Source organism: Lysinibacillus fusiformis (assembly GCF_002845985.1).
GTDB lineage: Bacteria > Bacillota > Bacilli > Bacillales_A > Planococcaceae > Lysinibacillus > Lysinibacillus fusiformis_D.
Genome location: NZ_PDFK01000003.1, coordinates 57,183 through 113,796, shown reverse-complemented (window position 1 = coordinate 113,796; position 56,614 = coordinate 57,183). Strand labels below are relative to the sequence as shown.

General features: G+C 35.6%; 68 protein-coding genes and 3 pseudogenes. 27 read left to right on the top strand and 44 right to left on the bottom strand.

The window, feature by feature from the left end; all coding sequences use genetic code 11:
- Positions 1–478: 478 nt before the first annotated feature.
- The 10 genes from CRI88_RS11255 to CRI88_RS22485 all read right to left on the bottom strand — a co-directional run bounded on the left by CRI88_RS11255 (position 479) and on the right by CRI88_RS22485 (position 12,072).
- Positions 479–1,525, bottom strand: a complete 1,047-nt coding sequence (locus CRI88_RS11255; RefSeq protein ID WP_058843103.1) for a Fic family protein — start codon at positions 1,523–1,525, stop codon at positions 479–481.
- Positions 1,526–2,030: 505 nt separating this feature from the next.
- The gene (locus CRI88_RS11250; RefSeq protein WP_082673669.1) at positions 2,031–2,990 is read right to left on the bottom strand and encodes an ETX/MTX2 family pore-forming toxin; all 960 of its coding nucleotides are present in this window, start codon (positions 2,988–2,990) and stop codon (positions 2,031–2,033) included.
- Positions 2,991–3,483: 493 nt separating this feature from the next.
- Positions 3,484–5,439 (bottom strand): AraC family transcriptional regulator, encoded by a 1,956-nt coding sequence (locus CRI88_RS11245; protein ID WP_089932233.1) that lies wholly within the window; start codon positions 5,437–5,439, stop codon positions 3,484–3,486.
- A gap of 470 nt (positions 5,440–5,909) precedes the next feature.
- Positions 5,910–6,713 carry a nucleotidyl transferase AbiEii/AbiGii toxin family protein gene (locus tag CRI88_RS11240; protein WP_089932235.1) on the bottom strand — a complete coding sequence of 268 codons (804 nt, stop codon included), beginning with the start codon at positions 6,711–6,713 and terminating at the stop codon, positions 5,910–5,912.
- An 808-nt stretch (positions 6,714–7,521) separates the two neighbouring features.
- Positions 7,522–7,812 (bottom strand): PF20097 family protein, encoded by a 291-nt coding sequence (locus tag CRI88_RS11235; protein WP_254777855.1) that lies wholly within the window; start codon positions 7,810–7,812, stop codon positions 7,522–7,524.
- A gap of 238 nt (positions 7,813–8,050) precedes the next feature.
- The gene (locus tag CRI88_RS11230; RefSeq protein WP_089932237.1) at positions 8,051–8,839 is read right to left on the bottom strand and encodes a class I SAM-dependent methyltransferase; all 789 of its coding nucleotides are present in this window, start codon (positions 8,837–8,839) and stop codon (positions 8,051–8,053) included.
- On the bottom strand, positions 8,827–9,258 hold the full coding sequence (locus CRI88_RS11225; RefSeq protein ID WP_036122610.1) for a BrxA/BrxB family bacilliredoxin: 432 nt from the start codon (positions 9,256–9,258) through the stop codon (positions 8,827–8,829). The genes CRI88_RS11230 and CRI88_RS11225 overlap by 13 nt, the downstream gene beginning before the upstream one ends.
- A gap of 698 nt (positions 9,259–9,956) precedes the next feature.
- Positions 9,957–10,874 carry a hypothetical protein gene (locus CRI88_RS11220; RefSeq protein WP_089932239.1) on the bottom strand — a complete coding sequence of 306 codons (918 nt, stop codon included), beginning with the start codon at positions 10,872–10,874 and terminating at the stop codon, positions 9,957–9,959.
- A 21-nt stretch (positions 10,875–10,895) separates the two neighbouring features.
- Entirely contained in the window at positions 10,896–11,456 is a 561-nt protein-coding gene (locus CRI88_RS11215) for a polymorphic toxin type 35 domain-containing protein (RefSeq protein WP_089932241.1), read from the bottom strand.
- A 403-nt stretch (positions 11,457–11,859) separates the two neighbouring features.
- Positions 11,860–12,072 carry a hypothetical protein gene (locus CRI88_RS22485; RefSeq protein WP_089932243.1) on the bottom strand — a complete coding sequence of 71 codons (213 nt, stop codon included), beginning with the start codon at positions 12,070–12,072 and terminating at the stop codon, positions 11,860–11,862.
- Between the two features lie 529 nt (positions 12,073–12,601).
- On the opposite strand from CRI88_RS22485, the gene CRI88_RS22480 reads away from it, so the two are divergent.
- From CRI88_RS22480 to CRI88_RS11200, 3 genes are all read left to right on the top strand, one after another.
- Positions 12,602–12,751 (top strand): hypothetical protein, encoded by a 150-nt coding sequence (locus CRI88_RS22480; RefSeq protein ID WP_170829800.1) that lies wholly within the window; start codon positions 12,602–12,604, stop codon positions 12,749–12,751.
- A 457-nt stretch (positions 12,752–13,208) separates the two neighbouring features.
- Positions 13,209–14,177, top strand: a complete 969-nt coding sequence (locus CRI88_RS11205; protein WP_089932245.1) for an exonuclease domain-containing protein — start codon at positions 13,209–13,211, stop codon at positions 14,175–14,177.
- 120 nt (positions 14,178–14,297) lie between these two features.
- Positions 14,298–14,990, top strand: a complete 693-nt coding sequence (locus CRI88_RS11200; RefSeq protein ID WP_089932247.1) for a hypothetical protein — start codon at positions 14,298–14,300, stop codon at positions 14,988–14,990.
- A 15-nt stretch (positions 14,991–15,005) separates the two neighbouring features.
- On the opposite strand, the pseudogene CRI88_RS11195 reads toward CRI88_RS11200, so the two are convergent.
- A pseudogene (locus CRI88_RS11195) lies at positions 15,006–16,346 on the bottom strand (IS3 family transposase).
- Between the two features lie 57 nt (positions 16,347–16,403).
- Positions 16,404–17,114: a hypothetical protein gene (locus CRI88_RS11190; RefSeq protein ID WP_089932249.1), complete on the bottom strand. Its 711-nt coding sequence runs from the start codon at positions 17,112–17,114 to the stop codon at positions 16,404–16,406.
- Between the two features lie 382 nt (positions 17,115–17,496).
- On the opposite strand from CRI88_RS11190, the gene CRI88_RS11185 reads away from it, so the two are divergent.
- From CRI88_RS11185 to CRI88_RS11175, 3 genes are all read left to right on the top strand, one after another.
- Entirely contained in the window at positions 17,497–17,745 is a 249-nt protein-coding gene (locus tag CRI88_RS11185; RefSeq protein WP_089932250.1) for an ImmA/IrrE family metallo-endopeptidase, read from the top strand.
- 89 nt (positions 17,746–17,834) lie between these two features.
- Positions 17,835–18,032, top strand: a complete 198-nt coding sequence (locus tag CRI88_RS11180; protein ID WP_089932252.1) for a hypothetical protein — start codon at positions 17,835–17,837, stop codon at positions 18,030–18,032.
- A 393-nt stretch (positions 18,033–18,425) separates the two neighbouring features.
- Complete coding sequence (locus CRI88_RS11175; RefSeq protein WP_089932253.1) at positions 18,426–19,352, top strand: tyrosine-type recombinase/integrase; 927 nt, start codon at positions 18,426–18,428, stop codon at positions 19,350–19,352.
- Positions 19,353–19,486: 134 nt separating this feature from the next.
- Here CRI88_RS11175 and CRI88_RS11170 read toward each other — a convergent pair whose 3' ends face one another.
- Both CRI88_RS11170 and CRI88_RS11165 read right to left on the bottom strand, forming a co-directional pair.
- Positions 19,487–20,323, bottom strand: coding sequence for a TIR domain-containing protein (locus CRI88_RS11170; protein WP_089936255.1), 837 nt, complete (start codon positions 20,321–20,323; stop codon positions 19,487–19,489).
- Between the two features lie 18 nt (positions 20,324–20,341).
- Positions 20,342–23,419, bottom strand: coding sequence for an ATP-binding protein (locus tag CRI88_RS11165; RefSeq protein ID WP_089932256.1), 3,078 nt, complete (start codon positions 23,417–23,419; stop codon positions 20,342–20,344).
- A 608-nt stretch (positions 23,420–24,027) separates the two neighbouring features.
- Here CRI88_RS11165 and CRI88_RS11160 point away from each other — a divergent pair.
- Positions 24,028–24,360: a hypothetical protein gene (locus CRI88_RS11160; protein ID WP_089932258.1), complete on the top strand. Its 333-nt coding sequence runs from the start codon at positions 24,028–24,030 to the stop codon at positions 24,358–24,360.
- A 196-nt stretch (positions 24,361–24,556) separates the two neighbouring features.
- On the opposite strand, the gene CRI88_RS11155 is transcribed toward CRI88_RS11160, so the two are convergent.
- From CRI88_RS11155 to CRI88_RS22475, 6 genes are all read right to left on the bottom strand, one after another.
- A complete protein-coding gene (locus CRI88_RS11155) occupies positions 24,557–24,988 on the bottom strand; it encodes a hypothetical protein (protein ID WP_089932259.1) in 432 nt (143 codons plus the stop codon).
- A gap of 125 nt (positions 24,989–25,113) precedes the next feature.
- On the bottom strand, positions 25,114–25,311 hold the full coding sequence (locus CRI88_RS11150) for a hypothetical protein (protein ID WP_036122627.1): 198 nt from the start codon (positions 25,309–25,311) through the stop codon (positions 25,114–25,116).
- A 472-nt stretch (positions 25,312–25,783) separates the two neighbouring features.
- Positions 25,784–26,017: a DUF3953 domain-containing protein gene (locus tag CRI88_RS11145; protein WP_089932261.1), complete on the bottom strand. Its 234-nt coding sequence runs from the start codon at positions 26,015–26,017 to the stop codon at positions 25,784–25,786.
- 174 nt (positions 26,018–26,191) lie between these two features.
- The gene (locus tag CRI88_RS11140; RefSeq protein ID WP_089932263.1) at positions 26,192–26,752 is read right to left on the bottom strand and encodes a DUF4256 domain-containing protein; all 561 of its coding nucleotides are present in this window, start codon (positions 26,750–26,752) and stop codon (positions 26,192–26,194) included.
- An 18-nt stretch (positions 26,753–26,770) separates the two neighbouring features.
- Complete coding sequence (locus tag CRI88_RS11135) at positions 26,771–27,058, bottom strand: RNA polymerase alpha subunit C-terminal domain-containing protein (protein ID WP_058843090.1); 288 nt, start codon at positions 27,056–27,058, stop codon at positions 26,771–26,773.
- A 225-nt stretch (positions 27,059–27,283) separates the two neighbouring features.
- On the bottom strand, positions 27,284–27,442 hold the full coding sequence (locus tag CRI88_RS22475; protein WP_170829801.1) for a hypothetical protein: 159 nt from the start codon (positions 27,440–27,442) through the stop codon (positions 27,284–27,286).
- A 240-nt stretch (positions 27,443–27,682) separates the two neighbouring features.
- Between CRI88_RS22475 and CRI88_RS11130 the strand changes: the two genes are divergently transcribed.
- Complete coding sequence (locus CRI88_RS11130; RefSeq protein WP_082673667.1) at positions 27,683–27,832, top strand: YjcZ family sporulation protein; 150 nt, start codon at positions 27,683–27,685, stop codon at positions 27,830–27,832.
- A gap of 381 nt (positions 27,833–28,213) precedes the next feature.
- Here the strand turns inward: CRI88_RS11130 and CRI88_RS22830 are convergent, their stop codons facing one another.
- Entirely contained in the window at positions 28,214–28,594 is a 381-nt protein-coding gene (locus CRI88_RS22830; RefSeq protein WP_257982894.1) for a gluzincin family metallopeptidase, read from the bottom strand.
- Positions 28,595–28,602: 8 nt separating this feature from the next.
- Positions 28,603–28,845 carry a hypothetical protein gene (locus CRI88_RS22825; RefSeq protein WP_257982893.1) on the bottom strand — a complete coding sequence of 81 codons (243 nt, stop codon included), beginning with the start codon at positions 28,843–28,845 and terminating at the stop codon, positions 28,603–28,605.
- A 367-nt stretch (positions 28,846–29,212) separates the two neighbouring features.
- On the opposite strand from CRI88_RS22825, the gene CRI88_RS11115 reads away from it, so the two are divergent.
- Together CRI88_RS11115 and CRI88_RS11110 are read left to right on the top strand one after the other, a co-directional pair.
- Positions 29,213–29,851 carry a hypothetical protein gene (locus CRI88_RS11115; RefSeq protein ID WP_058843088.1) on the top strand — a complete coding sequence of 213 codons (639 nt, stop codon included), beginning with the start codon at positions 29,213–29,215 and terminating at the stop codon, positions 29,849–29,851.
- 207 nt (positions 29,852–30,058) lie between these two features.
- Positions 30,059–30,352 (top strand): hypothetical protein, encoded by a 294-nt coding sequence (locus tag CRI88_RS11110; RefSeq protein WP_101966617.1) that lies wholly within the window; start codon positions 30,059–30,061, stop codon positions 30,350–30,352.
- 66 nt (positions 30,353–30,418) lie between these two features.
- Here the strand turns inward: CRI88_RS11110 and CRI88_RS11105 are convergent, their stop codons facing one another.
- From CRI88_RS11105 to CRI88_RS11070, 8 genes are all read right to left on the bottom strand, one after another.
- Entirely contained in the window at positions 30,419–31,042 is a 624-nt protein-coding gene (locus tag CRI88_RS11105) for an HAD family hydrolase (protein ID WP_101966616.1), read from the bottom strand.
- 15 nt (positions 31,043–31,057) lie between these two features.
- Positions 31,058–31,453 carry a pyrimidine dimer DNA glycosylase/endonuclease V gene (locus CRI88_RS11100; protein ID WP_101966615.1) on the bottom strand — a complete coding sequence of 132 codons (396 nt, stop codon included), beginning with the start codon at positions 31,451–31,453 and terminating at the stop codon, positions 31,058–31,060.
- A 221-nt stretch (positions 31,454–31,674) separates the two neighbouring features.
- Positions 31,675–31,929: a hypothetical protein gene (locus tag CRI88_RS11095; RefSeq protein WP_101966614.1), complete on the bottom strand. Its 255-nt coding sequence runs from the start codon at positions 31,927–31,929 to the stop codon at positions 31,675–31,677.
- Between the two features lie 479 nt (positions 31,930–32,408).
- A complete protein-coding gene (locus CRI88_RS11090; protein WP_101966613.1) occupies positions 32,409–33,695 on the bottom strand; it encodes an ATP-binding protein in 1,287 nt (428 codons plus the stop codon).
- Positions 33,688–34,608 carry a tetratricopeptide repeat protein gene (locus tag CRI88_RS11085; protein ID WP_101966612.1) on the bottom strand — a complete coding sequence of 307 codons (921 nt, stop codon included), beginning with the start codon at positions 34,606–34,608 and terminating at the stop codon, positions 33,688–33,690. Before CRI88_RS11085 ends, CRI88_RS11090 begins: the two co-directional genes overlap by 8 nt.
- Positions 34,609–34,627: 19 nt before the next feature.
- Positions 34,628–35,077, bottom strand: coding sequence for a hypothetical protein (locus CRI88_RS11080; RefSeq protein WP_101966611.1), 450 nt, complete (start codon positions 35,075–35,077; stop codon positions 34,628–34,630).
- 37 nt (positions 35,078–35,114) lie between these two features.
- A complete protein-coding gene (locus CRI88_RS11075; RefSeq protein WP_101966610.1) occupies positions 35,115–35,996 on the bottom strand; it encodes a tetratricopeptide repeat protein in 882 nt (293 codons plus the stop codon).
- Positions 35,993–36,448, bottom strand: a complete 456-nt coding sequence (locus CRI88_RS11070) for a hypothetical protein (RefSeq protein WP_101966609.1) — start codon at positions 36,446–36,448, stop codon at positions 35,993–35,995. Before CRI88_RS11070 ends, CRI88_RS11075 begins: the two co-directional genes overlap by 4 nt.
- 699 nt (positions 36,449–37,147) lie before the next feature.
- On the opposite strand from CRI88_RS11070, the gene CRI88_RS11065 reads away from it, so the two are divergent.
- The 4 genes from CRI88_RS11065 to CRI88_RS22470 all read left to right on the top strand — a co-directional run bounded on the left by CRI88_RS11065 (position 37,148) and on the right by CRI88_RS22470 (position 40,110).
- Positions 37,148–38,083, top strand: a complete 936-nt coding sequence (locus tag CRI88_RS11065; RefSeq protein WP_036122672.1) for a bile acid:sodium symporter family protein — start codon at positions 37,148–37,150, stop codon at positions 38,081–38,083.
- A 77-nt stretch (positions 38,084–38,160) separates the two neighbouring features.
- Entirely contained in the window at positions 38,161–38,808 is a 648-nt protein-coding gene (locus tag CRI88_RS11060; RefSeq protein WP_036122676.1) for a pentapeptide repeat-containing protein, read from the top strand.
- 764 nt (positions 38,809–39,572) lie between these two features.
- Entirely contained in the window at positions 39,573–39,698 is a 126-nt protein-coding gene (locus CRI88_RS23275; protein WP_445352026.1) for a hypothetical protein, read from the top strand.
- Between the two features lie 238 nt (positions 39,699–39,936).
- Positions 39,937–40,110: a hypothetical protein gene (locus CRI88_RS22470; protein WP_180957796.1), complete on the top strand. Its 174-nt coding sequence runs from the start codon at positions 39,937–39,939 to the stop codon at positions 40,108–40,110.
- A gap of 502 nt (positions 40,111–40,612) precedes the next feature.
- Here CRI88_RS22470 and CRI88_RS11050 read toward each other — a convergent pair.
- Positions 40,613–41,584 carry an arsenic resistance protein gene (locus CRI88_RS11050; RefSeq protein ID WP_080717071.1) on the bottom strand — a complete coding sequence of 324 codons (972 nt, stop codon included), beginning with the start codon at positions 41,582–41,584 and terminating at the stop codon, positions 40,613–40,615.
- Between the two features lie 154 nt (positions 41,585–41,738).
- Between CRI88_RS11050 and CRI88_RS11045 the strand changes: the two genes are divergently transcribed.
- The 6 genes and pseudogenes from CRI88_RS11045 to CRI88_RS22815 all read left to right on the top strand — a co-directional run.
- A complete protein-coding gene (locus CRI88_RS11045; protein ID WP_080717072.1) occupies positions 41,739–42,017 on the top strand; it encodes a DinB family protein in 279 nt (92 codons plus the stop codon).
- The gene (locus tag CRI88_RS22820) at positions 42,011–42,163 is read left to right on the top strand and encodes a hypothetical protein (RefSeq protein WP_257982892.1); all 153 of its coding nucleotides are present in this window, start codon (positions 42,011–42,013) and stop codon (positions 42,161–42,163) included. Before CRI88_RS11045 ends, CRI88_RS22820 begins: the two co-directional genes overlap by 7 nt.
- On the top strand, positions 42,160–42,342 hold the full coding sequence (locus CRI88_RS11040; RefSeq protein ID WP_036122686.1) for a hypothetical protein: 183 nt from the start codon (positions 42,160–42,162) through the stop codon (positions 42,340–42,342). Before CRI88_RS22820 ends, CRI88_RS11040 begins: the two co-directional genes overlap by 4 nt.
- A gap of 213 nt (positions 42,343–42,555) precedes the next feature.
- Complete coding sequence (locus CRI88_RS11035) at positions 42,556–43,428, top strand: DMT family transporter (protein WP_036122689.1); 873 nt, start codon at positions 42,556–42,558, stop codon at positions 43,426–43,428.
- A gap of 97 nt (positions 43,429–43,525) precedes the next feature.
- Positions 43,526–43,750 carry a hypothetical protein gene (locus tag CRI88_RS11030; RefSeq protein WP_101966608.1) on the top strand — a complete coding sequence of 75 codons (225 nt, stop codon included), beginning with the start codon at positions 43,526–43,528 and terminating at the stop codon, positions 43,748–43,750.
- 37 nt (positions 43,751–43,787) lie between these two features.
- Positions 43,788–43,859: pseudogene (locus CRI88_RS22815) on the top strand (DinB family protein); the annotation flags it as partial.
- A 312-nt stretch (positions 43,860–44,171) separates the two neighbouring features.
- Here the strand turns inward: CRI88_RS22815 and CRI88_RS11025 are convergent.
- The 6 genes from CRI88_RS11025 to CRI88_RS22460 form a co-directional block, all read right to left on the bottom strand.
- Positions 44,172–44,381 (bottom strand): hypothetical protein, encoded by a 210-nt coding sequence (locus tag CRI88_RS11025; protein WP_101966607.1) that lies wholly within the window; start codon positions 44,379–44,381, stop codon positions 44,172–44,174.
- A 25-nt stretch (positions 44,382–44,406) separates the two neighbouring features.
- Positions 44,407–44,958: a DUF1697 domain-containing protein gene (locus CRI88_RS11020; RefSeq protein ID WP_036122698.1), complete on the bottom strand. Its 552-nt coding sequence runs from the start codon at positions 44,956–44,958 to the stop codon at positions 44,407–44,409.
- A 94-nt stretch (positions 44,959–45,052) separates the two neighbouring features.
- Entirely contained in the window at positions 45,053–46,090 is a 1,038-nt protein-coding gene (locus CRI88_RS11015; RefSeq protein WP_101966606.1) for a threonine aldolase family protein, read from the bottom strand.
- 564 nt (positions 46,091–46,654) lie between these two features.
- Complete coding sequence (locus CRI88_RS11010) at positions 46,655–46,873, bottom strand: hypothetical protein (RefSeq protein WP_080717073.1); 219 nt, start codon at positions 46,871–46,873, stop codon at positions 46,655–46,657.
- 185 nt (positions 46,874–47,058) lie between these two features.
- A complete protein-coding gene (locus CRI88_RS22465; protein ID WP_230593830.1) occupies positions 47,059–47,241 on the bottom strand; it encodes a hypothetical protein in 183 nt (60 codons plus the stop codon).
- A gap of 71 nt (positions 47,242–47,312) precedes the next feature.
- Positions 47,313–47,555, bottom strand: a complete 243-nt coding sequence (locus CRI88_RS22460; protein ID WP_180957795.1) for a hypothetical protein — start codon at positions 47,553–47,555, stop codon at positions 47,313–47,315.
- A 147-nt stretch (positions 47,556–47,702) separates the two neighbouring features.
- Here CRI88_RS22460 and CRI88_RS11005 point away from each other — a divergent pair, with 147 nt between their 5' ends.
- The 5 genes and pseudogenes from CRI88_RS11005 (at position 47,703) to CRI88_RS10995 (ending at position 50,591) form a co-directional block, all read left to right on the top strand.
- Positions 47,703–48,323, top strand: coding sequence for a hypothetical protein (locus CRI88_RS11005; RefSeq protein ID WP_101966777.1), 621 nt, complete (start codon positions 47,703–47,705; stop codon positions 48,321–48,323).
- Positions 48,324–48,474: 151 nt separating this feature from the next.
- Complete coding sequence (locus tag CRI88_RS11000) at positions 48,475–49,182, top strand: DNA alkylation repair protein (protein ID WP_101966605.1); 708 nt, start codon at positions 48,475–48,477, stop codon at positions 49,180–49,182.
- Positions 49,183–49,282: 100 nt separating this feature from the next.
- Positions 49,283–49,438: a hypothetical protein gene (locus tag CRI88_RS22810; protein WP_257982891.1), complete on the top strand. Its 156-nt coding sequence runs from the start codon at positions 49,283–49,285 to the stop codon at positions 49,436–49,438.
- 3 nt (positions 49,439–49,441) lie between these two features.
- Positions 49,442–49,543 (top strand): annotated as a pseudogene (locus CRI88_RS22805) (DUF2975 domain-containing protein); the annotation flags it as partial.
- Between the two features lie 457 nt (positions 49,544–50,000).
- Complete coding sequence (locus tag CRI88_RS10995) at positions 50,001–50,591, top strand: copper amine oxidase N-terminal domain-containing protein (RefSeq protein ID WP_058843076.1); 591 nt, start codon at positions 50,001–50,003, stop codon at positions 50,589–50,591.
- Positions 50,592–50,631: 40 nt separating this feature from the next.
- On the opposite strand, the gene CRI88_RS10990 is transcribed toward CRI88_RS10995, so the two are convergent.
- Both CRI88_RS10990 and CRI88_RS10985 read right to left on the bottom strand, forming a co-directional pair.
- A complete protein-coding gene (locus CRI88_RS10990; protein WP_036122715.1) occupies positions 50,632–50,916 on the bottom strand; it encodes a hypothetical protein in 285 nt (94 codons plus the stop codon).
- A gap of 106 nt (positions 50,917–51,022) precedes the next feature.
- Positions 51,023–51,799, bottom strand: coding sequence for an N-acetylmuramoyl-L-alanine amidase (locus CRI88_RS10985; protein ID WP_036122718.1), 777 nt, complete (start codon positions 51,797–51,799; stop codon positions 51,023–51,025).
- Between the two features lie 362 nt (positions 51,800–52,161).
- On the opposite strand from CRI88_RS10985, the gene CRI88_RS22800 reads away from it, so the two are divergent.
- Positions 52,162–52,650 (top strand): aminoglycoside phosphotransferase family protein, encoded by a 489-nt coding sequence (locus tag CRI88_RS22800; RefSeq protein ID WP_257982890.1) that lies wholly within the window; start codon positions 52,162–52,164, stop codon positions 52,648–52,650.
- Between the two features lie 322 nt (positions 52,651–52,972).
- On the opposite strand, the gene CRI88_RS10975 is transcribed toward CRI88_RS22800, so the two are convergent.
- The 5 genes from CRI88_RS10975 to CRI88_RS10955 form a co-directional block, all read right to left on the bottom strand.
- Complete coding sequence (locus CRI88_RS10975; RefSeq protein WP_036122725.1) at positions 52,973–53,794, bottom strand: DnaD domain protein; 822 nt, start codon at positions 53,792–53,794, stop codon at positions 52,973–52,975.
- A 103-nt stretch (positions 53,795–53,897) separates the two neighbouring features.
- A complete protein-coding gene (locus CRI88_RS10970; protein WP_051891658.1) occupies positions 53,898–54,317 on the bottom strand; it encodes a hypothetical protein in 420 nt (139 codons plus the stop codon).
- 103 nt (positions 54,318–54,420) lie between these two features.
- Complete coding sequence (locus CRI88_RS10965; protein WP_036122729.1) at positions 54,421–54,729, bottom strand: hypothetical protein; 309 nt, start codon at positions 54,727–54,729, stop codon at positions 54,421–54,423.
- A 105-nt stretch (positions 54,730–54,834) separates the two neighbouring features.
- Positions 54,835–55,044, bottom strand: coding sequence for a hypothetical protein (locus CRI88_RS10960; RefSeq protein WP_230593831.1), 210 nt, complete (start codon positions 55,042–55,044; stop codon positions 54,835–54,837).
- Positions 55,045–55,861: 817 nt separating this feature from the next.
- On the bottom strand, positions 55,862–56,146 hold the full coding sequence (locus tag CRI88_RS10955; RefSeq protein WP_101966604.1) for a DUF5316 domain-containing protein: 285 nt from the start codon (positions 56,144–56,146) through the stop codon (positions 55,862–55,864).
- A gap of 242 nt (positions 56,147–56,388) precedes the next feature.
- Here CRI88_RS10955 and CRI88_RS10950 point away from each other — a divergent pair, with 242 nt between their 5' ends.
- The gene (locus CRI88_RS10950) at positions 56,389–56,565 is read left to right on the top strand and encodes a hypothetical protein (RefSeq protein ID WP_036128914.1); all 177 of its coding nucleotides are present in this window, start codon (positions 56,389–56,391) and stop codon (positions 56,563–56,565) included.
- Positions 56,566–56,614 lie beyond the last annotated feature (49 nt).

Here is a 56,614-nt window from a genome sequence, read left to right as displayed (position 1 = left end):
AATAGAACTCTTTCATCTTTGTATAATCATTAAAGAAAAGGAGATGTTGCCCCCTGCTAGAAATGAGTGGATTCTGCTAATACTGAATGTATGTTTGAAAAAATTTATTTTCATATCACCTTGATCGTCCAACTAAATTCGACCTATTTGGCGTCAATATGGAGAACGTGGAATTCTTATCTAGAGATATAATAAGGGAGTTTATGTGAGTCAATAGAAACTAAAACGTGTCCACTTAGATTAGATGGCATCAAACAAGAGGAGTATCATTAGGAGGTGGTATAACATAAAATGACCAACGTTTTACAACCAATACGATTTGTTATTTTTCTCAGTTAGTTTTTAGCACATTTCGTTTTCATTCCTACCATTTGCACAGTGGTTGAACGTGAAGCATGGATAAGTGACTTGGCCAGTGTAATTCCAATATTCCTTTTCGCATTACTACTATTTTTTCTGACTTAGTAGCCCTCCGACTTCAAGATTTGACTTTCATCCAGCACGCATTTCTCCCTTTTGAAATCAGTTTAATTTCACCACCTACTTGTAAATCAGTTAAAGCTTTACTAATTGTACTTTCGGCTATATCAGGATAAATACTTCGAATGTATTCTTTTGTAAAGGGTTGTTCTTGATTAAGAATAAAATTCTGAATTCGCTCTATCTTAGTATGTCTGCATATAGAATCCCGTATTCTGTTATGTAGATTTTTATAAGCCTCTAAAATAATAGATAAGAATGTTTTTAACCAGAAGCTCATATTATGCCCATTACAATACCAATTTACCGATGATTGATAGACGGCTTCATAGTATTCTGCCTCTCTTTTCTTGATATATTCATCTAAACAAACATATTTAACAAATGTATGTCCGCTTTTTACTAGTAATAATTGCATTAACATAAGCATTAATCTACCATTACCTTGACTAAATGGGATTATACAATAAAGATTGAATATAAAACGAGCTATCAATATAAGTGTAGGTAACTCTTTTTTATGGTTTAATACATTGTACTGGTTGCATAATTGTTCTACAGCCATTGGGATATTTTCAGGAGGAAGAGGACGATAAACAATCGTGTGCATCCCTTTCTCCGGAATTCCCGGGATAGAGAATGGCTTTTGACGCCATTTTGCACCGTCAGAGGTAATAAAATGAACTAATTGAAAATGCAATTCTTGTATAGTATCTGGACTAATAGAGAAAGCACTAGATTTTTCATGTACAAGTGTCAGCGTTTCATAATAACAAAATATCGCATCTTCTGAGATCGATTGGGGTATCATATCTTCTAAAATAAGTTCTTTTAAGCGCTTATTAGAAACTTTTATATCTTCATATACCGAAACATAGTTTTTTATATATTGTAGTGGCATCGCTTTTGCAAGCCTAGTGAACATATCAGGTCTTTGCTCTTGATAAGCGGTCAACTTTCCTTTATATTCACTAATTTCACTAACTAAGTTTATTATTTGTTGCTCACCACTATTTATATATTGATCTTCGAAAAAATTTCTCATGTGGTTCCTCCTTTCTTGGAAATCATGTTGCTTTTCCTTTGTTACAATCATACAGATTATTATTTTCAATTGCGAATCTTCATTAAATTAAACAAAAATACTAAAAATAACATCGTTTATTATTCTATATTGGTTCATTCACTGTATAAATGTAGCGCAATTAGAAGATAAATACGCATAATTCTTATCGGTCCATTCGTTTAAATATAAAAATGTCACAAAAAATAATTCATATGCTTTAGGCAAGAATATCGAAGTATTTCTCCCAGGGTAAATTTCACAAAAAATGAAGTCAACCTGAACGATAAGGATTGATTTAGTGTTTTCCAAGAGCGTTTTGTTCACAAAGTTGATTGATAATCTATCGTTTCGATTGCCATTCATTGTAACATACCTATAGCTATAAAAATTTTGATAATGTAAAATGTTATCCAATTTTTAGAGGCAATATAAAAATGCAATACCCTTACTTTTAATACGCTAAGGGTATTGCATGCTTCTATTCTTATTCAATTATTTTAGTAGCCACAGAAAGGGTTTCAAAATTAACAGGAATTTTTTTTGTTTCTATTGTTACGGGCTTTTTCGAATCTGTAATATCTGTTATTTTAGCATATAAACGTGTACCGAATTCTGTGCTAAATCGTCCTTCGCCCGTCGCTCTAATTCCAAATCGATCATTTCCTTCTGCATTATCTCTAATTACGCGTTCAAATCCTTGAGTATCTGAAGCAAAGTTCATGGCAGAATATAAAAGTTGAGGGCTCATCGGTAAATTATTGTAATAATAAGTAGCGTCCCCATATAAATCTGCATTCAGTCTGTTTCTGCCCGATATTGTTATTTTTTCAAATACATACTCAACTTTATATTTTTTCCCTGCTGGAACAGGAAATCCTTGTGGAGGCACAGTGAACTTTCTAACTTGTGATTTCTCTGTAGTGTTTGAAGTGGACATATTATAATCAACACTAAAACTTTGCGAAGCTGAGACCATCATTACAGATAGGGTTGCATTGTAGTTATATCCAAATGTCCAACCTGAAGTATTGGTTGTACTAGTCATTTCCTTAAATTCATGCTCATATCCACTAGTAAATAACGTTACCTCATGCCCTAGATTATTTTCTAAAATATTTTCTCCAATTGTCAAAATTTGAGCGTTTTCAATCATAGACCCTTCTATAATATTACCGTTTAATTCGGTATCTTTTATATGGTGGTATCTATATTCTGTACCATCAAAAGCAGCACTGATCAGCATCTTTTTCACTCTTTCATCAATATCTTGATAGGCACTATTTTTATTTTGACTTTGTTCAGCCGCTTTTATGTTGCTTGAAACAACTCCAATATTATTCCCCGTCAGTCCTTGATTTTCAGAAGCACTTGCATTATTAGAAAAGGGACCGCCTGCCAATAAAGTACTTGTTACTACACCATACAGTATTATTTTATTTTTCATTGTGAAACCCTCCTACTAAATATTTTTATTAAATATCTAATATTAATAGATTATCTAATGTAAATATAATATTAAATGTCACTAATTTTTACAAAATAGGATTAAAACTATCCTTTATAAAGAAATATGAATTGAATTTAATATTTTTTTAATCGTTTCTATCTCTAAATATATTGTTTATTTTGTATTTAGGGCAGAAGGAGGCAATAAAATAATAGAAGATATTATCAATTGTCATAATTTATTGATTTTTTCACCCTCATAACACTTTAGCAAGAAATTGGCAAACAGCAGACGAGGTAATCTATACATAGGAAATTGCGACAAGGGAAGGCTCTAGAAAGCAACTTTTAATGGGTTACTTTCTAGAGCCTTGTTAGGAATCTGTAAAGGGATTAAATTCATTTTAAATAATAGAGGAAAACGAGATTATGAAGAAGACAATATTTTTCAGCTACTTGGTCTAAATAAGTCAGTTCTTACACTACAATATCTATTTTGTTTTGGCAGCTTCCAGAATCCAATTAGCTAAATTGTCTATTTGTCCTTCTACAGCAATTGGGTCTCGAAACCATGACTGGCTTTCAGTCCACAAGAATACTTTTCCATCGCGAATCGCAGGCAGGTTACCCCAAATCGGATCAGCCTGTAGTTCCTCCAATGTCGATTCTGTTGTTAAAACCAAATAATCTCCAGTATATTCAGGAAGCAATTCCAGTGAAAATTCATAAAATGATTCAGCTAGCATATGTTCGGGAATCGTAGCAGGCGGATTCGCGCCCAATATTTCATACATGATTCGACCACCTCGTCCAGACTTCGGTCCGAATAAGAATACCTTTCCATCATACTCCTGCATGATGGAGACGGTCTCTCCCTCATCAAGTACAGCTTGAACTTCATCATGTAGCTTACTTGTGCGACTCTCAAAATCGGTAATCCATTGTTCAGCGACATCCTTTTTGTCTAATAAATCACCGAAATATCGCATTTCCTCCTGAATACTTTCAAAGCTATTATACGGCATAGCCACTGTTGGCGCGATGAGCGAATATTTGTCCACTGTTTCTTCTTTATTAATATTTGTAATGATTAAATCTGGTTTCAAATCAACCAGTGCTTCAAGCGAATCTCCCACATTAGTGACACCGTCAAGCATCCCTTCTAAATACGGACTTTCCATCAATAAAAAATCAGATGCCACTGGTTGGACGTCTAGTGCCAACACGGTACCTAAAAATGCCGATGCTGCTACACGTTGTGGATGCGCAGGCACTTCCACATCTCCGAGAGCGGTCTTAATTGTTCGCATTTCGATATTGGCAGGTGCTTCTGCATTCACTTGATCAGACTTTGCTGCGCCACTATTTCCCTTTGTCCCTTCTGATGATGTCCCACATGCTGATGTAACCATTGTTAGACACAATAGTGTCATCGCTAACATATTTTTTTTACTCATTGCCATATCATTTCCTCCATCTAACATTAATTGATAATGAATATCATTACCATTTAAATGATACATGGCTGGATGTGGAGCAACAATGGACAAATCTGTCCAATTCATAGTATCTTTCGAACCTACAAACTGGTATTGCCTGCGATATTCCCCTGGAGTTATACCTGTTTGTTTCTTAAACATACGGTTAAAATAGACTGTGTCTGGATAACCCACATAAGCAGCTATTTCTTGTAGTGTCGCTTCGGTATCACACAGCAAATTTCGTGCCAAGTCTATGCGTAATCGAATCGTATAATCAAGTGGGCTGCATCCCATCTGCTCTTTAAATTTCCTTGAAACATACTGTGGGGTGTAATTCATTTGATGGGCCAACTGCTCCATGGAAATCATTTCACGATAATTCCTTGCGATATAGCGGACAACTTGTTCAGCCAAGGTTGGGGCGTGTGCAAGCTCCATCCGCTCCTGTAACGCTGCATGGACGAAACGGATGAACTCCCCCTTAGCCTTCAATCTTCTTAATTCATGGACATCCTTCATGTCTTTCTCTTTGTCTATTTGCCCATTATCTATTTGTTGCCAATCGCTCAACATTGTTTCTAGCCTCTCCAACATAACGAGCGGTTCGGATGGCGACACTGCCCAACTTTTCATAAATGGATTGTCTGTTTGCATCATCATATGAAACTCCCGCAATGCTGAAGCTGGCAAAGAAGCATTGTATAAAACCATGTAGATGTCAAGAAAGTCAGTAGATTGAACCGTTATCCGCTGCCCCTTGCCGATATGTATTAAATGAAACCGTTCGGATAGCCATACTTCATCGTTTACCCACAGCTCAGCCCGTCCATTTGCCACAAACATAAACGTGCTTGCTGGTGTTACATAATTACGAATTTCGTCACCACGCCCAAGTCGTTTTACCCGAATGTCCAGTACACGAATGACGACTTGATTCCACAGTTGAATTTCTTCGCTTATATTCATAATATTGCCACGAAATGAACATTATTGATCCTGTCCATTAGATTGCTCCTTCCCTTAGATCATACAGCTTCAATGATTATCATTCTCATTCAGATTTACAACATAACAAATACTATTTGAGGATGTCAAGGCAAGCAAAAATACTTTATCCAACTATACCTCTTGCAAAATTTTCCCCGCCTCAGACATATTTTTTGTCGGCTGCACAGCAATTCGCCTGTTTGAACAATCTCTTGAACACATAAGCTAGCCAGCTTTATCCTATTCTTCACCTAATCCCATTGTGATTCTAGAAGAGAAAATTCATCAGTCATAATAGATAAATCCGCTCTCCTTTTTTAGTTTATAATGTCTACTTCTTAATGCATTGATGTGTTAGATAATAACTAAAAATGTTTATTCTATTCCCATATAACTACTCATACTATGCAGAAACCCGCGAACAACATAATGTCCGCGGGTTTCTATCGTTATTGCCAAGCCTGATTGTCAAAGTACCACTGCTGGAAAAATTCATGCTCAGCCAATAGCACTTCATGAATTGGGCTGAAAAATTGTTTTAGTACGCCTGTTAATTCGAGTGTAGTGTTTAGCTCAATTGTAAAATGATGGCGCTCAAATAATGCTTCTATATACGCCTGTAAGATACGTCCTTCTATGTTTTGGGTTTGCAACAGTTGATTAACTTCCAACATTGCTTTTGATGTTTTCTCTAAGGCTGGATATTGATACATTTCGATAAATTTTTGTGCTATCACGAATTCCGTTGGATATGTATAAAGCACAGCCACCTCGCTGGCTAGTAAGGTTGGAAACATAATGGTTTTCGGTGTCACTGGCACACTTTCTTTATAGGTTATTCTTACTTCTATGTATGTTGTTGTTTGGCCTAGTGTAGCTGGTATTGTGAAATGAATACCGTCTTCTGTTAAAGCACTCTCTATTTTTTCTGCGTTCCACTCAATGCCATCCTCTGGTACTGCAATCGAACAAATTTCTTTCAATGCTTGTTTCACTATTTCCTGTTGACGAGCACTCGGCTTCGCTAGTAGTGTGATTTCTTTTGTGGGCTTCACCAATCCCTCTGTTAATGCAAATAATAATAAATCCCCTGCTAAGTAAAATTGATCGTTATATGATGAGACAGATAAACGATAAAGGAGCCTTTCTTGACAATAAAGTGATACTAGCTGTTCCCTATTTTCTTGCCGTGCTGCAGCCATTTCTGTTATTTGTGTAAACACATTCGTGGATTGTGTGCTCATTGTTTCCATAAATATCCCTCACCTTTTTGATTTTTCAGTTTTTTTATGTCAGAATTTAGATTCTTACTAAAATTCATGCTTTTATTATCACTTATTTAAGGTATAGAGTAAACGGTAATGTATACCAAAAAAGCCTGTCGTAGCTAGGGACGACAGGCTGGGGAAATTAGACAAGGGGCAGCCTCGCTATTGCGAAACTACCCCTTTAGTATTTATAGGTAACATTCTCGTAAATTGTAAAAGTCTCAACCCAATCGTCTGGGGAATATTATCTTGAAACCAGATTCGTTTCATCACCGCGGTAAAATTCCACTGTGTGCCTTCTAACTTAAGCAACGCAAACCCTACCATCTTTTGCGTCCTTGCAGCCCCAAAGCATGCGCCAGTGTGAATAAGTATCTACAAAAACAAAAAGCAGAATGCCAGATTACAGAAATATGCTACCTAAAATAGCATGTCTCTTATTATAGCACAATGAATTAAATAAGTAAAATATTTTATACAAAATACAATTTCACACTCTTTTTTCACTCTTTACTCTTTCTATTTTATATACCTAAAGGCTCATAAAAATTCCTCTTTAGAAAGGATCTTATTTTAAATAACCAATGTTTTAGCTTTCCCCAAATGAACTGCCCATATTATCAAGCCTAATGTCAGTTAGTGAACTAGTATTACGAAATGCTAATTTCTCCCGTTCTTCATTTCGTATATTTTAGTATAATGAGATTTTTTGTGAAATGAACAAAAAGCCCCGAATAGTGGCGTTTTCTTTATAGCTAAGATTTTCATAAAAAGTTTCATTCTTAACCTTAACTTATTTAATAAGTTTGTTCGGTTCATCTACAAATGCACCTAAAATATAACCGCAATCTTGACAATAGTATGAGGTTATTTTAGAGGAATTTCCTAGATGAGAATTAAGTGGTGCGTTTTTGTTAAATGATTCTTCTGGAAACATGTGGAGCGGAGCATGAACAGCTCGAATAATACCCTTATGAATGTTCTGACTATTACAATTTGGACATGTCTTCAATTCCATCACAATCCCTCCATAAGCTTTTATAAATTCTATTATAAACTTTTTTAAGTCTTCATAAATAGCCATCTCAACAAAAAAACTTAATGGAAAATTTGCACAAGCTAAAATTGTTGAAAGGCTTGCTCTATCCGAGGATCATGGAGAGTAATATTCAGTAGCACTCGCACTTTCAAATATCTGATGCATTATAATGTCCGCTACTACTTCGCTTCCACAAAAATTAAAATGACAAAAGATGCCCAAGTCAGTCATTTCGAACTGTTGGACATCTTTTGTCATATATTCTACATCTATTGGAGCTTGGTCAGACTTCTAGCACACCATAATGAAACTTCGCAGTTACTCTCGTCAATTGCTGGAAACCGTACTGTGCAAACCACTCCGAACGAAAATGTGCCTTTAATACCACCCGCTTTTTCGCTACACGCTTGGCCTCATAGACCCATTCATCCGTTAATGTAACATGCTCACCCGCGAGCCGTAACGCCTGAAAATTATTCGCCTCTTCAATGACCTCTTCAAACATCGGGTCCATATAGACCACATCAAAGTCCTTGTCTGGCAAGGTTTTTAAATAAGCAATCGCTTCAGCCTGAACTACCTCGATTCGTCGCATACAGGCGGTTAATGGTAACTCGGACGTATCATAGGTTTGCGTCCCCCGACTGACAATAAACGCTACATTTGGATTTGCTTCCAGCCCTACTACACGGCCTGTCTCCCCCACGATATAAGCCGCTAACATAGCATCTGCCGCAAGACCTAATGTACAATCCAACACCGAATCACCCTGTTGAAGCTGTGCCGCTTCCAAAAAGGGCTCTGCCTCACCACGAGCAACACGCTTTAGTCGAAACGCTGCAGAATTCGGATGAAAGAAAAAGGGCTCCTGTGCCTCATAGGCATAATATTCATAGCGATTCTTCCCCGCCACCACCACATGTGCCTGCAACTCCTGTGAAATCTTACGAACAGAGCGCTTTTTCCGTGGCTCAAATGTAGCACCTAATATTTGACACGCAAAAGCAGCGAGCGCCATCGATACTTCGTCTGGTCTGCCCGCTGTCGTCACAATCGTTTTTAGTTCTCGCATGTTTGCTCTAACACGCCAGTTAAATGAGAGACAATTTGCTCCACAGGGAATCCCTCGATTTGTTCACGTGGAATAAAGTAAGCCAATTCCCCGTCCTTTAAAATTGCCATAGATGGTGAGCTCGGTGGCACCTCTTCAAAATAACCGCGCATTGCTGCAGTCGCCTCTGGATCCTGTCCTGCAAACACCGTCACAAGATGGTCAGGCTTCACCGCAGCAATTGCCTCGCGCGCTGCTGGACGAGCAAGTCCTGCCGCACATCCACATACCGAGTTAATAACCACTAACGAAGTCCCCTTCGTTTCTGCCATAAACTCATTCACCGCATCTGCCGTTGTCAGCTCCGTAAATCCAGCCTCCACTAGCTCCTCACGCATCGGCTTCACAACCTGCTTCATATATTCATCATAAGCGTTCATGCTTTTACCCTCTTTCATATGTATTCGCAAACCTTATTATAGCAAGGTTTTGTGTGAATGTACAAAGACATGCTTTTTGTTTGAACTTAGAGGGTTTTCGGGGGAAGTGTGACTTTTTTGTAACAGAGAATGAATTTATTTAAAGTCGTTACTTACCTAAAAAATGAATTTCCACAATCTTCATGGAAATAAAAAAGCCCAAGCTTGTACTCTGAACAGCTACCCGTCAAGTAGACAGTTTTAAAAAGATTAAGTGGCCATCTGATGTCGATATTCTATCGGTGTCAGGTGGTTGAGTCGTTATTGGGAGCTTTATAGTTATAAACGTAGATATACTGCTCAACAGCTCGGATCATTTCGTCTTTAGATTGATCTTGTGAAAGTTACAAACACTCGCTTTTAAAATGTGAGAAGAAGGATTCCATGCAGGATTATAGTGGCAATTACCTTTATGAATGGCTACCAATCATCACCCATACCTTTACTTGCGAAACCTTACAAATATTGTATTTTTATGCTATCTTTTGCATACCTTTCTTCTCCCGCCAAATAAGCCTGTACTACTTCTCCAACTCATTTGAATGCGTATCTTTTTCTCAAGATAGAAAAACCCCCTTTAAGGAAAATGTTATCTACAGCGGACTGTAAGTATTGTAACATTGTCTACAAAAAGGGGATCAGCTCAAATTAATGAGTTTTTAATCAAAAAAATCATTCTTTTCATTCTCATTCAATAGATATATTCCTGTATCTGTTTGAATAACAAATTGATTTTTATATTTTAAAAATTCAAATGGTTTAGAATTCAGAGCAATATATGGATCAATTTTCCCACTGTTAGGATTTAAAGTTGCAATGCGTTTATTTTCCATATCACAAATATAAAATCCTTCATTAATATAAGAAATATATTCTGGGTATTGTAAACCTATAAGCTCATTTTCACAATAAATTACATGGAGATCATCATTTATAGCTTCTGGATTTCGTGCAAGTTCTACATCAGTAGTATAACGGTAGATTTTTTCTATTTCAAAACTCGGAAATCTAAATTTTACAACAGAATTCATAGTCGGGGATACACTCCAGACTGCTTGTCCATCTGAACAAATATTATGTAATGTATCATAATAGTCAGAGGTTTCCAACAAAATATATTGCACAAGCTGATCATGCTCATTAAAGTGCAATATGATATTATGGGGCCAGAGAAGACAAATCGTTTCATTTCGTATAGCACATGTCATAAAATTAGTAACATCAGAAAAAATATTATTTGGTATTATATCAAAATCGTAGTTATCTCCCCAATCCTCACCATACGTGTTATTATAGTATTCACTAAGACTAATTAACTTTCTTTTTCCTCCTTCACTTATCCAACATTTTGCTATACTTTCTAGATATGAATAGTTTGATACTTCCAATTGACTAGATATAATACCCCATCTATTATCAAATTTAATTTTCGCATACGATTCTCTTGATATTTCTTTTATATCTTCACCATTATATTGATAATAGTAAGTTTTATTCTCATCTTCAGAAAAACTTGCGAAAGATAATATATTTTCATTTTGTGAAAGTGAATGTCCGTTCAAATGCAATTTTTTCATGAAATTTTCATCCTCATTTTTTTAGTCGATAATCAAATTTGCCCCTGGTTTAGGCTGACTTACCGCACGAAAGAACATATCAAAACTCTCTATTTGACCATCTTTATTAACAAAGCATCTTACTTCGGCAGGTTGATTATTAATATTTGTCCAAATTTGATTATGCCCTTGTTTCAATTTTCCGTTGTCGTCATTTTTTGAAATTATATCAATCCCTCTGTCTACAATTTGCTGTCTATCCTTTCCTAATCTCAGTATACCCCCATCAAGATGCTTTTTTGAAAAAATATGAGCTTCTGTAGCTACAACATTTCTAGCAGTTTTTATTACCTTACCTGTTCTATTCATTGTTGAAATATATTTTCCAGCTTGTAAAACGACTCTAAATATAGGACCTACCCAAAATTGTTGTACTGTCTCATCATTCCCAATATTATCAATCAGAGTGTTAGAATTTAGTTCTTCAGGAAATTCATCACATCCATTACCAGGTATTTCAGTTTCTTGTGCAAAAGCTATGCTTGGTAGAATCATTGCACACAACATAAATGTAGATATTAGACTAATAATAAACTTTTTCAATATATTTACCCTCCAAATTAACGAATTTAATATTCTCTTAACAAATTGATTACTATAGTAAACATACCCTCGAGTTACTAACATCCTATCATTCAAAACCCTTCAATTTCCATTGTTGAATCACGCCACTTTTTGGCGTTAAATTTACATTAAATTTACAATGACCGCCACATAACGCCATCAAGAACGCCATTTTTTGGCGCTTCCTATTTAATTTGGTAATACTAATGTTTCATTTCCAGCGTTTTTAAAAGATACCCCTTGACTTTAAACACATTGTAGTATCTATTCATTTTGTAATCATAAATTAATAATTTGTACTTAAATATCTGTTGACAGTAAAATGCGTTTCAGATACTCAAAATAAAAAGCCCCTCACCAATTAAGTGAACGGTCTTTGATATTAAACGCTACGTTGTGCCATGATAATTTTAAGACCTTCAAAATCGACACCTGTCAACACTCTAGCGTCAAATTTATCTAACCATGACTTATCAATTAATTTTTCGTCTGTGGCTTGTTTAATTAAATCACGCACTGCAGCTTTAATTGTTTCATTCGTAAATTGCATTTTATCATCATCCTTTACAATATTATTTGGAATTGAAGGCTGCATAATTGCTTAGCCATTTGCAGGAAATACATGATGATGAGGGATTAGATAATGTAGAAGCAACTATAAATATGGATTGTACATAATAAAAGTCATTTTAATATCTCGTTTAAATTAGTATTAAAAATTAATACCAGTTTTCAAAAGTTACGTCAAAATAGATTTTTCACTTTTAGTTAAATTAGAATTTCTTTTTATTTAAACTATTCCGTTTAATGATTAGTTAAACTATAATGTTATCGAGGGGTAAGATATGATAAGTACCCTTTTAAAAGTAATGTGTATGGAAAAAAACAATTCAAAAACAATCGTTACATTAAAACTGATTTTTCGAAGATACTACTGATATTGCGCATGCTAACAGACAGCTACTCATTTACATGAAGATGAAGGAGCTGTTATTCGAGCTTCGTCAATATGAAATAAGGACATGCTTTATCTAGTATGTCCTTTATTACTATTCATTTATGTAAATATAAAACATTAATGGTTAACTTATTCACAATAGTGTTTATTGAAGGTGAGAGTTTGTATGAACTATTCATTATTTAAAATTAAAAATTACCAAACAAAATCTATTTCCACACATCAAATTGAGGCTATTACAAAAGTAGTCGCCGTTGTTAAAGCAAAGAATAATGGATTAGAATCTATTATGAACAACCAACATAATGATAAATAGAATTATAGTTTAGGTATTTATGTACCTGAAGATGCTTCTAAATTAGATGTATCTGCTTTAATAAGTCGTGCTGTTGACAAGGATAGAATACCCTACGAAGATTTAGTTGAATTCGCGACTAGTAGAAGTTCTCCTTCCTAAATATACTTTGAAAAATTGGATTATATACTAATCTTTTCCCGAATAATCAGTGTAAATCACACGTTAATTTTTGATTAATAAAAAACTAATTGATGCAGCAGCACCATATAAAAGTAAAACTATACTTATGCATATTTATCTAACTAGCAACCAATGGAGAATGAGATGAAATCACTATACTAAAGAACTTAATTAATTTGATGCAATAGGTGGAAGTACAGTGATTTTAATCACTATCATTTCTCGACTATTTTTTTGACATATTAATAGATATATTTACGCATGACAAAATATACACATAAAAGGAGCAATTGAAATGAAAGGGTTCGTAGCAATTGATTTTGAAACGGCTTCACCAAAAAGTCATAGTGCCTGTTCATTGGGACTAGTAGTTGTAGAAGATAATAAAATTATAAATGAACATTATTTTTTAATGTGTCCAGCCGTTTTCGAAATGCATCCAACTAATAAAGCTATTCATGGACTTGCATTAATTGATGTCATGTTTAAACCAAAATTTCATAAAATTTGGCCTCAAATTTCTCACTATTTCAATGGGGACTATTATATTGTTGCTCATAATGCTCAATTCGATTTAGGTGTGTTAAAGAGCTGCCTCGACTTCTTTAATATTGAAGCTAATGAATTCGATTATTTTTGCACAATACCCTTCACAAATCGGGTATATGGAGGGGATTTTGACCGTTCTTTAAAGACTCGTGCAGAATATTTCAGTATTCCCTTGGAAAATCATCATCATGCATTAGATGATGCTCGTGTTTGTGCTGAGTTGGTTTTACACAGTTTAAAAGCGACAAGTACTCCAACTGTCGAAGAATACCTTCGTGTCTATCGTGATATTCCTATCAAAGCCTTTTCTGTCATTAATGCACCAAATGAATTTGGGAAAAGTAAGTTCCGTTCAACGAAAATTACAGACATACAACCAACAACCAACGCTTTCGATACCACTCACCCACTCTTTGACAAAAAGCTGGTCTTTTCAGGCGAGTTAAAAGCATTTGATAGAACAAAAGCAGCGCAATTAGCAGTCAACTGTGGTGCAATATTAAAAAGTGGCGTTAGTAGCAAAATTGATTTTCTTATTTTAGGACAACAAGACAAAAAATTAGTTGGTAGTAAGGGAAAAAGTACAAAAGAAATTAAAGCTCAAGAGCTAATCGATAAAGGTTTTGACCTTCAAATTATCTATGAAGATGATTTCCTAACACTTCTATCTCGAAAAAATGATCCAGTACATGTGAGGACGGTAGTAAGAAGCTAATTCATAAAAATGTCTTTATATACAATGGTCATCAGCTACTTTTACAACTGAGAAAATATAAAAACTAGATTGAAAAGGACATACTGCAATTATAATTATACATTTGATGGAGGTATTTTTTTGGCTGCAAAATCATTTTTAATATGCAATTCAATAAGATTTAAAGAAGATGACTATTTTGTTCCTTCTCAAATAAAATTATTAGAAGATGAAGGGACACCTGAAGTAAATTTAAAACTTATTGAGGAAAACTTTCACGAAGGTTTTTCTTTATTTCAATGTCATTATGATTATGTGCATAATAAAGTTGGAAAAGTCTTCGATAAACCTTTTACTAGATATTTTGAACCTATGGATTTTTCAACATACTTTCATAGAGAAAATAATCTTGCGCTTGTTCAAGTTAAAACTGATGCCGCACTTGAATTTATTACAGAAATTAATTCAACAAAAGAGTATAAACTTGAACCTCATGACATTAGTTTTGAGAGAATAATTAAATTGGTTCCTGAAATTTCTGGAGCATGGATTGCAGAATTAAAAGGAAAACACCTAAAAACAGCAGGCTTCTTTGGTCCTAATGTACACATGAGTGATGAATATAAAGATGCCATTAAAACAGGAAAAGTTTCATCGATGACAATTAAATGGGTTAGTAAAGAGCATATTGAATATTCAATAACTATTTCAAAAAAAGGTTCTATTACATTATTTAATAATTTTAAAACAATAGAAGAGGAACTTGACTTAGTTAATGATCTATTTCAAAAACTAATTAAACCCCACGCAATTGAAGTGACCCCAAAAAGTTAGACACGGTTATTTCGTTTAGGCAGCTTGGGTAAAATGAGTTCGGTACTGCACCGGACTCATTTTTAATTTTGCCTTCATACGTTTCGTGTTGTAATAGTTTATATAGTTTTCGAGTTCCTTTTTAAAATGCTCGACACTTTTAAATTCCTTTAAATAGAGAAATTCCGACTTCATGATGCCAAAGAAATTCTCCATGACAGAATTGTCGTAACAGTTGCCTTTACGCGACATACTTTGCACAATCCCTCTTGATTGAAGGGCGTGGCGATATTGTTTCATTTGAAAATGCCAGCCTTGATCGGAATGCATGAGGAGCTGGTGTTCTTCTGGCAACCGCTCTAAAGCCTTTTCTACCATCTCTGAAACTAACGAATATGTAGGTCTAGAGCCAATTGTATACGTAATAATTTCGCCATTAAATAAGTCTAAAACAGGAGATAAATAAAGCTTTTCACCAATTAACTTAAACTCCGTAATATCTGTTACCCATTTCTCATTAGGCGCTTTTGCTGTAAAATTGCGATCTAAAATGTTAGGCGCAATTTTACCAACTGTCCCTTTATATGACTTATATTTTTTCATACGAACGATGCGCTTTCATCAGGCGTTGCACTTTCTTATGATTCACTTTTTGCCCACGATTCGCTAGCTCATCACGAATACGACGATAGCCATAACGGCCTTCATGTTCCTTATAGATTTCTTGAATTTCGGCCTTTAACTCGGCATCTGGATCGGGACGATTCATCTTCTTTACTAAATCATAGTACGTGCTACGTGGAATTTCTGCGAACGCTACAAGCGCCTTCACCGAGTATTTATGCCTTAATTCATAGATAACTTTTACTTTGTCTTCTTTGGTGATTTTTCCTTGGCTTGAACTAAGGCGTTTAACTTTTTTAAATACTCGTTTTCCATACGTAGACGATTGATTTCTGCTTGAAGTGCTTCTGGTGAGCCTTCTACTGGTGCTTGTTTTGGTTGTTTATTTATTTCTTTTTTCATGGATGGACGCCCCTTTTTCTTTGATTGAAGGGCATCGAATCCTTTTGTTTCAAATTGTTTTTTCCAAAAACGAAGTGTAGAAGGAGTAGCTATATGAAAGATAGCTGTCGTTTCAAGTAAGGACGTACCGTTTTCAATCATATAGTTTAGTACGTCTAGTTTAAACTGTGCCGAATAATTTGTATATCGTTTTATAAACGCTTCTACGCCGCTATACTCATATTGTTTCACCCAATTAAGAATCGCTTTGTGATCTGTTCCAATTAATCTAGCAATTTCATGTGAACTTTCTTTACCTTCTATGTAGCGTAGGGCTGCTTGTAATTTTTCTTCTGATGTATATTTAGCCATATAAAAACTGCTCCTCCAATTGTTAGATGTGTCTAACAATTGGGGAGCAGTTCAAATTTAGCGTGGGGATATTGTTAAATATTCCTCTGAGAAATTTCTTAAACTTTGTAAGCTATTTGTATTTATACTTATTCGTTCTTTATTAACTACTATTTTTTCGTTTTGTATATTAAATTGAATTTTAAAAGTTTCAATATCCCTAATATCAAGCCTTCTTAAATATAATCCATAATAAGGATTTTCCCCTTTAAAATATATATCTAAATAGTATTCACAACGATCGTTTTTTAATTTACTGGGTATATCCTCCAAAATATTTCCTAGTTCGGTTTTAATAATATGTGTTGATCTTCTATACGATACCTCTAGATCACTAAGCTCTATCCTAATACTTTCTCGGTCAATTACTACTTCGAAAGATAAAGTCCCTACTTTATAAATCCTGCGAACATTACTTACTTGAAGAACCTTACTACTTTCTTTATTTAGAAAAATCTGATCTAATTTTTCAAATACTTGTTCATTAAAAGTACCATAATATTCAATAGACATATTCCAAATACATTCAGGATTAGTGAACTTATACCAAAGATTCTTACAAGTTAAATAAAACCATTCGGATTTATTCCATGATAATTGTAATGCAAATAATAACCAACCTAAAATTATAGTTCCATTAGCAAAATAAGAAGACGGATTAATTTTTATGTTTATTATCATTAATACGACCGTTGTAATCCATGCCAATATTAAAATAATTTTCTTCATTCTCCTCCCTCCTCCTTATCTAATATTAAACAACTACTTTGTTTGATTCAATAATATAAATTACAATTATTTTTTCTATTTTATCACAAAAAGAACATTTGTTCTATAATTACGATTAACAAAAAGCAAATAATATTTTATTACAGTAAAGAACAAACGTTCTTATTTTGATTGGAGTTGATTTAATGGATTACTCTACACACAGAGGATTTTATCCTGAAATTTTATAGTTGTATGGGCATATTAACATCCCAACAACTAGATTATCAAAAGATGCTTTTAAACTTGGAATCCATTTATTTTATTGGACTGATAAAAGCCAAACGCTCTTTTTAAAAGAAAATGCATATATCTTTATTAATGAACGACTATCTAAACAACAATGGTAAGAATTTTCGCACATGTACTTTTACATACTGGTCATCAAGGACGTATGTCTCCCCTTTTTCGAGAATACCAGGAGAACAAAGCAAACCATTTTATGTATCATGCCTGTGTCCCCTCTTTCATGCTGGACGAAATAGAGCCAAATAATCTCACTGTCGAATATATACAGGAGCAATTTAATGTGGAATGTGATTTTGCCCGCAAGCGGTTAGAACAGTATCTAAGTAAATGGTACTTATTCTGAATTGGAATGGGCAGTCAATCTGACTTTATTTTATAGTTGGAAATAAAAAGATATAGGCATTCAAAATTATTGAAATGTAGGTGAATAAATTGAGCTTAGGTAAGTTATTAAAGGAACTCCTTGGTGATGAGGGTTTACGTGATGCAGCAAAACGTATGGACATTACGTATTCCTACTTAGCTATGCTTGAAAGAGGAAAAGATCGTCGCACTGGTAATCTTCCCAAACTACACCAGAAACTTTGCAACAAATCGCTAACGCCTATAAATATGATTATTATAAGTTAATAGAAGTGGTAGGTTTCTCGGATAACCCTTTTTATAATCCAGCATTAAAAGAACCTTTTGCTCACAATCCCACATTACAGCAATGGTATAAGTCTCTTCTCTATTGCAATGAGCAAGATGTTGAAAAACTAAAAATAATCTGGGATGTAATTCATGAAGGTGGTGACAACTAGTACATTTCGTTCAAATTAATAAGACTACATGGCGTTGTACTGGTGAGGGCCCCAGCAACTCTTCAACTGGTAAACTTTCACAAATTACACGTCGTGGTAAAAGTAAAGGCGAAGCTCGGGAAAGAGTAGAAAAGCTATTGTTGAGTTAAAGAAAGCATATACCTTTGATGCAAAGATTACATTTGATGAATTCAGCCAAGATTGGTTGAAGCTCTATCGGATGAAAGGTAATAAGGAAACGACTAATGAACATCGTGCCTACTGCATTTCCCTATTCAATCGTTACATAGCGAAAAAGAAAATGACTGCCATCTCAACAATTGAATTACAAGGAGTATTCAATCATCTATTTGAAAACGGCACAGCTTTTAATACGCTACGTGGCACTCATAATGCAGCAAAAATGATTTTTGCCTATGCTAAAGAAACGGGTTTGATTGAGATGAATCCTGCAGAAGCTGCTTTTGTACCGAAAAAGAAAATGACTTTAGAGGAAATTACTACTGAGGAAACAGCAAAGTTATATTTAGAGACGGATGAACTGAAGGAATTTTTAAATTATGTGGACAAGCACCGTAATAACATGTATCGCACTTTGATTTACAGTATCGCTTTTACAGGAATGCGCCCAGGAGAAGCTGTTGCTCTAAAATATGAAGATGTCGATTTAGAGAAGAAGGTTATTCATATCAACAAAACCGTCTATGCGAAAAAAAGCGTACGAGGTGACTTCGAGCTTACTCCCCCAAAAACATTTGGTAGTATCCGCTCTGTGGATATTGATTATATTGTGGTAGAAAAATTAAAACAGCTCTACCAATGGCATAAAGATCGTGAATGGATAAAATCAGATTTTATATTCGGTGACAAGGAAGGCATCCCTCCTACTGTCAAGATGCTAAACCAAACCGTCCGACGGCTTGGTGCCAACACCGACATCAAAAAACAATTCCGTACCTACATCCTCCGTCATACTCATATAAGTTTATTGGCAGAGGCTGGTGTCGACTTAAATTTCATTATGAATCGTGTTGGCCATAAAAACTCTGATACTACCACTAAGATTTATTTGCATGTTACTTCTGGGATGCGAGCAGTTGCTACTGAGAAAATGTATGATAAGTTTACAGAATTATTGAAGAACTAATCTTCAAAACTAAACTATAATTTATTGAGTCTTAAATATAGTATTTAATGCAAGATTTAATTGTGTAATTTTAAAAATTGTAAAAGCCAGAATAGTTTTCTGGCTTTTTACATTTGTTATATTTCTAGTTCTATTTATGAAAACAGTCTATTGGCATCAATTACATATCCAGAACTTATCATTTCTTTTATCAGTGAATTCTTCCATGCCCCGTTTGTATCCATTTCAACATAAACTACACCAGAAATATCATTTGGTTTTTCAACTTGTGATTTTACCAATGCACAAACATTGTTACGACCTATTTTCCCCATAAGATAGCCATGCTCAAATATAACATTTTGACGAGCTCTTGGATTCAATTCATGATCATTTTTTGCTTTACCTAAGTCACATGGTGTATATAAAACTATTGCAAATCCTACATTAGAATGCTTTTCAATTTTCTCTATAATAGTGTTGCCACTGCTTGCTTGCTCATGTAATATTATCGCTTTTAATCCTAGACTTTCTACAAATCTAGCTGTTTCTTCTTTAGCCAAAATATCATGACCGTGAACGATAAATACTTTTGATTTATCCAAAACAACATCCCCTTTGCACTTGACTAATTCGCTTTGCTCATAAATGTACTTATTATCATTAAACAATATTGGTTCATTTAATCTCTTAACTTTAATAGCATAGATATTCTTATTTTCCATAAACATTTTTTGGATTTGTATATCTGGTTTTGGACTTAATAAATTTAGTGTATTACTAATAATTGATTCTGTATTAAAATCATCACTTAAACCAACAATTTCAAATCTATTACTTTCCCGAATTGCACCTAAAACTATATATCCACCTTCTGTATTTGAGAGCCCACTAATTATTGCAGCCATTCTTTTAGAAGGTATTAGTACAGGATTACATATTATTGAATCAAAATTTCTTTTTTGAATAAGGTCTAAAAGCTCATCATGCATGTTTAAATATATATCCCCTTATATTATTTTTTTTAGTGGAATTCTATTCAGCCCCGTGATTTTCAACATTTTCCCAAATGTGATTTTTTGAGGTGGAGATTTCTCATCAGCAATCCATAACTCACAATCTTTTTCATAATCAAGTATATCCTTTTCAGAATCATAATAAATTATTACTTGATCATAATCAGCAGGTCTTATTATAAGATAAATATCTTCTCCATTTTTAGTAACCGAAAAAATTGTTTTAGAAATTTCTTCAGGATCACTTACATCGTATTCTGATTTAGTTTCTAAATGTTCAAATACTTTTTTAATTGAGCGATTAATAATTTTCTGAACAAACTCAAATTTGATTCGATCTTTTTCTGATAAATGAATAAAATTATCTGAAAACAACTTATTACTAAAAGCTGCATCTAATTCTGTTTGTGAAAAAATACCTAATTGTATTAAGATTTCTTCAGTTAAATTTTGTTTATATTCTTGATTTTCTTCTATTTGAGATAATTTTACTTCAAGTATCCTTTCTAAACTATTAAAGTCCTGAATATCATACTTATCCATTATCTCATCATATTTTATCGCTTTTTCCATACTTTCAGCTATTTCGGTATCATCATATAATTTATGTTTATTTTTATATAGTTCTGGGAAAAGTTCTTTAGCTAAATCTTGATTATCCTTAAACCATATTAATATTTTTTTGTGAACCTGTTTTATGTCCTCATCTTCTGATGCATCACGATTCAGCTCAATTATTAATTTTGTTATATCTTCAGCAATATTTGTTTGATTTTTCGTTCTATTTTCAGGTAATTTTAAAAATATTTCTTTACTTAATAAATTTTCTCTAATATCCAATCCCAATTCTCTTAATATATCTTTTAAAAAATCTTCAGTTGTACCATCATCTAGAAACAAATTGTCTTTAATATGGAAAACACCATTTTGATTTGGTAGTATTGGTTTATCACCATTATTAACATGATAATCGTATTGATTTTCATTTAGAAATGAAACAAAATTATTAAGCCATTTTAATGTACTAATTTGGTCTGTATTCAAAACCTCAGATAATGTTTCGATGTTCTTATAATTAGATATTTCATTTACTAAATACTCAATTACAATTTTATCAATATTTTCCCAAATATCTAATGACCAGTTTAATATTTCACTTTTATCATGTATTTTATCTTTAAAGATATCCTTGGAGAAATCATAAATATCATTTCTTATCTTTGGAAACTCGTCTTCAAAGTTGAAAAGTGAAACTGTATAAAAACATGCTTCTAAGTTAATGTCATAGGAAATTATTTCATTTATTTTATTAATAGCATCTTTTTGATTTTTTGAAGATAATAAAATTTGGTCTCCTACATGAATTTTTCTGTTTAATAATCTTTCTCTATAATCTTCTCCTAAAATATCCAGTACATTTTTTAATTCCTCATCAATTTCTTCATCATAATTAAGTTCCGTTCTTTTTTTAAAATGACCTTTTTGATTAGGTATTACAGCAAATTTATCTCCAATAATTTCATTAATAAATTTACCTTCCTCATTTAATATTTCAAAGTAAAGATTAATCCAGTCAAAAGCTGCTATATCAATTAATTCGGAAGCCAGATAATCTATATTTTTTCTTTCTTGCAAACTAGAAGTTAAAACTTTTAATGTTAAATTATATTTATCACTCCACATTACCTGATACCAATTATCTATTTCCTCTTGTACAGGGAGTTTTTCTGGTATCCAACAACTACTTATTTCCCATATCTTACTTCTTATTTTTAAGTTATTATGTGAAGGGAACCATACCTTAGTTTTTCCTATTTCATCAAGTATAGAGATTCTATCTCCTTTAAGGGTATCAACAATCGGGGTATTCAATAGTTTATTTTTTATTGGATCCGTGATATTTTTTTTTAACCACTCATTTGAAAGCCAGTCCTCATGTATTGAAGAGTTTATACTTGATGCAAATAAATACATTTTCCCCCAATTATGCTTTGAAGCATAGTTTAATAAATCACAATATAACTCTAAAGCAATAGACATAATAGTAACATTCTCAATAATTTTTTCCTCATTACTATCTTTTAAATAAACCCCATTCCTAGGATCAGTTGGATTAAAATAAGGACTATTAATTATAAAAGGGAACGGGAAACTTTCAGTACCAATTAATGGGAAATGACAAAATAATTTAGGAATAGTATTTTTAATTTCTTTAATAAAAATTTTGTTTTGTATTTCTTCAATTTGGAGAGCCAGGGTTACATTATGTTTAGCTATTGTTAGAATCTTGTATTCATTTCTTTTATCACCAGTTTGTTCTATTACAGTATTAATAGCTATATTTTCACTTAATTTAATAACTTCCCTTTCTAACTCAAATTTAGTATTTAAATTTTCAATATATATGCTTTTGATTTCTGGTAATAAAGTTAAAGTAAATATAATATTATTAAGTAAATCCTCTAAACCTTGTTCAGCAATTTCAATACCTCTTTCATCAAGGTCATATGTAAATACAGTATTTAATTTATTTGGGTTAAAATCCTCTACGCTGGGGGAGGTGTCAATTTTTTTTAGCTGACTAAATGAAGCTTCAACTGATTTAATTATAGTATCAATATCCCTCCCACTTCGGTCGAGTTTAATTTCTACTTGTTTATATGGTTCATCTGGTTCTTTTAAAATCCCATTGATAACTACAATTTCAGATAATAAATGAGTAGTAAGAAAACCGGTTCCAAATTTACCAGTTTCTTTGTTTTCTCCATTTTTCGTTCTTTCTTTTGTAGAAACTTGCTTAAGTAAAAATGTAATATTTTCTGACGTAAACGGTTTACCATTATGACTAAATTCTAATATTTTTTTAGTTTTATCTAAATTTATCCTAACAGATACTTTATTGTTTTCGTACGATACGTCTTTTGCATTTTGAAGGAGTTCCCATATCCAACGCCTCGAATTTTTTTCGTTAGCATTAAGTCTCAAATCATCCATTAAATACAATATTTTGGTTGCGAATTGATGATTTATTGCTTTTTTATCGGCTTCATAAATTTTATCAACATATACCATTTGTCATACCTCCCATAATTACTCATTACTCATTACCCATTAATATTATACTTAATTTACCAATATCATTCTACTAAAATTACATTGGATCCAAATAATAATATATTTCCCTAAGCGTTTACTCTGAGTTATTTTAGAAGGACAATATATATATTTCCGTTTACTTTTCGTGACTTTTTTCAAAAACCATACTAATTTAACCTCTACAAACGTTGATATACCAAGGAACAAAAAAGCATGAACGCTTATATTCATCATAAGTATTCATGCTTTTACCCTCTTTCATATGTATTCGCAAAGCATATTTTAGCAAGATTTTACGAATGCACAAAGACATACTTATTATTCAATTTCATGAGTTTTAGAGAGAAATGCGAATTTTTTTGTGTAACGGATAGTTATTTTATCTAGGGTCGTTATACATCCAAAAATGGAATTTATACAATCGATATTGCTTTTTCATCAAAACAAAAACGCCCAGGCTCAAATCAATTCAATAAATGTACATATTTGTCTATAAAATATGTACAGACACTAAATTATTCCAGATTTTGTTCGATAACAAAATGGATTCATAAATTATTTAATAGAAAGGAGTAAATTCAATTATGATCTCTTCTCAATTTTCAAACATGCAATATTTAATGGCACGTCGGTCTTCATCTAAGTATTATGGGTTAACAAAACAGACTGGCAATGAAGCTAATAACTCTTCTACAAAGGGTCAAGAGAGAATTAACAGTGTGAGTAAAATTATTGAAGAAAGCAAAACCTCCAGACTCTCTGCTAAACAGATTGAAACACTTAAAAGTGCTGCTAAGGATGGTTTGTTAGGCTCTAGTGCTAAAACATTAGGACCATGGGGGAAACACAATCTCCAAAAAATTTTATCAAACACTAAGCACAATTCAACATTAAACGCTTATCGAAATTCAATCTAATTAGCATTCAAACACCCTCCAAATAATTAGAGGGTGTTTTTAAATTTACAAAGTGGAATTTCTAATTTTCAAACCCTCTTTGAATAGCCTACATATGACTCGATTAATTAATTACTCCATCTCATGTGTGCGGGTTTCAGGAAAAAATGAACAGTGGAATCCTTGAATCGGTGTCGTTTCACACCTGTCTTATAGATTAGATCCCCAAAACAGAAATGAACTGGGTTGTTGATCTTTTTTGCATGATCCAAGATTGAAATTCCGTTATCATAGTAATTAGCTGTTGGACATTAGTATCATAGTTTTCTATGAACTCCTGCTCTGAATAGCCGTATAAAAATCCTATACCCTCTTTTAATGAATTAGGATTGGGCTTACTATTTAAAAATTGTTTCATTCTTTCCAATTCCTGATTGATTAGATCCCATATACCCACCTCTATTTCATTGAAAGCAAAATAATCGAATTTCTTGTAGTGCTTGTCGATCGCAGGCAAAATGTATCCGAAGTTGTCTTCGGTAAAGTAAATAGAAGAACTATTCCAGCATTCGCCCCTGTATTGATCTGGCAAAATCTCGATATAACATGAACCTTCGAGTGAATTCGTATCATAAATTATTTCAATCATTAAGCCTGCTCCCTCCTATTAGTGAGAGTAAAATTTATTGAGACTCTCTGATTATATCTGGTAATCTGAAACTTTCACTATATAAAAAGAGTCACTTTCTATTCAGTGGCTCTTTCACCAATTATTTAAAATTTTTCTGGTTTTACCACTTTAAAGGAAGCTACTTCCCCACAGTTTTTACAGAAAGTCATCAAAAGTGGTGACCCTACTGCCATTATTGCTCCTATAGGTCTTATATTACCTTGACTCGTCGTACCCCCAACCTGCCCAGTTGTAAAGGTATCTCGACCGCAAACCTTGCAAACTAACTTTTCATTTCCCATTATCTCACCTCTTTATGTAATTAATGTAAATTATAACATAAATCACTCCATCTCGTTACACGCTCTAGCTAACGCTGAGGATCGTGTCAGTCCATTCAAAATTTCAACATTATGTATATAATCAAATGGAAAAGGACCAAAACGTTCTTATTATTCAGTTTGTTATTACTTGTAGGGTGTAATGTGAAAACAGAGTAACAATGTTTGCATTTCCTGATGAATGGTGACGGGACAAGGGGCAAATAGTGAAGGGAATAGACAAGAAATAGGACATGCTGTGAACATCGAATTAAAAATGCCATGCAAAACGTCAACATTTTAATAGAACTTCATACAGATGAAGGACCTTTATATAAACTGGAAGGATTTGATTAAGGAAGGTTTTATTTATACGATATGTATTATTTGAATGAAGAAGTAGTTCCTGCTTTAATCAAACTGATTGATTCTTGAAACAACCCTACTTCTTCCGTTAAATCAAGACAAAGCTTTGAATGGACACATAGATTGAAAATAAAAATAGCCCGATTAGCAACCACCCATAAACGGTTCTCTGTTTTTGACATTCTTGAACGCCTAAAGTGAACAAGAATAAGCCTAAGAACAATATCATGAGGTAATTCAGTTGGAAATCACGTGTGATTAGTCCATAAGCAGCGAGAGAAATACCAATGATTGAGAAAATAATTTTCAAACAATTTAACATTACTTTCCACCTCCTTTTTTAGTTTATCATACAATGTAAGATAACTAGACATTCGAAAGGCTTCTTATGTAATATTGTTTCCTTATGTTTTCAGCATTAGATGCTAGCGTGAACCCCCTTTCCCATAGAAAAAGGCATGTGCTCGACTGTATATCGAACACATGCCTTTATTTCTTAAACTCGTAATGAGCCACGGAAGCCCCTTGCTGCGTAGTAGGATTCTGCTCCATTGTGATACATAAAGATCGTGTCATAGCGACGGTCGCAGAAGATGGCGCCGCCGAGTTTTCGAATGTTGTCGGGTGTTTGTACCCAGCTCGATGTTTTTAAATCGAATTTGCCAAGCTCTTGTAGATGTCGATATTGCTCTTCTGTTAGAAGCTCAATGCCCATATCCTTGGCTACATCCATCGCCGTATTTTCTGGCTTGTGATTTTTTCTGGCTTCCCATGCTTCACGGTCGTAACATAAACTTCTGCGACCTTTAGGGCTTTCCGCAGAACAATCATAAAAAATGAACTCGTCTGTATTTGCATCATAGCCAACTACATCTGGTTCACCGCCCGTTGCTTCCATTTCATGGAGCGACCCTAGTTTTTCCATATTAGTCTCTAGCTTAGCCTGTACATTAGCCCAGTCAAGCCCTTCATGACGAGGCGTATTTTTCTCAAAACGAACTTGCAAAGTATGGATTAGTTCCTCGCGTTGCTCTTGTGATAATTCCTTCGTTGTCATCTTCGTCTTCCCCCTCGCTTATTTAAATGACAAGCCTTCTTCTTCCAATGAAGATTTCATAATGGGTAAGGAGGCTGGTCCAATACCATGTATTTTTAATATGTCCTTTTCCGTATACGTAGATAGCTTTTCCAACGTATCAATGCCTTCATGTACTAAAGCGTTTCTTGCAGGTGCACTGAGTTTTGAAAGGAAGCCACTAGTTGGTTTATTTTCTTGATCACATGTAGGGCAACTTGGACAATCCGTGCTTTTGTAAAAGGTATGTCCTTTTTCACAAACTTTTAACTTTTTTTCTGCAGCCAAATTAAGCCCTCCCATCAAATCTCGCATCTAATTCTAACATACTTTACAAATTTAAATCGATTGTCAATACTATGTTTAACATTTTCTAATTGCATACTCAGTTTCGACACCATTTTAAATAAAAATGTAATATCTTTAGTAAAATTGAATAGCATTGGCTCTGAAAACAGAATAGAGGGATTCAAAAAAGGCACTATTTCGCATAAGAATAGTGCTTTTACTGTATTACTGTCTCTTTTCAACAAACAACAAAATGAGTGTTGCCAATGGACCTAATACAAGAGAAAGTAAAAACCAATTTAACCCCGATCTATTCTTCCCTTGTGCAAGCCCAGCATTTATCAACGCCAATGTGCCCCAACCTGCGAAATATTGGTTATCCATCTTCTGTCCTCCTGTTTCATTTAACTATGCTACATCTCTTCACAAATTTAATCATAACATATCCAAATAACATGCTTCCTGAAAGGTGTCTCAACAAATAAAGGGTTTTTTTCTATTTATGTTTTATATTGTTATATGAATCTCTGGCGAATCAAAAGAAAAAAAGCAATCATAGGGTAAATACCATTTCCCCTTTCTGCATCGATACATATTATATGTTGTAGAAAGGGGGGATTTTCAGTGGGATACAGTGGAAACGTAGGTAATATTAACAACAGCTGCTATTATGGCGGCGACTCTGGCGGTGGCGGCTATTACGGATCAACATTCGTATTAATCGTCGTGTTATTCATTTTATTAGTTATCGTTGGCGCTTCTTTCATGTATTAATCATCCCAACTAGCACCTAGAACACCCTTTTACACGCTGCTAAAGCCGTGTAAAGTCATTTTAACCATTATATAAGGGTCGCTTTACCAGCCTAGTGACCCTTTTATATTTCAAGTATCAGAGGTTTGCCATGGTAGACCGTTTAACAACATACTAAGAATGCTTAAAGGCATACTCGGAATCATATTGATTATGGTTATGTTGATTGCCATTACGGTTGACGATACGGTATGGCTCAAAAATATATTATTAAGAATCATTGGTGTCCTGTCCATTTTACAGGGCGTTCATTTAGTACATAGACAATTTCATCCGCATGCATACAAAAGAAAACCCAGGAACTCAAAATAAAGAGCACTTGGGTATGCTTGATGATTTAAATTATTCCTTCTTAAAATATTTTGGATCAAGTTGAATAAGAGTTGTATTCATATCATAAAAATTTCCCGACTTAAATTTTTCCTCATGAGTAAATCCTTTTTGATTTTGAATAAATGCTAACCACTCCTTTTCTAACTCACCGCTATTCTTTCCGTAAACTTCCTCTACTTTTTTTGCTAAATCTTTCTCATTGTAGATCTGTTCAAACTTTTCTAGTCCGTAGGTATCAATTAAATATTTTGTAAATGAAGCCGCATGTGTGTAGCTCAGCTCCATAAGGATTTGATTCTCTTTTATATTTGAAAGTTTTGGGCGAAAATAGGCATCATCTTGATTTGGATCAATTAACTTACTAATAGGAATTAACTTGTCTGAATCCATATAATGCTTCATGTATTTTTCAAATATAATTTATTTTTTCCATATTGATCCTCCATATAACTCGCAAAACCCTCTTGCGTAAAATAGCCATGGTCAGATCCAAAATTATTGCCATAACCAAGTAAAGAATGTGTCATTTCATGGACAAGTGGATATATATCTTCTTTAACGCCAGTTAACTCGATTTTTGATGCTAAGCCCCATGATTGATCGTCTTCTTTAAGATAAATAGTTATCTTGTCAGATGGCACATAGGAAGTATGTATGGATTGCTGAATGTTATCATACGCCGTAGGGATTTCATCTTTTAAGATAGCTACTTTTTCTTATGGAACGTTGATATCATTCTTAATCTCAAAAGTTATTTTGCCATCCTTTGTCACCACAATATTTTCATCGTTTTTTTCTTGTATTTGATCTTTAGGTTGAACGTTTTCTGCTGTACAGGCTGTTAATAGCAAAGTACATAGAAGGATTGTGCCATGTTTACCTCCTAAAACAGTATTTTCCAGTTCATACGAGACTTAAAATCCAAAAGTTTCATTTTAAAAAGAAAAATAAGGAAAATTAGACAAAATTATTTATGATATTATTAGACAAGGCAAAAAGGAGGACTCCATGAGCAAAAGTAAATGTATCCATTACAACCCACGCTATGGCTGGGATTTAAATGATGATGCACATTTGGAAATGTGGTTATTCGCCAAAGCACAACGTAGACAAGTAACTATTCTCAGCTATGGATGTGACTTAGATCATCACACCATTAAAAAAATTGTTCGGCATTACCTCACTACGGAAAAACCTGACGCAGCAGAAGACACACTAGAAATAAGATATGATACATATGATGCTAATTCAAATCTTCATACAGAGAATCAATACTATTTTGAAACCTATTTCATCAGTGAAAACACATTAGCTGCTTTTGTCCAAGCGCTACATCGATTGCCTGGTACACATATTCGCTGTGAATTTAATGTGCGGGGACATTTTGAAGTGAACCTAAATGGTGTAGAATTTTCTACACGTGTATTAAAAGCTCTTGATTTTCCATCTATGTACAAGGAAGATTTAATCGGACGCTATCTTTTATTTATCGATACAGAATCACCTGACAATGAAATGATTCGTCACAAAATACACTTGCTCCCCAAAGAGTTGCAAAGTCTTTCTCTTCCTTTAGATAGCTCACTGCTACAGCGGGAACGATTAGTAAAAGACTGGATAACAGCCATTCTTCGATACGAAGTGTAAATTTTAGCTTACTCAGGATGATGGTCTATAAAACCAAGTAATCTTATCATATAAATAGTAGTGTTAAGCGAATTCGTTTGACATGGCACCTCCCGATTTGTTACTAAGGGGCACTTCTATCGAGTGTCCCTTCTATTTTTTTGCTATTGCACACTTCAACGACATCCATTACGATAGAATTTATTCGTCATTATGGGATGTGGATTTATGTTAGAATTTATTATTAATTTCTTATCAAATACCTATGTCGGTCAACCAACTTTACATACAAGAAAAATTGATCAAAATATAGCAAGGCTACAGCACTACGATTGGTTTCACGACATTTACCATCATGATCAATACCGCAGCCTATTTTTTGCGAATCGACATGTCAGAAAATACCTTCAAAGTAATGCTCGGGTCAAGCGAATGATGAAGAATAAGCAAGAGCAAGAAAGGTTTCTCCAATTTTTACATAAGCAATCGAAGGAACGGGGACAAAAGAATTGTAAGCAATGAAAATCCCGAATTATGACAAAACACTCCATACCTTAAGTGTTTTGTCATAGTTCGGGTGTTTTTTTCTTAGCTAATGAGTGTCAAAATATCCTTTGGCTCCTGTAGCACGTAATCTGCATTCTCAAATCCAGTAGTGGTTTTGGCTCCCCAGAGGGCAAGGGCAAATTTGGCTCCGGCTTGCTTAGCACATTGGAAATCATAGATAGAGTCGCCAATATAGATAGCCTCTTCTGGAGCTACCTGCAATGTGTCCAGACATTTTAAAAGGGGCTCTGGATGTGGTTTGTGCTTTTCCGTATCACTAGCACTAACAATATGTTGGAAATAATCACTTAACCCAAACGGATTAAACTCATCCACTATCTCTTGAGCTGTTTTAGAAGTCACAATACCCATCTGAAGCGATGTTCTTGCTAACTGTTGGATGACCGCCTCTAGATTTTCAAAGACGGCCACCTCGTGTGAAAAATCAAGAACCGCCGCAGACCATCTCTGATGAACAGCCTCTATGTTGTCGACCTTGAGCCTCTGTAGGGCATCTTTCCCTGGGATACCTAAAGCAAATCGTAGTGCCTCAAATGAATACTCTTTTTGCGTTTCTTCCCGTAATGTTCTTTGCAATGACTGTAAAATCGCTTGCTCAGTATCCAAAATCGTCCCGTCTACATCAAAAATAATCGCTCTCAACATGAATGATCCTCCCAGTTATAGCACGTCATTTACGTATATGCATAATTGCTGATACATTTCCTCTGCATAATCCTTCTGACCACGAATATATTTCTCTTTTAAATTATAAAAACAAATTTCAAGATATTCCTTATCATGATGCTGTTGAAACGGTTTCCTATCCTTTACTGGTCCCAAGCCATCAAAGTAACGATTCATTTTTTCATATGTTCTAATTTGATAACCGCGCTTCTTCATTTCCTCCATGACTTTTTCGGTATACACATACAAATCGTCTTTAGGGTAATCGTAGATATAATTAATCAAAATATGCTGATCTTCTTTAGCAAATATGCTATTTAGCTCTCTCCACTGTGAAAGTAGCTGTCCTTTCGGTAGATACTCGATTAAATCTACATGCCATAACCTCATTTGCCTCTCCTCTTCCCATTAATCAATCCTATCAATATGTTTTTATTATGAATATTACATTAGCAAGGTCAAGGAATTGGATTCAAATGGCGAGTCGAACTATGTGCATTTATTAACTTCGAATTAACTCCCATACCTTCTTCCTTAAAAAGGAAAACTAGATATAGCATGTTCATACTAGATTTGCATAACTCTTATATTAAAAAGTTATTCCCGCCCATTCAAAATGTTCTTTTATTTTTCCCCGATTTTTCGTTACCACGCTTAAAATTACCCGTAATTTTAGCTAACAATAACTGGATTTCCTTTGTTTGACCCTCCACTTTATGAATTTTTGCTAGAAGATGCTCAGCCTCGTTCTCCTTCACGATTTTAATTTGTTTACCTTTATAATAAATAACAATAGTCCCTTTTTTTGTGATTTGATAAGTAAATGGTTCTTCGTTTAGCCTATTTCTTTTATCTATCTCGCTCACAACTCCACCCCGATTTCTTTCATACAACGAAACTCTACGTTGATTTAAATTAAACCTTTAACACAACTCCTTTTGGTTTACTATCAAATAGCAGCAACTGAGCAATCTTTATTAATAGATAAGTTCCTCTCTGCTTGTTTTTGCCAGTAAACTCTTCACCATGCCCATTACCAATATGTTATTATTTACATATATTACACAATTACGAGATTTAAAGGAAACGAAAAGCTAGTTATGAATATTTGTTGCCTTTCGTCACTTTAGACATATTAATAAAGCCTACGTTCCTCATAATAATTAAATTAATTATTTCATCTGTAAAGTATGGCTTTAATGGTTGATCTATGACCGAAAATTATATTTTCATATGTAAATAAACCCTCTAAACATATATTTTGTCAAACAATGAATGTTTAGAAGGTTTATATTAAGAGGATTTATGTTTACTGAAATGTTCTCAAAAATGAGCAAGTGCCCATTTATATATAACGTGCATGGGCTCGGAGATATTTTTCCACGTCATTGTACAACCCTGATTGATTTGCGTATTTGGCATAATTTTTTGCTGTACGCAGCCAATCTAATGTAGAAGGCTGAAGTTCTTGTAGTGCCATTACTAAATCATCGGTAGTAATCGGCCTTTCATTACCTGATAGTAATATTTCTTCTAGCACGTTTTCAGTAGCTAATTCCACTACATTTGCTATATCTGCACCTGAGAAAAATCGCGTTTTGGCTGCTAATACGGTTGTATCAACATTTTCAACGAACCTTCCCTTTAATTTCAAATTAAAAATTTGCTCTCTGGCTTTTTCATCTGGTGGCGCAACAAAGATGAGTCGATCAAATCTACCAGGTCTTTTTAAAGCACTATCAACATCCCAAGGTGTATTGGTAGCAGCCATCACTAAAACCTCATCATTGTTAGTATCCACACCCTCCATCTCCGTAAGAAATGTATCAATGATACCTCGAACGTGTGAGGTTGTTTGAGATCGGCTCATCCCGATTGTATCAACTTCATCAAAAAACAGAATGCTGGGCTTTTGGAAACGAGCTTTATCAAATATAGCTTTTAAATTTTGTTCACTTACACCTATATAGGGATCTAAAATATCTGTAATATGAACGGGATAAAAATTAGCCTTACATTCTCCCGCTGTCGCTTTAGCGATATAGGTTTTCCCACAGCCAGGTGGTCCATAAAGAAGAACGCCACCCCCGACTTTTTTACGGAACTTTGCAAACAATCCCTTGTTATAAAATGGACTAATAATACGTAAGTTAATCGTTTTTTTTAAATCCTCAAGACCAGCAACATCCGCAAAGGTCACTGTTTCATCGATTTTTTTTATAGCCTTTTTAGGTGCATCTCCATCAATCACCCTAAACTTCGGTTCAAGGTTTTTTACTTTTCTATCTTCTAACTGTATGTCAGGAATGTTATCTTGATTATCCAGTTCCACCTCTGTTACTGTGTCTAGACACTTATCTACGATAGCTAATTCAGCCTTGTCTTCATCGTCAATTCCAGCTGGGCTAGCATCCTTCGGAGAGTGTTGAATTTGTAAACTAGCCTTTGTTAATTCCTGAATGATGTCATTTCGTAGCTCATCGTCTGAGCAAAAAGAAAGACCCAATGAATAAGATTGAACCGCTTCAAGCCAACGCTGATGATCAGCTAGTTCTTTGCCAAGCCATAAATACCCTTGTGGATCATTAGGATTTTGCTCTACCATTTGTTGTAACCATTTTATTTTATCCATTTTTGTTTCTCCATATTTTTATTAATTTTACAAGAGGAAGTGAAATCCATGTATATAGTACGAATACAAAGAAGCATTGTATAAATAGAATTGCTGCGCTATTAAATTCTAGAACTATTAATGAAAAGTAAATGACAATTCCAATCAGCCAGGCAACAGCAAGGCCGCCCACACGTTCAATGAGGCGATTAGGTGCTAAGAGTGGGTGTCCCAATTCAAAACCCCCTAATTCAAAAAACTCTAAAAAAGATAATGTACTTTTATTCTCAGGATTAAGCAAAAAGGCCTGTCTAAAGTATTCTTGTGCTTCCTTTTCTTTAATATGAAGGAATGCGTGATTACCTAAAATTACTAGTTTATTTAATTCACTATCATTTGAGTTCATATATTGTTCCAATGCGAGGACTTGCTGTTTTTTAGGGCTAGTCACCCCCTCTATAATAAAATGTTTACGTACTACATAACCATCTTCAGGAGCTAGTTCTCGTGCTTTATTAATTAATCGTCTTGCTTTTATTCGATGACCCATTATTTTCATTAGAATCGCATAATCAGCCAGGACTCCTTCATTGTTTGGATTAAATCGTAATGATTCGAGAAAAGCTTCCTCAGCCTTTTTCCAACGCTTTGTTTCCAAATAAACATGTCCAAGACCAAAGTAAACAGATTCTTCACTATACCCTAAACGCAGGGCTTCCTTCAATTGCTCTTCAGATTGATCATATTCTTTCATAGCCAAATGACTTAAACCCAGTATATACCATAATCGACTGTTTTCAATATGTTCATCCAACTTCTCCTGGACAAGTTCAATGGTTTGTGCATACTTCTCTATTTTAAAATAATATTCTATTACTTCAAATGATGACTCTTCATAATTTTCATTTACTTCAGTATCTTCATAGTTAACCATTCTGTAATAAAGCTCCTTTTTAAAGTGCTAATAAGAATGCCATAGCGAGGTATTCTATAAACCCAGCAATCATACATGCTAGAAAGCCAGGCTTCCATAAGGACTCAGTTTGTCCACCAACAGCTAGATGATCTTTATAGGGCTTATTTAAAAAGGCGAAAAAAATAAAATAGCCCGCCACTGCAATAATTCGTCCAAAAATCTTAATGTGGTTTTCATCAATCGCTAGGATTCCTTGTCCAATGGCATAAACCATGATTAGTTTTCCTATAATTAGTAAACCACTAAGAATCGTTAATATACGGATATATTTTTTTTCAAGCTTTAACCACTTAGCATTTTGCATACCTAATACTACAATGGCAAAAATTCCACCAAAAAAAGCGACGAAAAATAAATTGTTTACAACATAACTTCGTGTTCGTTCCTCATTTTCGTTTAGTATACTAGGTTGATAAATATGTTCCATTATTCCTTAGTTGTCTCCTTTTCAATTTTTTCCTTCCTTATTTAAGGCTCTTCCATTTTCTTAAGCCTTTTACAATGGGAATAGATATAAAATAATAAAGTGTGAAAAAAATAGAAAAGCGAAGTAGGTGATTGACAAAGTTATCATTGGAAATAAGCTTGTCAAGAAGGATACATAGTATAATCCATATCATTAATACAAAGCCAATGCCGCCTAATCGCTCTACTATACGATTGGGAAGCAAAAGTGGGTGCGTGTTAATTTCCAATTCCTCTAAGTTCGATAAAATTCTTTTATCCTCAGGTTTTATTACAAAGGCTTGGCGATAATATTCTCTAGCTTCCTTAAATCGATTATGAAAGTCAGCACTCCAGCCAAGATGAATTAACTTTGCGAACTCACTATCTGTCGAATTCATATAAAGTGCTAGTGCATTATTGTGCTTTTCCTTTTTTGCAGTCATTTCGGTAAGTGAATAGAGCTGTAAAACGACTGTGCTGTTAGGATCTAATGCTAGAGCTTTTTCTAATAATAAACTGCCTTTTTTTCTATGACCCGTCATTTTCATCAAAATAGCATACGCTGAATAAACATCCGCATCATTTGGATTATTATGTACTGCTTCCAAAAAAGATTCTTCTGCTTTTTGCCACTGTTCCGTTGCCATATAGATACGGCCTAAAAAATAGTAAATGACGCCCTTATCATATCCAAACTGAAATGCTCTATGAAATGGCTCTAACGCCTCTTCATATTGACCTATGGCATAATGACTGACAGCTAGTTTATACCATAATTCCTTATTTTCCATATCTTCAGCCATTCTCTGCTTCACTAAGGGAATAACATTTGTGTACTTTCCAATCGCAAAATAATGTTCAATAAGAGCCATAGGTATATTTTCTTTTTCACTGTTCATGCACATGAATTCCTTCCTTCATAAGCTAGGACACCTTCTCTAAGAAAACCATCTATAAAGATGGAAAGTAAACAATAGATAATCCCTGACCAGTACAAGGATTGTGTTCCCCCCACAAATACTAAATGTTCTTTATAAGGCCTTTTTAGAATAATGAAAAAGATAAAATAACTTACCCCAGCAAGTAATCGATTGATAAGTACATCCATTTCTGCGGACAAAGGAAGGCAAGCATAGCAGATGATAGTAGCTGTATTGAGAATTATACTGATTACTATCAGTAGTCTGATGTAATGCTTCTCTAGTTTGAGTGCTTTGGCATTTATGAACCCAACGATCGTAATGGCAAGTAGACCGCCAATAACGGCAACGATGACTAAATTATGTATGATAAAGCTTTTTGTCTTGCTAACTTTCTTACCAGTTAAGCTTGATGTATAAAGTGAATGCAAGTATACATCAGCTCCTTCTATTTATTACATATCCCTTTGACATTTTGTATTATACATTTATTTATCAATATTGGAAACTATTTCTTCAAATGTGTGATTTACCACTAAAGTATCATAGATTGAAGTATTTTTGCTATACTTAGATAGCATTAAGATGATCATGGAAAAAATGATGTCCCTCAACTTCATTCATGATGAGATGTTGGCTAGGGAATGGAAATGAGTGACACCTATGCTAGTTTATATGTCGTGGAGCTATATCATGAAGATTATAAAATAAAACAAGGGAAGGAGTGTGATAAAAAAACAAAGGAGCAATGAAAAGAGCGACACATGATTTTATCAAATTTAGAAGATTTACAAGAGATAAAAAAAATCCCTTCGTATTCTCCCATCTTGATATCCAACTGTAGTTTCACAATACTTCTTTTATTGGCTTTTCAGCTTTTCATGGCAAGCGCCTGAAAATGTTTTTTAGATCCTCATGTTACAGGGCAAGGATATGGCAAACAAATTTTCAACACTTTATCAACATTTTGATGTCAAAAAGACCATGAAAAGGCAAAGTGAACTGCCCCGTAAACGTTAGTCATCAGGCAGCAGTATTCCTTCTGCTTTTTTGCTACAAATACTCCTACTATTCCATGATTACTATTATAATAATGTGATAAAATCAGATAAAAAAAAGAAGGTCTTTGTATGTTAGAAAAATTAAATAGATTTCTCCAAAAATACATAGCGCTCCTGACACCATTAAGTTTAATTGTAGGTGTGTTCTTAGAAAGTGTTGGACATCATTTATTATTCCTTGTGTCATGGCTATTTGCATTCATGACATTCTCAGGAAGCTTATCCATGAAATTTAAAGATGTAAAGATTTTTACCAAACATCCTGCACTCATTTTATTCTCCATCATTTTTCTTCATCTCTTGATGCCTTTATGGGCTTATTTTTTATCCACCGTTATTTTCGATGACCATTTGTTGACGGTTGGCTTTGTCTTAGCTGTCGCCCTCCCAACAGGTGTAACCAGTGTGATTTGGATTAATATTTGTAGAGGCAATTTACCGTTAGGCTTATCGATTATTTTAATTGATACGTTACTCGCTCCATTCATTCTTCCCTTCATACTCTATATCGTGTCGGGTGAAAAAATTGAATTGGATGTAGCCTCACTGATTGTGAATTTATTGCTGATGATTGTGTTACCTACGATTTTAGGCATATTGGTGAATGAGCTTTCCAAGGGCGAAATACCTAAAAAGTATGGCAAGAAGCTGGCTCCTTTTTCAAAGCTATGTTTATTTGCGGTCATCATGATTAACAGTAGTGCAATCTCACCCTATTTAAAAAATATAAACTTACAACTATTTTTCGTCATACTTTTAGTGTTCTTGCTTGCTGTGTCAGGCTATGCTTTTGCTTATCTAATTGGTCGGACGCTTTTAAAAGACGCTCCTCAAATGGCGACCTTTGTCTTTACGGGCGGTATGAGAAATATAGCTGTCGGGGTCATTGTTGCCACAACATACTTTCCAGGTAAAGTCGCTATGCCTGTTGTGTTCGGTATGCTCTTTCAACAGGTGCTAGCTTCTGTTTTTAGTAAGTTGGTGACAAAAAGCTCCGTTGTATAGACGGTGTTTTTATTTTAGATTTACATTTATACTAAATAGGAAAATCTTTTTATTTTACATTTGAAGGGTGTGCTGATATGTCATTCCATTTCCAAATTACATCACCAAAAATACCTACTAATCTCAAAAAGGCAAATTTTCAGGATATTTTTTATGATGAAGAACCGTATTTAACAAATGGCATGATTGCTGATACGGTCATTGATCACGAAGAAGTTGAACGATTCATTGTATCTAAAGTTATGTTTAAAAATGTCACATTCATCAATTGTACCTTTAAAAAAATTGATCTAACGGATGTCATTTTTGAAAACTGTGATTTGTCTAACTCAAACTTAAGTGAAGGCATCATTCATAGAGTGGCTTTTAAAAACTGTAAATTATTAGGGCTGAATTTTACTGAAGCTAATCTTGGCAATGTTTCATTTGAAAATTGTATTGCAAACTTATGCAATTTCCCTGAAGTGCGTTTCAAACAAGTATTATTTGATAACACCTCCCTACAGGGTGCAAATTATTATGATTGTTTACTAAATAAAGTAGCGTTTCATGAAAGTGATTTAAATGATGTTGATTTTTCTCAAACTTCCTTAAAAGGGATAGACATCAGTACATGTAAATTTAAAAGACTGCAAGTAACGCCTGAAAGTTTAAATGGCTGTGAAGTATCTTCTGAACAAGCGATAGGTTTTGCTTCATTACTAGGCTTGAAGGTTAAATACTAGTTTGAGGGCTTAAAAGTTTAAGAAAAAAATAAAGCGCTTATCCTTTTTTATGGATAGCGCTCATTTTTGCAATTTGTAAAGCTTCTATTTTATCGTCTTTTAGCATTCTTTCCTTCCCTTTACAGGCTATCCGCCTAATTTGCGGGGCTATCCCCCACTTTGAGCGTTCTATCCGTTACTTTTTTAGTTTTATCCTGCACTTTTAGAAGTCTTTCCTTCTATTTGAGGGCTATCCTCACTTTGAGCGTTCTATCCGCTACTTTTTCAGTTCTATCCGCTACTTTTTTAATTCTATCCTGCACTTTCGGAATTCTATCCTTCTATTTAGGGCTATCCTCCACTTTGAACGTTTTATCCGCTATTTTTTTAGTTCTATCCTGCACTTTTAGAATTCTTTCCTCCTATTTGAGGGCTATCCTCCACTTTGAGCGTTCTATCCGCTACTTCTTTAGTTTTATCCTGCACTTTTAGAAATCTTTCCTTCTATTTGAGGTTATCCTTCACTTTGAACGTTCTATCCGCTACTTTTTTAGTTTTATCCTGCACTTTTAGAAGTCTTTCCTTCTATTTGAGGGCTATTCCTCACTTTGAGCGTTCTATCCGCTACTTTTTCAGTTCTATCCTGCACTTTTAGAAGTCTTTCCTTCTATTTGAGGGCTATCCTCCACTTTGAGCGTTCTATCCACTACTTCTTTAGTTCTATCCTGCACTTTTAGAATGCTGTTATAAAAGAAACTGCAAGAAGTTACCTTGCAACAATTGAATTGCCTGAAAATCAATATGCCTATCAATTTTTAGCCGGATTTGGTCATAAAGTGAAGATTATAAAGCCAAAGAGTTTTATTGCGAAATATGTAAACTTTTTTGGAAGGAACAGTAAAGCTTTATAAATAAAGTGTTCATAGATTTTCTACTCCAGAAATGTGCCCTTTCGTTGAAAAAATGCATCTACTTTGAATCCAAGTTGAATGATTGTCATGATCGTTTCTCAATAACTTTTAGAAATTGATTTAACATGATGCTTTATTGATAATCCATAGAGGATAACACCTAGGAAGAAATGATATAGATTACTTTTAATTTATTCGACTCAGCCATATACTTAAGTAACTAAAAGGAGGTTAGAAAATGAAACATAATTCTTTGCATCAATGGCAAAAAGAACATAATAAACGGGTCAAAGATTTCCATAAAAATCACGCATTAACAATAGAAATTGGCAAGAATGGAAATGGGTTGTTAGCTAGGTGGGAAAGATTTCTATACAACAAGGGAAAAGCTCTTTTTAAAGCTGTCAAGTAATTTTTCAGCTGTTCTTTTTTATGGAAAACGACAAATTGGTTTGTAAGGCTTGCGGTGGTGATTCTTTTACAACCGGTCAAGTTGGTGATGCTAGTTAAACCTATTGGACCCTATTCGGCAGGATCCCCATTTATTTTTCGCTTTTGTGAGGATTGTGGAGAAGTAGCTTCCATTAAAGTTGCAAAACCCCAAGCTGTAGCGTGTCACAACACTACAGCTTTTTTTATTAGGAAATTGATAAAAAGATCGATAAAGTGTATCTCGCTAATTAGGCGACCATCTCTTTGGTAAGCATCATGTACAAATTGCGGCATTCAATACTCCATCTGGCAAAGCCCACTGTTTTTCCTTCTACTACAGCGAAAACTTGATATGTACTTCATTAAATACTTTATTTGAAGAATTGTTCATTATGTTTCTTCCACCCTACTGATTGATAAACCTTTTTTATCCTTACCATTTCTAGAGAGTCACCGTTGTATAGACGGTGTTTTACTGCCTACTATTCTCTGTTTCTCCATATCAAATGAGGCACTGCCTTCATATAGATTAATTCTCCAACTAACTCCACCATCGTTTGTGTCACGATTACTGCTGCGGCGATAGTTGCCCATGATGCTGGTAAAGCTAGTGCTAAAGGAAGAACAACAAGAGAGTTCCTTGTTCCCATACTAAAGATAAGTGCTCTCCCTGCTCCTGTATCCAATTTGAATGTCAATCCGATCAATCGGGAAACCACGGGCATAATAATTAAAAATAAAATATAGATGGGCATGACACGTACAATGACATCGAAATCACTGTAGACCTTGCCAATTTGGGACGCAACGACCACAATTAATACAAGTGCCATAAACGGTACTGGCAACCATGCTGTACTCTCTAAAACTTTTTCACCTCGTTCGTTCTTTTTAGCCCACAACTGTGTGATAACGGCAATAATCAACGGTAGCACGATTAATAATAGAAATGCTTCTAAAAAGGGTTCTACTTGAACGATTCCTACCATCTCTTCCCCTATAAATAACCATAGATACAAAGGAAGCAACATCATTTGTACGACAAACAATATTGGCGTGGCAGCTAACATTAATTTCTCATTGCCCTTCCCTAATTGCGTAAAGACGATGACATAATCAATACAAGGTGTCAATAAAACCAAACAAACGCCTAATAAAACAGGGGCTGATTGCGGAAACAATGCTGTTAAGATCCAAACAATCATTGGGACTGCAATGAAATTCCCAACTAATAAAGCACCCATAAATTTAAGATTTGCAATAGCTTCACGTAGCTTTAAAAATGGAATTTGAGCAAACATGCCGTACATTAAAATCGCTATTAATGGTGAGATCATCCAGTCTAAAGCAGCTCCGAATTCTTCATTTGTGAAACCTAATAGCCCACCGATCATTAAAGAAAAAACATAAATCCAAATTTGATGGTTTTCTAGCTGTTCCCTCGTCATACTCACTGCTTACTCCTCCTAATTGATGATCCGTCTTCCTCTACGGGAAGAAACCTTCCATCAGTATAACATGACAGATTGCTGTTCTACTTTTCTGAAAACAATCTATAAGCATATGACCAACATGCTATACTATTCAATAAAAGGGAATATAAAGGAGATGATGGAAGCTAAGACCATCTTGTTAGATCAATTACTAGCGAATACCAATGATCGTAGGTGGTATCTCTCATTCTCTGAAGCAGTGGATGGACTATCTGAAAAAGAGGCATTTTGGAAGCCAGATGCTACTAGCCATAGCATTGCTGAAATTGTCCAACATCTCATTTATTGGAATGAAAGGTATAAGGAAAATCAAGTTCATGCCAGTGTACCCATCAATGGTAATGCGGATACTTTTCTAGTTAGAGATGAGGACACTCTCTTGGCATTATGTTAAACATATTACTCCACTGGCAGGAGGAGCAGCTACTGTCAATTGTCAATGGCTATCCAGTGCAGGCTGAATGGTGGGCCATCATATCGCTTATATTCGTAAAATGGAAAAATAGGAAGCAAGTAAAGACAATGGAGGTGATTTTTTGACTGATAAGAATAAAGTAATACTTAGCTCGGTTAGTGCTTTGGCATTATGGACATTAGGAGCCTACAGAATCTTTACAAATAACTTAGTAGCGATGTCCATGCTAGTTGCCTATATGTTCTTGATTGGTGGAATGATTGGCTTTTTTTGTAGTGTTGTAAAGTTGTCTAGAATGGCTTGAATTATGCGTTACTTTTTTTAATAATCATAATCGCCACTATGAAAATAATGACGGTTTCCTTATACTTATAAAAAATGACAAGAGGATGGTGTAATAAATATGATGTTTGCTCCATTATTTGAACAGGATGTACCAGCAATCCTTCTTCCTTAACGGTAGAAGCGCTTTTTCTCCGTTAAGGGCATAGGTATCTATGAAAACGGAGGAAAAAACATGAGAAATAAAGGTATCGGCGCCATCTTTTTATCGCTTGCTGCGAGTATTTGGGGCGCCATGTATGTAGTAGTTAAAGTAGTGGTGGAGGTTGTGCCACCATTGGAGCTTGTTTGGATTCGTTATTTGATTGCGGTGATTGCACTCGGTATTATCGGCATCGTGATGAAGCCATCTTGGACAATCGCTAAAAAAGATTGGTTGATTATTTTTCTTGTTGGTCTCATCGGGAATACGATTTCGATTGTCACGCAAGAAATGGGGACAATGCTCTCCACTGCTCAAATGGGGGCGATGATTACTGCTACAACCCCTGCTTTTATGGTTGTCTTCGCTCGTTTCATTTTGCAGGAAAACATTACGATTAAAAAATGCTTGTCCATCGTCCTCGCGACCATTGGCGTTGGGATCATTGTGGGCAACGGCCAAATCGATATTACACAGCAATTAGGTGGATTCTACTTACTAGTCGCTGCTTTAACGTGGGCATTCATGTCGGCATTAGTAAAAAAAGTGCCTAGCCATTACTCACAAATTGTCGTGACAACCTACTCATCTATAGTAGCTGTGATTTTGTTGACACCTTTTATCCTACCAAGATTAAAGGATTTGGCGCTAACAACTATTTTGCAGCCAACGATTTCAGGGGGCTTGCTTTACTTAGGCATTGTTTCTACAGCGGGTGGCTTTTTATTGTGGAATAAAGGGCTTCAATTAATGAATGCGTCAAGTGGCGGCTTATTTTTCTTCTTCCAGCCCATTGTCGGCACATTTTTAGGCTGGCTCTTATTAGGAGAGACGATAGGACTGTCCTTTTGGCTAGGCTCCCTGTTCATATTGAGTGGTGTTTTTATCGTCATTCGAGATGAATAAATGGACGTGCGTTTCTATTTTATATAGAGACGCACTTTTTATGTTGACATCTGGACACTATCTTGGCTAGTCATGTTGACAATTGTAGGCTCATATATTGCAAAAGCCTAAAGGAGCTGATACTGTGATTACCTTTTTCGATAACTTAAAGGATCTCGCTTTGTTAGTCATATTAATTGCCAGTATGGTATATCGTCGACAGCTAAAATTAACGAAATGGCAAGGAACACTAACAATTGGTGAATGGACCATGTATATCATGCTTTCAATTGCCTTGCCTCTTTATGCGGTACTTTATATTGCTTTTATTTTGGGCACATAGCAAAAAAACATCCTATGCTATTTGGGTGAGGATTTTTATGTTTCAGACAATGGACCATTTTTTACATTCTTGGACATGTGAAGCTACTGCTACACAAAAATTGCTTGATTAGCTGACGGTTGAATCGCTTCAGCAAACCATAACACCTTTGGTCGCATTGCTTGGAGGAGATTACTGCACATCGAGTCCTATTTTTATAAAACATTCAAGTGATGATGAAGCAGTAATTGCATAAATTGATTTAGACTTAAACATTTCTATACAGGAAATAAAGAGTTATGCTATAATACATGAGAATACTCAAAGGGTATCAACCAATTCTGAACTGTAGCGATTAACTTCGCTGCAGGTTTTTTTATATGTTGACGAGTTGAAAAAAAGAGAGCAATCATTTAAAAGAAAATGAAAGGGCTCTCTTGTTTTATGTTTCTTTATCTTTTTTCTCCCATTGATAGGGCTTATTTGACCAATTCCACATGAGAATCAACAGATAGATGAAGAACAGTAGGCCGATCATCGTCATGACATTTTCTCCCCATGTAATCGATTCTTGTTTTCTCCATTGATTGATCGTTCTCACAATGAAATAAGCACAAGGATAGATAAAATAACTTATTTGGTCTCGTCTCAATCTTACACCTCTATTATCCGTCTTCTTACTGGTCAATCATCGTCACAAGCTTGTTCATCGTTTTCCAATTGCGCACCGTTGCAGGTATCTCCAGCTTGTGTAGCTGTTGACCCAGCTTGGCATTGCGGATGCTCTCGTAAAATAACAGATAAACGTCTCTGCCCTTGATGAGACAACGCTCTTTTTCACTTTCGTAGGCTAATAACTTCGCACCATTCACTTCAGTGGGTGCAACTGGTAGCATGGCGACATGGAGACTTTCCCCTGTAGCTGTGGTACTTGCCTCAGCCATATCTTGCTCTGAAAACGGACAATTATGGACGATTGATTGCAGTTCTTCGGCTGTTCTGATTATCACGATACTTGTGATATGGAAAACTGTTTGAATGGTTGCTTGTATTTGCTGTTGTAGGTATACCTCAGACTCACTTGATTCAAACAGGATATTGCCGCTTTGAATATATGTCCGAATGTTTTGTAATCCCAGCGGTATAAGCGCTTCTCTTAATTCAGCCATTTTCAATTTATTGTGTCCACCTACATTAATGCCTCTTAAAAACGCTATATATTTCGTCATGCCATTCCACCTTTCCTTTCATCCTCTAGTATAGCAACCTCTAGGGAATAATAGGAAAAAACTGCACCCTTTTATTCCAGGTGCAGTTCAATGATTAGGCTAATTGGTGAATGTCCTCTATCAAGCGATCCACTTGTTCCTTTTTTGTGGCCCAGCTTGTGCAAAAGCGCACAACGGTATGGTTGTCATTAAAGGTTTCCCAAGTAGAGAAGGAATATTTCTCAGCCAAAGCCGTCAGTATGTCGTTTGGTAAAATCGGAAACTGCTGATTGGTTTTCGAATCATAGCGCAATGCAAAGCCTTTGTTGATAAACGCCTGTCGAATTAGCATCGCCATGTCTACAGCATGATGAGAAATAGCCATATAAAGGTCTTCTTCAAATAGGGTTTCAAACTGAATGCCTAATAAACGTCCCTTAGCAAGCAGCCCTCCTCTTTGCTTCATCATGTAGCGAAAATCCCTTTGATACGCAGGATTCACTATTACGACCGCTTCGCCAAATAATGCGCCCATTTTCGTGCCACCAATATAAAAAACATCACAAAGCTTCGCAATCTCTGCTAAGGATAAATCGCTATCTTGCGCTACAAGCCCGTATCCTAGTCGCGCCCCATCTAAAAATAGCGGTAAGCCACATTCTCGACAAACCTCACTTAAAGCCGTTAATTCCGCCTTGCTATACGTCGTGCCATTTTCTGTAGGATGAGATATGTACACTAAGCCCGGCTGCACCATATGCTCATGCGTACTATCCTGCCAATGAGCCTCATAGCATGCTTTCACCTGTGCCGCCGTTATTTTGCCATCCTCGCTCGGCAATGTCAGCACTTTATGACCTGTGGCTTCAATTGCACCTGTTTCATGCACCGCAATATGTCCCGTATGCGCGGCAATGACTCCCTGATGAGGACGCAAAATAGACGAGATAACAATTGTATTCGTTTGCGTACCACCGACTAAAAAGTGAATATCTGCTTGTTCTGCTGCAATCGCTTTTTTAATATAAGCTCTGGCTGTTTCCGAATGCTCATCCATACCATAGCCAGGTGTTTGCTCCTCATTTGTCGTCACTAATCGTTGCAAAATCTGTGGATGTGCGCCTTCTGCATAATCATTTTCGAATCGTATCATATTGAGTCCCTCCAAAATTCTCTATCTATTACTCTATCTTACGCCATATTGCCCCATCTTCGCCATTTGTTTGTTCTTATGATAGGGTGATGCTTCTCATTGTGGTGTCCCTTTGTTCGACCCAAATGAATCGTCATTTTATCAGTCGAGACACAGCCATTGATAGCTATATTCATCAGCATTCACCGATGATTCTGCACAATTAATAGAGATTGTAGAAACAAATGTCCCGAATATTGATTATTTACTGGCTCCTCTATCATTCATACCGCGTCCTGTGTAAACATCAAGCACTCCTTTAGTACTATCGCTCCGAGTGTCAATTTGGCTAACTAGATGATTGATGCAGAAACAAGACATTTAAGATAACCTTACATATGAATAAAGCTGGAGACCAGTCTACTACCGGTTTCCAGCTTTTTCGTGGTGGATGCTTATGCTCCGATTTTGAGACGCTTCCTGACAATTCGGTTATTTTATAACACGCTTTTGGCTGCGTATCCTTGTGATTTTGTCTTTGAGCGGAATTACAAGGAAATATAGCAAATTACCTAAACCATTCCTTCATTCCCCTGATGAGCCGCATGAGGAATCGCTAGTGGATGCGCTATAATCAGCACAATGATGGCTTTCCTGTGAGGAAATCTGTGCATCATTTGTTAGAAAATCGTTTGTTGGGTGACTATGGTGTGATTGCTCGCTCGATTTATTGTACGGTTGATTGAGCATACTGACTATACCGACGACAACGATGATCCCAATAAACAAGATAAATAAAGTCATTTATATCAACTCCTCTCAACCATTTTATATATTATACCATTTATTGTTATTGTTTACAGTATACTATGGATTGTTTCTGGATTTCTTTTATTGCTAATGTGTTTTGTAGAAAGGTGGCATTGGTCTAGTGGACGTGAAATGAAAGATAAAATAACACCACAATCACGATGATTGTGGTGTCAGTATTATGATTGCGATTTACGTGTTGCAGATTTTTTCGAGCGAGTACCTTCGTTCGAATTTTTCTTTTGCTCTTGTGTTAAAGCATTTTCTTCACGCACATCTAAATCATCTGGACTTAAATCTGTCGCTAATTCTGCCAACTCTGACTGACGTTTATATTGCTTGCCCTTCGACAAAATGATCACCTCCAAGTAGTCTTACATTGCCCTATTTGGTTTGATCTATTCCCAGTACAGTATGAAATGATTATTTCTAGCTAAACTAATTTCACTGTCTGCTGGTTCAAAAGATGGTCATACAGTTGCTCATATAATTTATGGTAGGTCGCAAGGCTATGCTGCTTGGTATAGTCAAAGTCCTTGTCAGAAACGAAATGATGTGCACAATTAAGAATCCATACGGTTTGCTCAAATTGACTATTCCTTTCATGTTCTTCAATGAGCATCGATAGAAGGTGTTCTTGGCGGTACATTTCTTTTATAGAATGTTGTTTTTTCATTGTAAAGTTGTCAATTGTACGAGAAAGCGATGCCTAGTAGGATTCTTTTCATTGATAACTTTTAACACGCCAGAAAATCATATACAGTCCCCCTTTCCAATATAATCTATAACATGTCATTGATAAGGAAAGAAGGGCGATGGAATGATGACGATTATCACAAAGCCATCCATTGGCTTAACCCAATTTACAGACTTCACGATGAAGGGAAGTACAGCCAAGACGAAGTTTGTGAAAGATATTAAATATCAGGGAGATTATCATCCAATTAAAGATTATTGGAAGGCATTACGCGATGGTTTAAAAAAATACCATGAACAGGGTTTGCCTGACAATTATTTACTCGATATGATCGATAATGCCCTCCCTGCACGTCAGAAAAATTATCAGGATGTCGTAAAAGCCTATTTAAAATTTTTAAAAAATAAAAATGTTCAGTGGTTTGAACCAGGTAAGGCTAATTGGTATAGTGATGCATTAACGGTGCGTTCCAATCCTGAACTTGGTTTAATCATCGACGATATCCCCTACTTGATTAAGCTGTATTTCAAAGGTAAAAATGAGCGCATTGATAAATATAAATGCCAATCTGCCTTAACCCTCCTGAAAAACTCTCACTACGAAATAGAACACCCTGACACTATTAAACATGCCATTTTAAACGTGCAAAAAGGTCGCTTGCTGACTGAAGATCAGTCGACGGACGATCATCGAATTGCGCTGGAATCCGATGCAGCCCAATTTATGTTTATATGGAATAGGCTCTAACCTCTTCAACCAAGCTAAATCTCCCAAAAGGCATTCATCTAACATAAAATCATTATTATTAGGCGATTTTATCTGTATCCTCCATGACAAATGAGTGTTTGTTATAGGATAATGGGCTTGTGTCTATTAAAGGTAAAGGAAGTGCTACTGGATGAATGCAGAAATGGTGATGCAGGAGCTAGAGGCTCTAGGCAAGGAACGGACGAAAAAAATGTATCTGTCAAATGGTGCACAGGAGCCACTGTTTGGTGTGGCAACAGGAGCTATGAAGCCTATTGCGAAGAAAATCAAAATCAATCAAGCTCTAGCAGAAGAACTTTATGCTACAGGTAACTATGATGCGATGTATTTTGCAGGCGTTATTGCTGATCCCAAAGCAATGACTGTGGAAGATTTTGATCGTTGGATGGATGCCGCTTATTTTTATATGCTTTCTGATTATGTTGTAGCGGTCACGTTAGCGGAAGCCCCTATTGCACAGGAGGTTGCGGATGCATGGATTGCCAGCGGTGAGGAGCTAAGAATGTCAGCGGGCTGGAGCTGCTATTGCTGGCTTTTAGGAAATCGCAAGGATAGCGAATTTTCTATAAGCAAATTAGCCAACATGCTGGAAGTGGTAAAAAATACAATTCATGATGCACCAGCACGCACGAAATCTGCGATGAATAATTTTCTATACACAGTGGCCATTTCCTATGTACCACTTCATGAGCAAGCCATTGAAACGGCACAGGCAATTGGTCCAGTGGAAATGAAAAGAGACAACAAAAAAAACACTACGCTAAATGCTTATGAAACGATTCAAAAGGAAGTAGAGCGAGGCAGACTTGGTTTTAAACGAAAATATGTAAGATGTTAAACACCGTGTCTAATAAGACATCCCTCCCACAAGGATGGATGTCTTTTTTAGATAGAAAACAATGAATTTTAAAATCAAGGTAACCAATGAGGTGCTTTGAATGAAACAGAAACAAAGGGCAACCATTTTCTTGAAAATTGTCACTATTCTGCTAGGTATTTCTGCTTTAGCTTTAGGGCTATGTTGGTTACTTGACATGGCTAATCGAGACGCAGTAGCACATCCCAAATCTGCTTATTTGTCCTATCTTTTTTAATCTATGTGTCTGCTCTATGTGTTCCCTACTTACATTACGTTATATCGTCTCTTAATCAACACCGACCAGCATAAAGCGTTCTCGGCATCGTCTGTAAAGGCTTTGAGAACTATCAAATATTGTGCATTCACGATTGTTCTCTTTCTTGCACTGGCATTGCAGCATCTATCATCATGTTTACTGACAAGGAAGACATAACTGGCATTACGATTCGGCATAATCGCTTACGCTGCATCTACATTTTTTCGAGTTGCTCGAAAACCAGTGCCATCCGTCAGAGGCACAGGATATTGGTTTGCCATAAGACATGGGTTTCAACACCCGCTGAAGCAAAATAAATTGGCACTAACAACTTTTAATTGTTAGTGCCAATTTATCGCCTATACATGTCCTACTACTTCCGCTGTTTCGAAAATTCTTCGTAAAAGGGCTTCATTTTATACGCCACATGCCTACTGCTCTAGTTCCCTCCAACTTTTACAACTATTTTACTATAAAAACATATCAAAATTTACTTTTTAACAGTATAATAATTACATATTTCAATAATAGGAGGGTATTTATGAAGAAATTGGTTTTATTAATGGCGATGTTTACATTATTTCTCGCTACAGCCTCTATTGCGGAAGCGCATCCTGGGCGTTTAGATGGCAATGGTGGGCATAATTGCTCGGACAAGTCCAAAGCGAAAGGGCTATGTTCAGGCTACCATTATCATAATGGAGGGTCCTCCTCAGGTGGTCAAAGCCAATCTACACCGACACCAAAAGCAACTACAGCCCCAGTGTTGACAAAAGTTGCTGTCTATTTAAATAATGTAAAGCAACATTACACGCCTGGCGCTTATATGAAAAATGGCACAACATTAGTGCCGATGAAGGCCATTTTTGAATCACTTGGAGCAACAGTTGCTTATGAAAGTGCAACGAAAAAAGTAACGGCAACAAAGGGCAGTAAAAAAATTGTGCTTGGTGTGGGGAATAAAATGGCTTATGTTGATGCAAATGGTACTACATCCACTATCGCCCTCAGCCATCCAGCTGAAATTTATCAAGGAACAACGATGGTCCCTCTAAGATTTGTTAGTCAAGCACTTGGTGCAAATGTAACATTTGATGAGGCAGCATTGATTGTTTATATCTCGACCAATTAATGGATAGGCTTTACAGCAGCATTCCTCAGGATGCTGTTTTTTATTGTTGCTTAAAGTCAAAGTCGTACTTCTTATTAATTTTCCCAGCAATGGTTTCTAAAAATGATGCCACTGTCATATTCTCGACTTCATTTGTATACCATGCTAGTTTCGCACCATAGTTCTTTTTATTATAATTCACTTCTAAAGGCCAGAAATTTTCCGTTTTATAAGTATAATCAAACTTCACATATAATTGTTTCCCCTCTGGACATTCCATTATCACCTTGTACAATGGTTTTTTTCTTTCTTGCTCGAATTTCACTTTTTTTATTTTCGTTAACATCAAAACCCCTCCTCTCTTCTACTACATTCGACAAAACTTTGAAAAAACCTTTATTTAATGAAAAAGGATAAAGCTCGCTTTTGCATGCAAGCTCTATCCTCCCCAGTTAATTCGCTATAAATTTATCGTAATAACGTTTAAGCATTGTCGCCATTTGTTCCCTCGTGAGAGCGCCTGCTGGATTCATGTTCTGACTGCCATCGCCTCGGATAATTCCTTCGTTAACGGCCCATTCCCATGCCTCTTTATGAGATGCTCCTACTTCCCTGCTTGCTTGTAGGCTAGCTTTTTCAGCTAATAAGCTTTTTAACATCGCAATTTCTTGTTTCAGCTCATTATATTGTGACACTGTTAATCCCTCCTCAAGTCCATTTTTAATATCTAGCTGGAACTGTGCTTCTGAAATCCCCATACTTTTTAAATAGGCAAAAGGATCTTTGTGTGTGGTACCTCCTAGATTTTCCGTAATCCATCGATGTGACTTAATGCCGTTACCATTGCCATCTAAAACAGTTGGGACTCCTGCCTCTATGGCAAGCTTACGTAACAGCCAAATATACGCTGCATAATCCTTTTTAAACTGTTCCTTATTAGCTGTCCGTGCCAGCTCCACCTGGGCATAGCTATATGGATTTCCTTTTGGACCACAGCCATATTGCACACGATTCACGGGGGCTACTTGTACGATTCGTCCACCACCGCCTACCCAGTGGGATACAAAAGCATTCGCTTTATTTCTATTCATATAGGCAATCTCGTTTTCCAATGCGTTTGGACCAGTATTGCTGCTATTACCTGATTCATGCGCCACCACATATTTTATAGCCGTGAGCGCTTGATTCGGTAACCCTGACATGATCTGTTTTTCAATAACATAACTCATACTACACCACCCTTTCCTATCATTTTTTCGTGAATGACAGCTATGTTATCCATTTCTACTATTTGTGATGTTCAGGGAAAAACGATAATTAATCAGAGGTATTCCTTACGGGGCTTAACAGGTTCTTTTCTTGCATACGACTATTGCTATCATTTCACCTCTCTTTCTGAGTGTGAATGATACAAAGACATTCACTTATAGTTAATAAATGCTCCCATACCAGTGATTTCTAGTTAATTGTGCTCTTTTACTATTTTTTATATATGATTTTTTTACCCCTTCCTACTATCCAAGACATTGACAAAGATTGCTTCCTATAGTATTTTGTATCTTCTAAAATATTGAAAGTGAGGGGATGACATGTGCGTATAGTAGATATATTTCAGCAATTGCCAAGCTTAGATGGTTTTACGCAAATAACCAAAGTCCTCAAAGGCTATTCTCCTGATACTAAGTATCTCGTAACTGTGGGAGAAACGCGCTTTTTTGTACGATTAGCAGATGTAGCGCATCGTGAAAAACGCAAAAATGAATTTATGTTGCTACAGGAATTAGAAAAACAGGGTGTAAAAACACATAAAGCGATTGACTATAAGGTGCTGCAAGAAGCCCATTTAACCGCAACGGTCGTTCGTTTTTTAGAAGGAATACCCGCGGATGATGTCATCCAGCAATTCACTGACTTTGAGCAATTCCATCTCGGTCTTGCTGCTGGGCAACAATTGAGAAAAATCCATCAAGTGAGTGCTCCGCCAATGCTCAATTGGGAGGCGACACAGCGCAAGAAATTCTCTGCTTATTGGAAGGCATACCAGCAAGGTTCCTATCACATACCACAGGAAGCAAAATGATGAAGCTTTATTGAGGCGCATCTGCCACTGCTAAAACATCGACCTGTGACCCTTCTCATGACTTTTATAATCTTGCCTTATTTAGTAGACGTCACAGCATCCCCTACTGCATCGGGCAAATCAATGGCTATTTTTCGGCTACTCCAGACGATACATTTTGGCAGCTTTATGCCTTATATGTGGCAATGACGGTCTTTTCCACCATTGTTTGGACACGCCAATATGACCCACGTTCTTTTGACGATGCGTTAGCAAGAATTCACTTGATATTACAGGATCATGATGACTTTTCATCAACCAAACCTTTATGGTATTCGGACGATTATATGCTCTCTAATAATGCTAATATTTTTTGACGTTCCGCTGCAAAATCCATTGTTGGCTGTTGATCACATAGTACTTCCTCTTCATGACGCTGATGAAACCACTTCGGAATGATTTCTTGACGTCTGTTAACTTGCTGTCGTGCCATCTGTTGCTTACGTGCTTGAAATCGCTGCTGCTCGATGGCTATATCTTCCATGCTTTTTATTTTTTTGCTATACCAATTTTGCAAAATCTTTTCTACATACCGCCAACGTAATACATTGTGTTCCACTGCTAGCTTCATCGCATGTATAACCATTTCCTCCGTAAAAATAGTGAGCCAATGATGAATTCTCTCACCAATATGGGCAGTTTGTGCACCAAAGCCTTGTTGCTCGTAAAAGTGATAGACAGAGGGTGCAGATTGTTTATCATCATCTATATTTTTTAGTAATTTATTATTTAGTAATTCATTATTTAGTAGTGTGGGCTTTTCCGTTTGTGGTGCTACCGTTGACGCATTTCCCGTTGACGGCATGGCAGCAAGTGCTGGAGCTTCATATACGAGAAACTCCACCTTACGAAACTTACCATCTTTTGTTCTCTCTTGAATTTTTTGAAGATAACCCGTCTGTATCAGTTCGTCTACAATTCGTGCAGTCGCTTCTCGTCCACATTTACTGCGGGTTGCTAAATCGGCAAGACTAAAAGACCAATCATCTGGTAAGGACAGCATATAAGCAAGCAGCCCCTTCGCCTTCCAGCTTAATTGATCATCATTTAAAAATCCCTTGTCCAAGACAACGAAATTCTCCTTTTTGGCTACTCTATAAATCATTATGATCCCCTCTTTCTGTCAAATTCCCTTTCTTATTATATAAAGGGAATTTTTCGAAAAAGGGACATAAAAAAAGAACATGCCACAACAGCATGTCCGAATTTTATTGATAAAGCTCTTGATAAACGATTACTTTTAACGCAGCAAGCTCTTCATCCGACAATTTTCCTTCAACCATTTGCAGTGCTTCCTCTTGTGTCATCGAGCCATCTTGCAATTTCACACGAATGTCGTTCAGCTCCGTGATCCCCACTTTTTGAATTAATACTTTAGTCGCCTCTTCTTTTGTCGTAAACGGCAATGTACTGCTGTCAACCGTTTTTGCTTCCTCCATATAGGCTTTCAACTGAGGGTCATTTTCAATGGTATTTTTGATTTCTTCCTTTTGTCCGCTGCTTTCTAATTCCGTTGACAACGTATCTACGATTTTTTCAGAGGCAAATTTTGTGCCGAAATGTAACACACCATACCCAGCTACGCCAAGGAAAATAATCATCACTACTAGAAATTTAATGAATCTCAAATTCTCACTCCTTTACCCACGTTCATCATACTATATGGAGCAGGTCGTTGAAAAATAATTCTCCCTAGAAATTATGTAAAAAAACCCCATCAGTCGATGAGGTTTACTTCACATATTTCAAATACTTTCGCACAAATTCCACAATGTACAGAACTTCCTCCTCTGTCATCGTCAGAAGCTTACAAACACGTTGAAGCCTAGCAGGTGATGTTATTTGCTGGCGAACTTGATGGATATACATATATTTACATTTGCGTGGATTTACTTTATCTCGTATTTGCTTGTAGCGAAGATAAGCATAACGTGCAAAGGCATTGAGCATCTCCCGCTCCTGCTCATCACGCTCTTTCTTTCTGGCAGCCTCATCAATGATGTCCGTGTCAAATGTCCGTGTACCATCTGTTAATTGCATAGTACCACCTCTCTATTACAAATGTACTCATCCACTATTAAATGCAATAAAACGTGTCACACCTAGGGTAGATGTGACACGTTTTATGAATTTTATATGTACCGATTATTGAGAGCGCTTCCTTCTTTGATCTCGCTTCTTCAACATATAGCGCGTGATCCCAAGTGTGATTACAATTTCATTAATTAACAGGAATTGAAAACCATTTGCATGTGCATTGCGCCAATCATAAATACCCCAAATAATTAGTGTCAAAAGAACAACAGCAAGTGTGTATCTAGAAGCTTCTGGGTAATAATCTTTTTCTTCATCCATAGCACGCGACATCCTTTCTATTAGAGGTGAATAGACTCTTATTTTGATGGATAGAACACTTTTTTCAAGCGATAGAACTACTCTGGTTGGAGCGTTCATCTAGATTGATGGATAGAATTCTAAATGTGGTGGATAAAACGCATATATTAATCGATAGAATACTTATTTTGATTGATAAAACTCTTTTTTCGATTGATAGAACTGCTCTGGTTGGATTGTTCATCTAAAATTGATGGATAGAACTCTAAATGTAGTGGATAAAACGCATAAACTGATCGATAGAAACCTTTATTTGAGCGATAGAACTACTCTCAGTGGAGCGTTCATCTAGATTGATGGATAGAATTCTAAATGTGGTGGATAAAACGCATAAACTGATCGATAGAAACCTTTTTTTGATCGATAGAACTACTCTGGTCGGAGCGTTCATCCAAATTGATGGATAGAATTCAACATGTGATGGATAAAACACATATATTGAGCGATAGAATACTTATTTTGATTGATAAAACTCTTTTTTCGAGCGATAGAACTGCTCTAAGTGGATTGTTCACCCAAATTGATGGATAGAACTCTAAATGTAGTGGATAAAACGCATATATTGAGCGATAGAAACCTTTTTTTGATTGATAAAACTTCTATGATTGGATTGTTCATCTAGTTTGATGGATAGAATTCAACATGTAGTGGATAAAATGCATAAACTGATCGATAAAACGCTTTTTTTGATTGATAGAACTACTCTAAGTGAATCGAACCACTATTTTGAGCGATAGAACTACTTTGAATGGAGTGTTTGTTCAGATTGATGGATGCTTCAGAGATAATAGGCGAAGATGGCTACAATAATGTTGGGTAAGGCTAATAGTGACGCGTTAGTCATCATGCGATTGCGTTCGTTTCTAGCTTCTTTTGTTTCTGTAGCGAGATTGGCTCGTATTCTATCTCCGCTCGCTATTGCTCCTGACATTACTATCGAAACAAAGATGAAAATTCCGCCTAGTATCCCTGAGAGCAAATGCGCTTGCTCGGTACCCCATATGAAGATGGAACATACAACACCTAGAATCGATAATATCGTGCCAATGCCTATATACTTCATTTTCAGCCCCCCTTTATTTTATTATACGGCTAACGTCTTCTATTTGTTTCAATAATTCCAAAAATTACATGCATTATGTAAATGAGAGTGGCCATCCTATTACGTTTTTTTTGCAGGAGGCTTTCTTCCTTTATTACAAAAATACGCTATTTGATTGATGCTTAGTATAGTATGCTCGCCAAACGTTCATAGTAAGTATGGTGTGAAATTCACACCGAATCATACGACGGAGGGATCAAATTATGAATGGAATTCGTGAAGGTTTAATCCCTACTATCCTAGGGTCGGCTGTTACGGCTGCTGGATATGCCATGAAGCAAAAGCATGGCTCTAACAAAATGGTGGCCAATACCCTCTTTGGTTTTGGGCTAGCACACATTGTGTTAGGAGCTATTGACCTGGTAGAGCATCGTCGTTAATGAGAGAAGAGCGCTGCACGTGCTCTTCTTTTTTTGAATATTTTTCTAT

What these genes read in the sequence shown, in the direction of transcription:
- CRI88_RS11020 (WP_036122698.1), bottom strand. Translation starts at nt 44,958, where the DNA reads ATGACGAAATATATAGCGTTTTTAAGAGGCATTAATGTAGGTGGACAC.
- CRI88_RS10990 (WP_036122715.1), bottom strand. Translation starts at nt 50,916, where the DNA reads ATGTTAACGAAAATAAAAAAAGTGAAATTCGAGCAAGAAAGAAAAAAA.
- CRI88_RS22460 (WP_180957795.1), bottom strand. Translation starts at nt 47,555, where the DNA reads ATGAAAAAACAACATTCTATAAAAGAAATGTACCGCCAAGAACACCTT.
- CRI88_RS11235 (WP_254777855.1), bottom strand. Translation starts at nt 7,812, where the DNA reads ATGGCTATTTATGAAGACTTAAAAAAGTTTATAATAGAATTTATAAAA.
- CRI88_RS11015 (WP_101966606.1), bottom strand. Translation starts at nt 46,090, where the DNA reads ATGATACGATTCGAAAATGATTATGCAGAAGGCGCACATCCACAGATT.
- CRI88_RS11105 (WP_101966616.1), bottom strand. Translation starts at nt 31,042, where the DNA reads ATGTTGAGAGCGATTATTTTTGATGTAGACGGGACGATTTTGGATACT.
- CRI88_RS10960 (WP_230593831.1), bottom strand. Translation starts at nt 55,044, where the DNA reads ATGGATGAAGAAAAAGATTATTACCCAGAAGCTTCTAGATACACACTT.
- CRI88_RS10995 (WP_058843076.1), top strand. Translation starts at nt 50,001, where the DNA reads ATGAAGAAATTGGTTTTATTAATGGCGATGTTTACATTATTTCTCGCT.
- CRI88_RS11090 (WP_101966613.1), bottom strand. Translation starts at nt 33,695, where the DNA reads ATGGATAAAATAAAATGGTTACAACAAATGGTAGAGCAAAATCCTAAT.
- CRI88_RS11060 (WP_036122676.1), top strand. Translation starts at nt 38,161, where the DNA reads ATGTCATTCCATTTCCAAATTACATCACCAAAAATACCTACTAATCTC.
- CRI88_RS22480 (WP_170829800.1), top strand. Translation starts at nt 12,602, where the DNA reads ATGAACTATTCATTATTTAAAATTAAAAATTACCAAACAAAATCTATT.
- CRI88_RS22810 (WP_257982891.1), top strand. Translation starts at nt 49,283, where the DNA reads ATGAAACAGAAACAAAGGGCAACCATTTTCTTGAAAATTGTCACTATT.
- CRI88_RS11160 (WP_089932258.1), top strand. Translation starts at nt 24,028, where the DNA reads ATGATCTCTTCTCAATTTTCAAACATGCAATATTTAATGGCACGTCGG.
- CRI88_RS11190 (WP_089932249.1), bottom strand. Translation starts at nt 17,114, where the DNA reads ATGAAGAAAATTATTTTAATATTGGCATGGATTACAACGGTCGTATTA.
- CRI88_RS11045 (WP_080717072.1), top strand. Translation starts at nt 41,739, where the DNA reads ATGATGGAAGCTAAGACCATCTTGTTAGATCAATTACTAGCGAATACC.
- CRI88_RS11010 (WP_080717073.1), bottom strand. Translation starts at nt 46,873, where the DNA reads ATGACTTTATTTATCTTGTTTATTGGGATCATCGTTGTCGTCGGTATA.
- CRI88_RS11165 (WP_089932256.1), bottom strand. Translation starts at nt 23,419, where the DNA reads ATGGTATATGTTGATAAAATTTATGAAGCCGATAAAAAAGCAATAAAT.
- CRI88_RS11000 (WP_101966605.1), top strand. Translation starts at nt 48,475, where the DNA reads ATGAATGCAGAAATGGTGATGCAGGAGCTAGAGGCTCTAGGCAAGGAA.
- CRI88_RS11250 (WP_082673669.1), bottom strand. Translation starts at nt 2,990, where the DNA reads ATGAAAAATAAAATAATACTGTATGGTGTAGTAACAAGTACTTTATTG.
- CRI88_RS11155 (WP_089932259.1), bottom strand. Translation starts at nt 24,988, where the DNA reads ATGATTGAAATAATTTATGATACGAATTCACTCGAAGGTTCATGTTAT.
- CRI88_RS11075 (WP_101966610.1), bottom strand. Translation starts at nt 35,996, where the DNA reads ATGAACAGTGAAAAAGAAAATATACCTATGGCTCTTATTGAACATTAT.
- CRI88_RS11035 (WP_036122689.1), top strand. Translation starts at nt 42,556, where the DNA reads ATGAGAAATAAAGGTATCGGCGCCATCTTTTTATCGCTTGCTGCGAGT.
- CRI88_RS11080 (WP_101966611.1), bottom strand. Translation starts at nt 35,077, where the DNA reads ATGGAACATATTTATCAACCTAGTATACTAAACGAAAATGAGGAACGA.
- CRI88_RS22485 (WP_089932243.1), bottom strand. Translation starts at nt 12,072, where the DNA reads ATGCAGCCTTCAATTCCAAATAATATTGTAAAGGATGATGATAAAATG.
- CRI88_RS11170 (WP_089936255.1), bottom strand. Translation starts at nt 20,323, where the DNA reads ATGCATGATGAGCTTTTAGACCTTATTCAAAAAAGAAATTTTGATTCA.
- CRI88_RS11005 (WP_101966777.1), top strand. Translation starts at nt 47,703, where the DNA reads ATGACGATTATCACAAAGCCATCCATTGGCTTAACCCAATTTACAGAC.
- CRI88_RS10955 (WP_101966604.1), bottom strand. Translation starts at nt 56,146, where the DNA reads ATGAAGTATATAGGCATTGGCACGATATTATCGATTCTAGGTGTTGTA.
- CRI88_RS22830 (WP_257982894.1), bottom strand. Translation starts at nt 28,594, where the DNA reads ATGGATTCAGACAAGTTAATTCCTATTAGTAAGTTAATTGATCCAAAT.
- CRI88_RS11225 (WP_036122610.1), bottom strand. Translation starts at nt 9,258, where the DNA reads ATGAACGCTTATGATGAATATATGAAGCAGGTTGTGAAGCCGATGCGT.
- CRI88_RS10965 (WP_036122729.1), bottom strand. Translation starts at nt 54,729, where the DNA reads ATGCAATTAACAGATGGTACACGGACATTTGACACGGACATCATTGAT.
- CRI88_RS22470 (WP_180957796.1), top strand. Translation starts at nt 39,937, where the DNA reads ATGAAACATAATTCTTTGCATCAATGGCAAAAAGAACATAATAAACGG.
- CRI88_RS11230 (WP_089932237.1), bottom strand. Translation starts at nt 8,839, where the DNA reads ATGCGAGAACTAAAAACGATTGTGACGACAGCGGGCAGACCAGACGAA.
- CRI88_RS11175 (WP_089932253.1), top strand. Translation starts at nt 18,426, where the DNA reads ATGAAAGGTAATAAGGAAACGACTAATGAACATCGTGCCTACTGCATT.
- CRI88_RS11245 (WP_089932233.1), bottom strand. Translation starts at nt 5,439, where the DNA reads ATGAATATAAGCGAAGAAATTCAACTGTGGAATCAAGTCGTCATTCGT.
- CRI88_RS11100 (WP_101966615.1), bottom strand. Translation starts at nt 31,453, where the DNA reads ATGAGGTTATGGCATGTAGATTTAATCGAGTATCTACCGAAAGGACAG.
- CRI88_RS11085 (WP_101966612.1), bottom strand. Translation starts at nt 34,608, where the DNA reads ATGGTTAACTATGAAGATACTGAAGTAAATGAAAATTATGAAGAGTCA.
- CRI88_RS11240 (WP_089932235.1), bottom strand. Translation starts at nt 6,713, where the DNA reads ATGGAAACAATGAGCACACAATCCACGAATGTGTTTACACAAATAACA.
- CRI88_RS10975 (WP_036122725.1), bottom strand. Translation starts at nt 53,794, where the DNA reads ATGATTTATAGAGTAGCCAAAAAGGAGAATTTCGTTGTCTTGGACAAG.
- CRI88_RS11220 (WP_089932239.1), bottom strand. Translation starts at nt 10,874, where the DNA reads ATGAAAAAATTGCATTTGAACGGACATTCACTTTCACAAAATGAAAAT.
- CRI88_RS10950 (WP_036128914.1), top strand. Translation starts at nt 56,389, where the DNA reads ATGAATGGAATTCGTGAAGGTTTAATCCCTACTATCCTAGGGTCGGCT.
- CRI88_RS10985 (WP_036122718.1), bottom strand. Translation starts at nt 51,799, where the DNA reads ATGAGTTATGTTATTGAAAAACAGATCATGTCAGGGTTACCGAATCAA.
- CRI88_RS22820 (WP_257982892.1), top strand. Translation starts at nt 42,011, where the DNA reads ATGTTAAACATATTACTCCACTGGCAGGAGGAGCAGCTACTGTCAATT.
- CRI88_RS11110 (WP_101966617.1), top strand. Translation starts at nt 30,059, where the DNA reads ATGTTAGAATTTATTATTAATTTCTTATCAAATACCTATGTCGGTCAA.
- CRI88_RS11145 (WP_089932261.1), bottom strand. Translation starts at nt 26,017, where the DNA reads ATGTTAAATTGTTTGAAAATTATTTTCTCAATCATTGGTATTTCTCTC.
- CRI88_RS11065 (WP_036122672.1), top strand. Translation starts at nt 37,148, where the DNA reads ATGTTAGAAAAATTAAATAGATTTCTCCAAAAATACATAGCGCTCCTG.
- CRI88_RS11150 (WP_036122627.1), bottom strand. Translation starts at nt 25,311, where the DNA reads ATGGGAAATGAAAAGTTAGTTTGCAAGGTTTGCGGTCGAGATACCTTT.
- CRI88_RS22475 (WP_170829801.1), bottom strand. Translation starts at nt 27,442, where the DNA reads ATGGATAACCAATATTTCGCAGGTTGGGGCACATTGGCGTTGATAAAT.
- CRI88_RS11255 (WP_058843103.1), bottom strand. Translation starts at nt 1,525, where the DNA reads ATGAGAAATTTTTTCGAAGATCAATATATAAATAGTGGTGAGCAACAA.
- CRI88_RS11115 (WP_058843088.1), top strand. Translation starts at nt 29,213, where the DNA reads ATGAGCAAAAGTAAATGTATCCATTACAACCCACGCTATGGCTGGGAT.
- CRI88_RS11205 (WP_089932245.1), top strand. Translation starts at nt 13,209, where the DNA reads ATGAAAGGGTTCGTAGCAATTGATTTTGAAACGGCTTCACCAAAAAGT.
- CRI88_RS11140 (WP_089932263.1), bottom strand. Translation starts at nt 26,752, where the DNA reads ATGACAACGAAGGAATTATCACAAGAGCAACGCGAGGAACTAATCCAT.
- CRI88_RS11185 (WP_089932250.1), top strand. Translation starts at nt 17,497, where the DNA reads ATGGTAAGAATTTTCGCACATGTACTTTTACATACTGGTCATCAAGGA.